This window comes from Streptomyces sp. NPDC001816, from assembly GCF_042892235.1.
In the GTDB taxonomy this organism is placed as follows: domain Bacteria; phylum Actinomycetota; class Actinomycetes; order Streptomycetales; family Streptomycetaceae; genus Streptomyces.
In genome coordinates this window covers 279,067-335,985 of record NZ_JBIATY010000010.1, presented here as the reverse complement: position 1 = coordinate 335,985, position 56,919 = coordinate 279,067, and the positions used below count along the sequence as shown (strand labels likewise).

The 56,919-nt window shown below is 72.4% G+C and carries 48 protein-coding genes (2 of these 48 cut by a window edge); 20 read left to right on the top strand and 28 right to left on the bottom strand.

The window, feature by feature from the left end; all coding sequences use genetic code 11:
- A protein-coding gene (locus tag ACFYZZ_RS32280; RefSeq protein ID WP_389183468.1) for an NUDIX domain-containing protein crosses the window boundary here: on the bottom strand, window positions 1-351 show its 5' portion. Its footprint begins 186 nt before the window's first position; the window shows 351 of its 537 coding nt (coding positions 1-351); the start codon lies at window positions 349-351; its stop codon lies beyond the left edge, outside the window.
- 224 nt (window positions 352-575) lie between these two features.
- Here ACFYZZ_RS32280 and ACFYZZ_RS32275 point away from each other — a divergent pair, with 224 nt between their 5' ends.
- The 5 genes from ACFYZZ_RS32275 to glpK all read left to right on the top strand — a co-directional run bounded on the left by ACFYZZ_RS32275 (window position 576) and on the right by glpK (window position 6,663).
- Window positions 576-1,025 (top strand): Zn-ribbon domain-containing OB-fold protein, encoded by a 450-nt coding sequence (locus ACFYZZ_RS32275; protein ID WP_389183465.1) that lies wholly within the window; start codon window positions 576-578, stop codon window positions 1,023-1,025.
- A complete protein-coding gene (locus tag ACFYZZ_RS32270; RefSeq protein ID WP_389183462.1) occupies window positions 1,022-2,212 on the top strand; it encodes a lipid-transfer protein in 1,191 nt (396 codons plus the stop codon). The genes ACFYZZ_RS32275 and ACFYZZ_RS32270 overlap by 4 nt, the downstream gene beginning before the upstream one ends.
- A gap of 134 nt (window positions 2,213-2,346) precedes the next feature.
- Entirely contained in the window at window positions 2,347-3,996 is a 1,650-nt protein-coding gene (locus tag ACFYZZ_RS32265) for an EAL domain-containing protein (RefSeq protein WP_389183460.1), read from the top strand.
- Window positions 3,997-4,358: 362 nt separating this feature from the next.
- A complete protein-coding gene (locus ACFYZZ_RS32260) occupies window positions 4,359-5,108 on the top strand; it encodes an MIP/aquaporin family protein (protein WP_389183457.1) in 750 nt (249 codons plus the stop codon).
- Between the two features lie 34 nt (window positions 5,109-5,142).
- Window positions 5,143-6,663 (top strand): glycerol kinase GlpK, encoded by a 1,521-nt coding sequence (gene glpK / locus ACFYZZ_RS32255; RefSeq protein WP_389183454.1) that lies wholly within the window; start codon window positions 5,143-5,145, stop codon window positions 6,661-6,663.
- A gap of 87 nt (window positions 6,664-6,750) precedes the next feature.
- Here the strand turns inward: glpK and ACFYZZ_RS32250 are convergent, their stop codons facing one another.
- The 5 genes from ACFYZZ_RS32250 to ACFYZZ_RS32230 are packed head-to-tail and all read right to left on the bottom strand — an operon-like array spanning window position 6,751 to window position 14,640.
- Window positions 6,751-7,356, bottom strand: coding sequence for an ATP/GTP-binding protein (locus tag ACFYZZ_RS32250; protein WP_386574985.1), 606 nt, complete (start codon window positions 7,354-7,356; stop codon window positions 6,751-6,753).
- A complete protein-coding gene (locus ACFYZZ_RS32245; RefSeq protein ID WP_389183450.1) occupies window positions 7,337-10,975 on the bottom strand; it encodes a hydantoinase B/oxoprolinase family protein in 3,639 nt (1,212 codons plus the stop codon). The genes ACFYZZ_RS32250 and ACFYZZ_RS32245 overlap by 20 nt, the downstream gene beginning before the upstream one ends.
- A gap of 24 nt (window positions 10,976-10,999) precedes the next feature.
- Window positions 11,000-11,395 (bottom strand): DUF742 domain-containing protein, encoded by a 396-nt coding sequence (locus tag ACFYZZ_RS32240; RefSeq protein WP_389183447.1) that lies wholly within the window; start codon window positions 11,393-11,395, stop codon window positions 11,000-11,002.
- Window positions 11,396-11,404: 9 nt separating this feature from the next.
- On the bottom strand, window positions 11,405-11,839 hold the full coding sequence (locus ACFYZZ_RS32235; protein WP_094220789.1) for a roadblock/LC7 domain-containing protein: 435 nt from the start codon (window positions 11,837-11,839) through the stop codon (window positions 11,405-11,407).
- A complete protein-coding gene (locus ACFYZZ_RS32230; protein ID WP_389183444.1) occupies window positions 11,836-14,640 on the bottom strand; it encodes a nitrate- and nitrite sensing domain-containing protein in 2,805 nt (934 codons plus the stop codon). Before ACFYZZ_RS32230 ends, ACFYZZ_RS32235 begins: the two co-directional genes overlap by 4 nt.
- 420 nt (window positions 14,641-15,060) lie before the next feature.
- Here ACFYZZ_RS32230 and ACFYZZ_RS32225 point away from each other — a divergent pair, with 420 nt between their 5' ends.
- Window positions 15,061-15,594 (top strand): hypothetical protein, encoded by a 534-nt coding sequence (locus ACFYZZ_RS32225; protein ID WP_389183504.1) that lies wholly within the window; start codon window positions 15,061-15,063, stop codon window positions 15,592-15,594.
- 33 nt (window positions 15,595-15,627) lie between these two features.
- On the opposite strand, the gene ACFYZZ_RS32220 is transcribed toward ACFYZZ_RS32225, so the two are convergent.
- From ACFYZZ_RS32220 to ACFYZZ_RS32205, 4 genes are all read right to left on the bottom strand, one after another.
- On the bottom strand, window positions 15,628-20,298 hold the full coding sequence (locus ACFYZZ_RS32220) for a hypothetical protein (RefSeq protein WP_389183441.1): 4,671 nt from the start codon (window positions 20,296-20,298) through the stop codon (window positions 15,628-15,630).
- Window positions 20,299-20,338: 40 nt separating this feature from the next.
- Complete coding sequence (locus ACFYZZ_RS32215; protein WP_389183438.1) at window positions 20,339-21,229, bottom strand: hypothetical protein; 891 nt, start codon at window positions 21,227-21,229, stop codon at window positions 20,339-20,341.
- A 130-nt stretch (window positions 21,230-21,359) separates the two neighbouring features.
- Window positions 21,360-22,889, bottom strand: a complete 1,530-nt coding sequence (locus ACFYZZ_RS32210; protein ID WP_389183435.1) for a hypothetical protein — start codon at window positions 22,887-22,889, stop codon at window positions 21,360-21,362.
- A 123-nt stretch (window positions 22,890-23,012) separates the two neighbouring features.
- Window positions 23,013-23,720: a GntR family transcriptional regulator gene (locus tag ACFYZZ_RS32205; protein WP_386574976.1), complete on the bottom strand. Its 708-nt coding sequence runs from the start codon at window positions 23,718-23,720 to the stop codon at window positions 23,013-23,015.
- A gap of 163 nt (window positions 23,721-23,883) precedes the next feature.
- Here ACFYZZ_RS32205 and ACFYZZ_RS32200 point away from each other — a divergent pair, with 163 nt between their 5' ends.
- The 5 genes from ACFYZZ_RS32200 to ACFYZZ_RS32180 all read left to right on the top strand — a co-directional run bounded on the left by ACFYZZ_RS32200 (window position 23,884) and on the right by ACFYZZ_RS32180 (window position 28,386).
- The gene (locus ACFYZZ_RS32200) at window positions 23,884-25,203 is read left to right on the top strand and encodes an MFS transporter (RefSeq protein ID WP_389183432.1); all 1,320 of its coding nucleotides are present in this window, start codon (window positions 23,884-23,886) and stop codon (window positions 25,201-25,203) included.
- A complete protein-coding gene (locus ACFYZZ_RS32195; protein WP_389183429.1) occupies window positions 25,200-26,039 on the top strand; it encodes a putative hydro-lyase in 840 nt (279 codons plus the stop codon). Before ACFYZZ_RS32200 ends, ACFYZZ_RS32195 begins: the two co-directional genes overlap by 4 nt.
- Window positions 26,040-26,103: 64 nt before the next feature.
- Window positions 26,104-26,862, top strand: a complete 759-nt coding sequence (locus ACFYZZ_RS32190) for a LamB/YcsF family protein (RefSeq protein WP_389183426.1) — start codon at window positions 26,104-26,106, stop codon at window positions 26,860-26,862.
- On the top strand, window positions 26,859-27,476 hold the full coding sequence (pxpB, locus tag ACFYZZ_RS32185; protein WP_389183423.1) for a 5-oxoprolinase subunit PxpB: 618 nt from the start codon (window positions 26,859-26,861) through the stop codon (window positions 27,474-27,476). The genes ACFYZZ_RS32190 and pxpB overlap by 4 nt, the downstream gene beginning before the upstream one ends.
- Window positions 27,477-27,516: 40 nt before the next feature.
- Window positions 27,517-28,386, top strand: a complete 870-nt coding sequence (locus tag ACFYZZ_RS32180; protein ID WP_389183420.1) for a biotin-dependent carboxyltransferase family protein — start codon at window positions 27,517-27,519, stop codon at window positions 28,384-28,386.
- Here the strand turns inward: ACFYZZ_RS32180 and ACFYZZ_RS32175 are convergent.
- The 5 genes from ACFYZZ_RS32175 to ACFYZZ_RS32155 all read right to left on the bottom strand — a co-directional run bounded on the left by ACFYZZ_RS32175 (window position 28,287) and on the right by ACFYZZ_RS32155 (window position 33,871).
- A complete protein-coding gene (locus ACFYZZ_RS32175) occupies window positions 28,287-29,255 on the bottom strand; it encodes an SGNH/GDSL hydrolase family protein (RefSeq protein WP_389183417.1) in 969 nt (322 codons plus the stop codon). The two genes, ACFYZZ_RS32180 and ACFYZZ_RS32175, sit on opposite strands and share 100 nt — an antisense overlap.
- Window positions 29,252-30,433: a glycosyltransferase gene (locus ACFYZZ_RS32170; protein WP_389183414.1), complete on the bottom strand. Its 1,182-nt coding sequence runs from the start codon at window positions 30,431-30,433 to the stop codon at window positions 29,252-29,254. The genes ACFYZZ_RS32175 and ACFYZZ_RS32170 overlap by 4 nt, the downstream gene beginning before the upstream one ends.
- On the bottom strand, window positions 30,430-31,563 hold the full coding sequence (locus ACFYZZ_RS32165) for a glycosyltransferase family 4 protein (protein WP_389183411.1): 1,134 nt from the start codon (window positions 31,561-31,563) through the stop codon (window positions 30,430-30,432). Before ACFYZZ_RS32165 ends, ACFYZZ_RS32170 begins: the two co-directional genes overlap by 4 nt.
- A gap of 196 nt (window positions 31,564-31,759) precedes the next feature.
- On the bottom strand, window positions 31,760-33,178 hold the full coding sequence (locus tag ACFYZZ_RS32160; RefSeq protein WP_389183408.1) for a HEAT repeat domain-containing protein: 1,419 nt from the start codon (window positions 33,176-33,178) through the stop codon (window positions 31,760-31,762).
- A 300-nt stretch (window positions 33,179-33,478) separates the two neighbouring features.
- The gene (locus tag ACFYZZ_RS32155) at window positions 33,479-33,871 is read right to left on the bottom strand and encodes an ankyrin repeat domain-containing protein (RefSeq protein ID WP_389183405.1); all 393 of its coding nucleotides are present in this window, start codon (window positions 33,869-33,871) and stop codon (window positions 33,479-33,481) included.
- Window positions 33,872-34,134: 263 nt separating this feature from the next.
- On the opposite strand from ACFYZZ_RS32155, the gene ACFYZZ_RS32150 reads away from it, so the two are divergent.
- Together ACFYZZ_RS32150 and ACFYZZ_RS32145 are read left to right on the top strand one after the other, a co-directional pair.
- The gene (locus tag ACFYZZ_RS32150) at window positions 34,135-34,329 is read left to right on the top strand and encodes a hypothetical protein (protein WP_094220804.1); all 195 of its coding nucleotides are present in this window, start codon (window positions 34,135-34,137) and stop codon (window positions 34,327-34,329) included.
- A gap of 40 nt (window positions 34,330-34,369) precedes the next feature.
- Complete coding sequence (locus ACFYZZ_RS32145; RefSeq protein ID WP_389183402.1) at window positions 34,370-35,959, top strand: hypothetical protein; 1,590 nt, start codon at window positions 34,370-34,372, stop codon at window positions 35,957-35,959.
- A 171-nt stretch (window positions 35,960-36,130) separates the two neighbouring features.
- Here the strand turns inward: ACFYZZ_RS32145 and ACFYZZ_RS32140 are convergent, their stop codons facing one another.
- A complete protein-coding gene (locus tag ACFYZZ_RS32140) occupies window positions 36,131-37,639 on the bottom strand; it encodes a PLP-dependent aminotransferase family protein (RefSeq protein ID WP_389183399.1) in 1,509 nt (502 codons plus the stop codon).
- A gap of 192 nt (window positions 37,640-37,831) precedes the next feature.
- Here ACFYZZ_RS32140 and ACFYZZ_RS32135 point away from each other — a divergent pair, with 192 nt between their 5' ends.
- From ACFYZZ_RS32135 to ACFYZZ_RS32120, 4 genes are all read left to right on the top strand, one after another.
- Complete coding sequence (locus ACFYZZ_RS32135) at window positions 37,832-38,449, top strand: YitT family protein (protein ID WP_389183397.1); 618 nt, start codon at window positions 37,832-37,834, stop codon at window positions 38,447-38,449.
- Window positions 38,446-39,213, top strand: coding sequence for a glycerophosphodiester phosphodiesterase (locus ACFYZZ_RS32130; protein WP_389183394.1), 768 nt, complete (start codon window positions 38,446-38,448; stop codon window positions 39,211-39,213). Before ACFYZZ_RS32135 ends, ACFYZZ_RS32130 begins: the two co-directional genes overlap by 4 nt.
- Window positions 39,214-39,274: 61 nt before the next feature.
- Window positions 39,275-40,621 (top strand): MFS transporter, encoded by a 1,347-nt coding sequence (locus ACFYZZ_RS32125; RefSeq protein WP_386574960.1) that lies wholly within the window; start codon window positions 39,275-39,277, stop codon window positions 40,619-40,621.
- A 266-nt stretch (window positions 40,622-40,887) separates the two neighbouring features.
- The gene (locus tag ACFYZZ_RS32120) at window positions 40,888-41,262 is read left to right on the top strand and encodes an RNA polymerase-binding protein RbpA (protein WP_003977404.1); all 375 of its coding nucleotides are present in this window, start codon (window positions 40,888-40,890) and stop codon (window positions 41,260-41,262) included.
- Window positions 41,263-41,343: 81 nt separating this feature from the next.
- Here the strand turns inward: ACFYZZ_RS32120 and fxsA are convergent, their stop codons facing one another.
- The 4 genes from fxsA to ACFYZZ_RS32100 all read right to left on the bottom strand — a co-directional run bounded on the left by fxsA (window position 41,344) and on the right by ACFYZZ_RS32100 (window position 45,353).
- Window positions 41,344-41,898, bottom strand: a complete 555-nt coding sequence (gene fxsA, locus ACFYZZ_RS32115) for an FxsA family membrane protein (RefSeq protein ID WP_389183391.1) — start codon at window positions 41,896-41,898, stop codon at window positions 41,344-41,346.
- A 44-nt stretch (window positions 41,899-41,942) separates the two neighbouring features.
- The gene (locus ACFYZZ_RS32110) at window positions 41,943-42,728 is read right to left on the bottom strand and encodes a polyprenol monophosphomannose synthase (protein ID WP_389183388.1); all 786 of its coding nucleotides are present in this window, start codon (window positions 42,726-42,728) and stop codon (window positions 41,943-41,945) included.
- A 531-nt stretch (window positions 42,729-43,259) separates the two neighbouring features.
- On the bottom strand, window positions 43,260-44,861 hold the full coding sequence (locus ACFYZZ_RS32105; RefSeq protein WP_389183386.1) for an amidohydrolase: 1,602 nt from the start codon (window positions 44,859-44,861) through the stop codon (window positions 43,260-43,262).
- A gap of 51 nt (window positions 44,862-44,912) precedes the next feature.
- Complete coding sequence (locus ACFYZZ_RS32100) at window positions 44,913-45,353, bottom strand: Lrp/AsnC family transcriptional regulator (protein ID WP_094220813.1); 441 nt, start codon at window positions 45,351-45,353, stop codon at window positions 44,913-44,915.
- A 234-nt stretch (window positions 45,354-45,587) separates the two neighbouring features.
- Between ACFYZZ_RS32100 and ACFYZZ_RS32095 the strand changes: the two genes are divergently transcribed.
- On the top strand, window positions 45,588-46,025 hold the full coding sequence (locus ACFYZZ_RS32095) for a hypothetical protein (RefSeq protein WP_389183383.1): 438 nt from the start codon (window positions 45,588-45,590) through the stop codon (window positions 46,023-46,025).
- Between the two features lie 21 nt (window positions 46,026-46,046).
- Here ACFYZZ_RS32095 and ACFYZZ_RS32090 read toward each other — a convergent pair whose 3' ends face one another.
- From ACFYZZ_RS32090 to ACFYZZ_RS32055, 8 genes are all read right to left on the bottom strand, one after another.
- Window positions 46,047-47,141, bottom strand: coding sequence for a phosphotransferase family protein (locus ACFYZZ_RS32090; protein WP_389183380.1), 1,095 nt, complete (start codon window positions 47,139-47,141; stop codon window positions 46,047-46,049).
- 11 nt (window positions 47,142-47,152) lie between these two features.
- Complete coding sequence (locus ACFYZZ_RS32085; protein WP_389183377.1) at window positions 47,153-48,250, bottom strand: hypothetical protein; 1,098 nt, start codon at window positions 48,248-48,250, stop codon at window positions 47,153-47,155.
- A gap of 345 nt (window positions 48,251-48,595) precedes the next feature.
- Window positions 48,596-49,768 (bottom strand): acyl-CoA dehydrogenase family protein, encoded by a 1,173-nt coding sequence (locus tag ACFYZZ_RS32080; RefSeq protein ID WP_386574952.1) that lies wholly within the window; start codon window positions 49,766-49,768, stop codon window positions 48,596-48,598.
- 601 nt (window positions 49,769-50,369) lie between these two features.
- The gene (locus tag ACFYZZ_RS32075; protein ID WP_389183374.1) at window positions 50,370-51,023 is read right to left on the bottom strand and encodes a TetR/AcrR family transcriptional regulator; all 654 of its coding nucleotides are present in this window, start codon (window positions 51,021-51,023) and stop codon (window positions 50,370-50,372) included.
- A gap of 80 nt (window positions 51,024-51,103) precedes the next feature.
- A complete protein-coding gene (locus ACFYZZ_RS32070; protein WP_386574949.1) occupies window positions 51,104-51,244 on the bottom strand; it encodes an SCO1431 family membrane protein in 141 nt (46 codons plus the stop codon).
- A 108-nt stretch (window positions 51,245-51,352) separates the two neighbouring features.
- Window positions 51,353-52,720 (bottom strand): peptidase C39 family protein, encoded by a 1,368-nt coding sequence (locus tag ACFYZZ_RS32065; protein ID WP_389183371.1) that lies wholly within the window; start codon window positions 52,718-52,720, stop codon window positions 51,353-51,355.
- Window positions 52,721-52,925: 205 nt separating this feature from the next.
- The gene (locus ACFYZZ_RS32060) at window positions 52,926-54,467 is read right to left on the bottom strand and encodes an amino acid permease (RefSeq protein WP_389183368.1); all 1,542 of its coding nucleotides are present in this window, start codon (window positions 54,465-54,467) and stop codon (window positions 52,926-52,928) included.
- Window positions 54,468-54,510: 43 nt separating this feature from the next.
- The gene (locus tag ACFYZZ_RS32055) at window positions 54,511-55,467 is read right to left on the bottom strand and encodes a hypothetical protein (protein ID WP_389183365.1); all 957 of its coding nucleotides are present in this window, start codon (window positions 55,465-55,467) and stop codon (window positions 54,511-54,513) included.
- Window positions 55,468-55,739: 272 nt separating this feature from the next.
- Between ACFYZZ_RS32055 and ACFYZZ_RS32050 the strand changes: the two genes are divergently transcribed.
- Both ACFYZZ_RS32050 and ACFYZZ_RS32045 read left to right on the top strand, forming a co-directional pair.
- Entirely contained in the window at window positions 55,740-56,360 is a 621-nt protein-coding gene (locus ACFYZZ_RS32050) for a uridine kinase (protein WP_389183501.1), read from the top strand.
- Between the two features lie 430 nt (window positions 56,361-56,790).
- Window positions 56,791-56,919 carry the start of an AAA family ATPase gene (locus ACFYZZ_RS32045; RefSeq protein WP_389183363.1) on the top strand. It continues 1,734 nt past the right edge of the window, so 129 of the gene's 1,863 nt are visible here — the first part of the coding sequence; it begins with the start codon at window positions 56,791-56,793; its stop codon lies off the right edge, out of view.

Genomic DNA, 56,919 nt, shown 5'->3' with positions numbered 1-56,919 from the left:
GGCGTCCACGAGGCGCACGTCGCGGACGGCCGCGTCGATACCCGTCTCCTCCTTGAGCTCGCGGACGACGGCGTGCCTCCAGTCCTCCCGGTCGTCGATGTAGCCGCCGGGCAGTGCCGTGCCTCCGCGCGCGGGGGCGATGGTGCGGGTGATGACGACCAGGGCGGTGCCCTTGGTGTCGTACACGGGCTGGAGCGCGATCGCGACCGGCAGGGGATTGCGATAGGCGACGGTCCCGCAGGACGGGCAGGTGCGCGGCCAACCGGAAACGCCCTCTCCGTAGGACGCTCCGCAGCTCGAACAGTGGGAGTCCGGAGCGGAGTTGGCAATCGGGTGCTGAATTTCGGACACGCGCGGACTGTATCCGATCAGAGGAAGGACGTGTTCCGTCAGCAGCGAGCAGTGCGGCGGCTGGGTCCGGAGGGGCGTCCGGGACCACCCCCGTCGGCCCCGGCCGCCCCTCCTGATACCACGACGCCGGAAGGGGCCGTCCGGTTCGCCGGGACGTCTGCCCATTTCCAGATGCCCGTGGCAGACTCCTGACGCATCGTCAGATAACTGCGCCGGGAGGAACATTGACGCGTACACGCACACCCGCGGTCTCCGACTGGTTCACCGGCGAGGGGGACGACTTCCGGCTCCTGGGCACCCGTTGCACGTCCTGTGCTTCGGTCTTCTTTCCGCGCGAGGACGTCCACTGCCGCAATCCGCACTGCACGGGCGGCGCATCCTTGGAGGAGGTCCCGCTGTCACGAACGGGTCATATCTGGTCGTACACGGACAGTCGTTACCGCCCTCCGTCACCCTATGTGAGCAATCCGGAACTTCCGTGGAAGCCGTACGCGTTGATCGCGGTGGAGCTGGAGTCCGAGCGGATCGTGGTGCTGGGACAGGCGGTTCCCGGGGTCACCGTCGCCGATCTGACGGTGGGCATGGAGGTGGAGGTCGTCCCCGGGGTCCTCGACGAGGGCGCGGAGACGACCTGGACGATCTGGCAGTGGCGGCCGACGGGGGTGACGGCATGACGGCGGACGTGGCGGTGCTCGGCGTGGGCATGCATCCCTGGGGCAAGTGGGGGCGCAGCTTCGTCGAGTACGGGACGGCGGCGGCCCGCGCGGCCCTCGCCGACGCCGGTCTCGACTGGCCGGATGTCGGCTCGATCGTGGGCGCGGACACGGTGCGTGGCGGATATCCCGGATATGTGGCGGGGGCGACGTTCGCCAAGGCCCTGGGCTGGCAGGGAGCCCGGGTCGCCAGTGTGTACGCGGCGTGCGCCTCCGGCGCGCAGGCGATCGCGACGGCGCGGGCGCAGATCCTCGCCGGGCTCGCGCACGTCGTGCTCGTGGTGGGGGCGGACGCCGCGCCCAAGGGGTTCTTCCGGCCGGCAGGCGGGGACCGGCCCGACGATCCGGACTGGCTGCGCTTCCGCCTGCTGGGTGCGACCAACCCGACGTACTTCGGGCTGTACGCGCGCCGTCGGATGGCGGTGCACGGTGACACCCCGGAGGACTTCGCGCTGGTCAAGGTGAAGAACGCGGCCCTCGGGGCGCTCAACCCGTACGCGCGCTACCGCAAGCGGATCACCGCGGAGGAGGTGGCCGCCTCCGCCGTGGTCGCCGATCCGCTGCGGCTGCTCGACATCTGCGCGACCTCCGACGGCGGGGCGGCGCTGGTGCTGTCCAGCCTGGACTTCGCGCGGCGGCACGGTGCGGCGCGGCCGGTGCGGATCCGGGCCGTGTCGACGGTGACCCCGCGGTTCCCGAACACGGTGCTGGACCTGCCGGACATCGCCACGGACTCCGCCGTCGCGGTGCCGGCCCCGGACGAGACCTTCCGGGCGTCCATCGCCCGAACCGCCTACGAGGAGGCGGGCATCGGCCCCGAGGACCTGTCCCTGGCCGAGGTGTACGACCTGTCGACCGCGCTGGAACTGCAGTGGTACGAGGATCTGGGACTGTGCGGCGAGGGCGAGGGCGCCAAACTCCTGCGGGAGGGCGTGACGGCCCCGGGCGGCCGCATACCCGTCAACACCAGTGGCGGGCTCGCCTCCTTCGGTGAGGCGGTACCGGCCCAGGCCATCGCCCAGGTCTGCGAGGTGACCTGGCAGTTGAGGGAGGCAGCGGGCGACCGGCAGATCGCCGGGGCGCGCGTCGGGATCACGGCGAACCAGGGGCTGTTCGGGCACGGATCATCAGTGGTCCTGACGCGCTGAGCGGAGCCCCGCCCGGGCGTCGCGTGACGGGAGAGACGCATGAGATCTACCACGCTGTGTGACCACCCCGGAATCCTGCGTGAACGTCTCATGAACTGCCCCTGGGCGTACGCGGGCAGCGCAATCATGCTCCCGTGCACTCCTGGACGGATACTCTCCGCTTCGCCTTCCAGCCAGTGGTCAACCTGAGGACGGGCGCGGTCGCCGCACTGGAGATACTCGCACGCCCGGAGACCGGCGACATCCTGGCCGAGGCCCGTCGTGACCCCGAACTGGACGGCAGGCTGGCCGTGTTGGCGCTTCGGGCGGCAACGCGCAAGGAGACGCTGCTGCCGCTGCACGTCAACGTGTTCGCGGCCACGCTCGCCGACCTCGGCGGCCTCACCCCGCTGCACGACGCCGTACGCGCGGTGGGGCGGCTGCCGTGGGAGGTGACCCTCGACATCGTGCCGCCCTACACGCACGTGCCGCAGCGGGCGCTTCTGGAGGCGGTGGCCTCGCTGCGCGAGCAGGGGTTCCGGATCAGCGCGGACGGCATCGGGGACGGGGACGTGCCCCTGAGACTGCTCACCGACCTCTCCCCCGACCTGGTCAAGCTCGACAGCTCTCTGCTGTCCCGGCCGGCCGCAGTGCGGGCGATGCGGACGCTGTGCGAGCAGCTGGGCGCGCTGGTGGCGGTGGAGGGCGTGGAGACCGAGCTGCAGTGCGCGGCCGCGCTGGCGGCCGGTGCCCAGCTCGCCCAGGGCGAGCTGTTCGCGCCGCCGGCCCGGATCCCGGCGGCGGACGTATACGTTCCGCCCCGTTCCCCCGGTGCCCTGGCCATGCCCCGGCCCGGGCCGTCGGTGAGGGAGTTCGTGCGGCCCGCCGCCGTCCTGCCGGTCACCGCTTCGGCCGGGCAGGTACGGGCGCTGCTGACCGGCTCGCCGGAGGTCTCCGGGGTGTTGCTCGTGGACCAGGCCGGGGTGCCGGTCCGCTCGGTGCACCGGTCGCGCTTCCTGCTGTCGATGTCCGGCCGGTACGGACACGCCCTGTACGCGGACCGGCCGGCCTTCAAGCTGAGCGACGCGCCGCGCACGGTGGGTGTCGACGCCACCGCCTGGGAGGTGCTGGACGTGGTGGCGATCGGCGGCCGCGACCGCACCTCGGACGATGTGGCGGTCGTCGACCACCGCGGCCGGTGCGTGGGCGTCGTACGGCTCGCGGACCTCGTACGGGCGCTGGCCGAGAACCGGGTGGAGGAGGCGGCGGGGCTCAATCCGCTGACCCGGCTGCCCGGTTCGGACGCGATCACGAGTGAGGTGGACCGGCGGATCGGCGACGGGCGGGCGTTCGCGCTCAGCTGGCTGGACATCGACCACTTCAAACAGGTCAACGACAGTGCCGGGTTCGCGGCAGGTGACGAGCTGATCCGCTCGGTGGGCCGGGCGCTGGAGCAGGCGGCGGCGCGGGACGCGCGCGTGGGGCACATCGGCGGCGACGACTTCCTGCTGCTCGCCGAGGAGGAGGCGCTCGATCCGCTGGTCGCCGGGGTACTCGACGCACCCTGGTCGGCGGGCGGGCGCCGCGTCACGCTGTCCCTGGCGACCGTCGTGTGCCTGCCCGGCAGCGTGTCCGACCACCGGCAGGCCGCCGCCCATCTCGCTCCGCTGAAGAAGGCGGCGAAGGCGCTGCGCGGGACCAGCTGGGTGCTCGCGCGCGCGGGGCTGCCCGGACACGAGATCCGGCGCGGTACCGGAGCGGCCCCGGCCCAGGCGGGTTACGCGGCGGTCGAGCCCCTCGGATGAACGGAGCTGCCGTATACGGCCGTTGAGTGCCCACCTGCGGGAAGGAAGCGGTCGGCTGCCGTTCCCGGGAAACCGCTGTCACCGTTGCCGTCAGCAACCTTGACGGTCTCGTGGTGCCGGTGAACACTTCCGGGTGTCAGTCGACATCGCCGTACATTCTCGGCGTAATCAGGCACTGCGCCACGGGCCTTGTGCTGCTCTGCGACCCCTCCTCCAGAGGCGATCCGGCTGCGAAGGCACGCTCGTCACGGACGCCGGGCGGGGCACGGGGCCCTCCCTGCCTTCGGCTGAAGTCGCCAAGGGAACCGTTCCTGCACGGAGGGCCGGGGCGCTCGCCCCGGACCGGCGCCAAGGGAGCCGCCATGAGCAACGGAGACATTTTCATCGGCGAAGTCATCGGCACCGCGATCCTGATCCTGTTCGGTGCCGGAGTCTGCGCCGCCGTCACTCTCAGACACTCCAAGGCACGCGCGTCCGGCTGGGTCGTCATCGCGTTCGGCTGGGGATTCGGCGTGCTCGCGGGCGCGTACACCGCCGCTCCCCTCTCCGGCGGCCAGCTCAATCCCGCGGTCACCATCGGCATCGCCGTGGACACGGGCAAGTGGGGCAAGGTCTGGATCTATCTGCTCGGCCAGATCGTCGGCGCGATGCTGGGCGCCGTCCTCGCCTACCTGGTGTATCTCGCGCAGTTCCAGGCCAACGTCCGCAAGGAGGGCACGGCCGAGGGGAGCGCCGACGAGCCCGTGGCGACGCTCGGCATCTTCTCGACCATCCCGGAGATCCGGAACCCGATCGCCAACCTCATCACCGAGATCATCGCGACGATGGCCCTCGTGCTGCCGATCCTCGCCTTCGGGCTGACGAAGGGGCTCGGCGAGTCCGGCGTCACGGTGCTGGTCGTCTCGCTGCTCGTCGTGGGCATCGGACTCTCCCTCGGCGGGCCGACCGGATACGCCATCAATCCGGCACGTGACCTCGGCCCACGCATCATGCACACCTTCCTGCCGATCCCGAACAAGGGCACGTCCGACTGGGGTTACGCATGGATCCCGGTCGTCGGCCCGCTGATCGGCGGGGCACTCGCGGGCCTCGTCTACAACGTGGCCTTCTGACCCAGCGACCCGACCCAGCGACCCAGGGACAGCCATGACGGATTCCGCCGAGAAGTACGTCGCCGCCATCGACCAGGGCACCACGTCCAGCCGCTGCATCATCTTCGACCACGGCGGCGCGATCGTCGCCGTGGACCAGCGCGAGCACCGCCAGATCTTCCCCAAGCCGGGCTGGGTGGAACACGACGCCACCGAGATCTGGTCCAAGGTGCAGGCCGTGGTGGCGGGGGCGCTCGCCAAGGCCGGGCTGCGCGCCGACCGGTTGAGCGCCCTCGGCATCACGAACCAGCGGGAGACCACGGTGCTGTGGGACCGCGCCACGGGCAAGCCCGTGCACAACGCGATCGTCTGGCAGGACACCCGTACCGCGGCGCTGTGCAACGAACTGGGCGGCGCCGACGGCCAGGACCGCTTCCGCGACCAGACCGGACTGCCGCTGGCCAGCTACTTCTCCGGGCCCAAGGCGGCCTGGCTGCTGGACAACGTGCCGGGCCTCAGGGACCGCGCCGAACGCGGCGAGATCGCCTTCGGCACCATCGACTCCTGGCTGATCTGGAACCTCACCGGCGGCACGGACGGCGGCCGGCACGTCACCGACGTCACGAACGCCGGCCGCACCATGCTGATGAACCTGGAGACTCTCCAGTGGGATCCCGCCATCCTCTCCGCGATGAACGTCCCCGAAGCGGTCCTGCCCGAGATCAGGTCGTCCGCCGAGGTGTACGGCACCGCCGTCGGCCAGCTCGCCGGTGTGCCCGTGGCCTCGGCGCTGGGCGACCAGCAGGCCGCCGTGTTCGGGCAGGCCTGCTACGACGTCGGCACCGCGAAGAACACCTACGGCACCGGCAGCTTCCTGCTGCTCAACACCGGTGACCGGCCGGTGCCGTCCAAGAGCGGGCTGCTGACCACGATGGGCTACAAGATCGGCGGTGAGGCGCCGGTGTACTGCCTGGAGGGGTCCATAGCGATAACGGGTGCGCTGGTCCAGTGGTTCCGCGACCAGCTCGGCATCATCCGCAGCGCAGACGAGATCGAGACGCTGGCGGCGAGCGTCGAGGACAACGGCGGCGCCTACATCGTGCCCGCCTTCTCGGGGCTGTTCGCTCCCTACTGGCGCTCCGACGCGCGCGGGGTCGTCACCGGGCTGACCCGGTACGTCACCAAGGCCCATCTGGCGCGCGCGGTGCTGGAGGCGACGAGCTGGCAGACGAGGGAGGTCGTGGACGCCATGTACCAGGACTCCGGGGTGCGGATCACGACCCTGAAGGTCGACGGCGGCATGACGAAGAACAACCTGCTCATGCAGCACCAGGCGGACGTGCTCGGCGTGCCGGTGATCCGGCCCCGGGTCTCCGAGACCACCTGCCTGGGCGCCGCCTACGCGGCCGGCCTGGCAACAGGCGTGTGGAACGACCTGGACGAGCTGAAGTCGCACTGGCAGAAGGACGCGGAGTGGACGCCGACGATGGAGGCGTCGGCGCGTGACCGCGAGTACCGCAACTGGCGCAAGGCGGTGGAGAAGAGCCTCGGCTGGCTGGAGGACGACGAAGCCTAGGAGTCGCGCGCGCCACGCGCGCGTGCGGCCCCGCCCAGGAACCACGGCCCGTACCCCGGTCGGCGGGGGTACGGGCCGTGCCGTGGCTCAGGTGGTGAGGGCCTGGCGGCGTTCGGCCGCGTACTCCATCGCATGCTGGACGACCCCGATGAGGACCTCCTTGACCGACTCCCGGTCGCGGGCGTCGGTCAGCAGGACGGGCACGTCGTCGTCCAGGTCGAGGGCCTGACGGACGGCGTCTGCGGGGTAGCGGGCAGCGCCCTCGAAGCAGTTGACGCCGACGACGAAGGGTATGCCGCGCCGCTCGAAGTAGTCGACGGCGGCGAAGCAGTCTTCGAGGCGGCGCGTGTCGGCGAGGACCACGGCGCCGAGCGCACCCTCGGACAGCTCGTCCCACATGAACCAGAACCGTTCCTGCCCGGGCGTTCCGAACAGGTACAGCACGAGGTCCTCGCGCAGGGTGATGCGGCCGAAGTCCATGGCCACGGTGGTTGTGTGCTTGCCCTCCACGCCGCTGACGTCGTCGACCGGGCGCCCGGCCTCGGTCAGCGACTCCTCGGTGCGCAGCGGCCTGATCTCGCTGACCGCGCCGACAAGGGTCGTCTTGCCCACGCCGAAGCCGCCGGCCACCAGGATCTTGAGCGTGACGGGCTCGACCGGGGGCATGCCGCGTTCAGTACGCCCGAGGATCATCGATCTCTTCTCCTGCTTGATGGTGGTCGGGCGACGGTCGGCCGTAGCCGCCGCCACCGGGGGTTTCGATGACGAGTACGTCGCCGGGACCGACGTCCGCCGATCCGCTTCCGCCGAGTTCGGTGACCGTGCCGTCGGCCCGCTCCACCCGGTTGGCGCCGAGCGCGCCGGGCTCGCCGCCCGCCATGCCGTACGGCGGCACACGGCGGTGCTGGGAGAGCGTGGAGACGGTCATGGGTTCGAGGAAGCGGATGCGGCGCACCGCACCGTCCCCACCGCGCCGGCGTCCGGCGCCGCCGCTCCCCCGCCGGACGGCGAACTCCTCGAGCCTGACGGGTAGCCGCCATTCCAGCACTTCGGGGTCGGTGAGCCGCGAGTTGGTCATGTGCGTCTGTACGACGTCCGCGCCGGGGAAGCCGTCGCCGGCACCGGATCCGGAGGCGACCGTCTCGTAGTACTGGTGGCGTTCGTTGCCGAAGGTCACGTTGTTCATGGTCCCGGAGCCCTCGGCCTGGACACCCAGCGCGGCGTACAGGGCACCGGTGATCGCCTGGGAGGTCTCGACGTTGCCCGCGACGACGGCGGCGGGCGGCTCGGGGGCGAGCATCGAGCCGGGAGGTACGACGATGTCCAGGGGGCGCAGACAGCCGTCGTTGAGCGGGATGTCGTCGGCGACCAGGGTGCGGAAGACGTACAGGACGGCCGCGTTGACCACCGAGAAGGGGGCGTTGAAGTTGGTGGCGAGCTGTGCGGAGGTGCCGGTGAAGTCGATGGTGGCGCGGCGCTCTGCACGGTCGACGCGCACGCGGACGCGGATGACGGCGCCGGAGTCCGTCTCATAGGCGTACTCGCCGTCGTCCAGGGCGTCGATGACCCGGCGGACCGCCTCCTCCGCGTTGTCCTGGACGTGCCGCATGTAGGCCTGTACGACGTCTAGGCCGAACTCCTCGATCATGCGGCGGACTTCGTCGACGCCCTTGCGGTTGGCGGCGATCTGGGCGCGCAGGTCGGCGAGGTTGGTGCGGACGTTGCGGGAGGGGTGGGGCGCCTCGGTGAGCAGGCGGTGGGTCTCCTCCTCGCGGAAGCGGCCGTTCTCGGCGAGCAGCCAGTTGTCGAAGAGGACGCCCTCCTCCTCGATGGTCCTGCTGTGGGCGGGCATGGAGCCGGGGGCGATGCCGCCGATCTCGGCGTGGTGGCCGCGGGAGGCGACGTAGAAGAGGATCTTCGGCTCACTCTCCGTGGCCGTCGCGGAGTCGGTGTCGAAGACCGGGGTGATCACGGTGACGTCGGGCAGGTGGGTGCCGCCGTGGTACGGGTCGTTGACGGCGTAGGTGTCGCCGGGTCGCATCGACGTGCCGCGGCGGCGGATGACCTCCTTGACGCTGGTGCCCATGGAGCCCAGGTGGACGGGGATGTGGGGCGCGTTGGCCACCAGGTTTCCGTCCGGGTCGAACAGGGCGCAGGAGAAGTCCAGACGCTCCTTGATGTTGACGGACTGGGCCGTGGACTCCAGCCGGGCGCCCATCTGTTCGGCGATCGACATGAAGAGATTGTTGAAGACCTCAAGCAGAACCGGGTCGGCTTTTGTGTCGAGTTCGGAACTCTGCGTAATCGTCGCGCGTTCCATGAGCAGATGCCCGTCGTCGGTCGCAGCGGCCCGCCAGCCGTCGTCGACGACGGTCGTGGCGCCGGCCTCGGTGATGACCGCGGGTCCGGTGACGGTCTCGCCGGGCGGAAGGGCCTCCCGGCGGTGGAGGGGTACGTCGCGCCAGGCGCCGCCGGTGTGGAGGCGGACGGTCTCGGGGGCGGCGGGGCGGCCTTCGTACGGGGCGAGGGCGGAGAGGTCGGGGGGTGCGGTGATGCCGGTGGCTTCGACGGAGAGGGCTTCGACGACGATCGGGCGGTCGAGGGTGAAGGAGTACGTGGCGCGATGACGTTCTTCGAAGGCGTGACTCATGGTGTCGGGCCCGGTGAGCGCGACGGTGAGGGTGGTGTCCGTGCCGTCGTAGCGCAGTTGGGCGCGGCGGGTGACCTCGACGCGGTCCTCCGGGACGTCCTCGGCGAGGAGTTCGGCGCGCGCGGCGGCCTCCAGGCCGTCGGCCGTCTTGCGGATGCCGGGCATGGAGGCGGCCTCCAGGGGGGCCTCGACGGACTGTTCGCGCATGGCCGTGGTGTCGGCGAGGCCGATGCCGAGGGCGGAGAGGAGACCGGCCATGGGGGGCACGAGGACGGTGCGGATGCCGAGCGAGTCCGCGACGCTGCACGCGTGCTGTCCGCCCGCGCCACCGAAGGTGGTGAGGGCGTAGCGGGTGACGTCATGGCCCTTTTGGACGGAGATCCGCTTCACGGCGTTGGCGATGTTGGCGACGGCGATCTGCAGGTAGCCCTCGGCCACCTGCTCGGGGGTGCGGTCGTCACCGGTCCGCTCACGGATCTCGCGCGCGAGGGCGGTGAAGCGTTCGCGGACCAGGGCCGCGTCCAGCGGCTGGTCGCCGTCCGGGCCGAACACCGTGGGGAAGTGGGCGGGCTGGATGCGGCCGAGCATCACGTTGGCGTCGGTGACGGCGAGCGGGCCGCCGGCGCGGTAGCAGGCGGGGCCGGGGTCGGCGCCGGCCGAGTCGGGGCCGACGCGGTAGCGGGAGCCGTCGAAGTGGAGCACGGAGCCGCCGCCCGCGGCGACGGTGTGGATGTCCAGCATGGGGGCGCGCAGCCGGACGCCCGCGATCTGGGTGGTGAAGACGCGCTCGTACTCGCCGGCGAAGTGCGAGACGTCGGTGGAGGTGCCGCCCATGTCGAAGCCGATGACGCGGTCGAAGCCGGCCCGCTGCGACATCCGGGCCATGCCGACGATGCCGCCGGCCGGCCCGGAGAGGATGGCGTCCTTGCCGCGGAACTGCCCCGCCTCGGTGAGCCCGCCGTTGGACTGCATGAACATCAGCCGCACGCCACGGAGTTCGTCGGCGACGTGCCGGACGTAGCGGTGCAGCACGGGCGAGAGGTAGGCGTCGACGACGGCGGTGTCCCCGCGCGGGACGAGCTTCATCAGGGGGCTGGTCTCACTGGACAGCGAGATCTGCGGGAAGCCGGTGCGGGCGGCGAGGTCGCCGATGGCGTGTTCGTGGGCGGGGTGGTGGTGGCTGTGGAGGCAGACGACGGCGACCGCGCGGATCCCGTCGTCGTACGCCTGCTGGAGGGGGCCCGCGAGGGCGTCGAGGTCGGGGGCTCGCAGGACGGTGCCGTCGGCGGCGATGCGCTCGTCGGCCTCGATCACGCGTTCGTAGAGCAGCTCGGGCAGTTCGATGCGGCGGGCGAAGATGCTGGGGCGGTTCTGGTAGGCGATGCGCAGGGCGTCGCGGAAGCCTCGGGTGATCACCAGGAGGGTGCGTTCGCCCTTGCGTTCCAGCAGGGCGTTGGTGGCGACCGTGGTGCCCATGCGGACGGCGTCGATGGGCTCCGGGGCGCCGTCGAGCAGTTCGCGTACGCCGGCGACGGCCGCGTCCGCGTATCGGGCGGGGTTGTCGGAGAGCAGTTTGTGCGTGAGCAGGCGGCCGTCCGGGCGACGCGCGACGATGTCGGTGAAGGTGCCGCCTCGGTCGACCCAGAACTGCCAGCCTGTCACGTCACTACCCCGCTTCCGCGCCGGTCACAGCGCCCGGAGGCCGTTGATCACGTCGCGCAGAATACTCTCGTCCGGCAGCTCCGCCGGGGGCACCGGACGCGTCACATGGACGAGTTCCGCGTGCACGAGGTCCCCGATGAGGACGCGGACCACCCCGATGGGCAGGTCGAGCTCCGCGGCGAGTTCCGCGAGCGACTGCGGTGCCGTGCGGCAGAGCCCGACGATCTCCACGTGCTCCGGGGAGAGCGTCGGGTCCGTCTCCGGGTCCCCGGCGTCGGATTCGGTGACGACCACCGCGATCAGATCGAGGCGGTGCTGGGCCGGACTGGTGGTGCGGCCGCGCGTCATGGCGTACGGACGGACGACCGGTCCGGCCTCGTCGTCGAACCAGTGGCTTCTTCCCTGACCGTCTACGCTCATGTCATCCCACTACCCGCCTGCGGGCAGATCGGTGCGCGGAGCGGCGCCCAGATGTACACCGACCCGCTTGACCAGCAGCGTCATCTCGTAGGCGACCTGACCGACGTCGGAGTCGGCGTCCGAGAGGACCGCGAGGCAGCTGCCGTCCCCGGCGGCGGTGACGAACAGGAAGGCGTCGTCGAGCTCGACCACGGTCTGCCGGACGCTGCCCGCCTCGAAGTGCCGGCCCACGCCCTTGGCGAGGCTGTGGAAGCCGGACGCGACCGCGGCCAGGTGCTCGCTGTCCTCCCTGGTCAGGTCCTTGGACACGCCCGTGGGCAGACCGTCGCCGGAGAGCACGACGGCCTTGCGGATGCTGGCGACCCGGTCGACGAGCTCGTCCAGGAGCCAGTTCAGCTCGCCCTTGTTGGTCTCCGTGTGGCCGGTGGCCTTCGGTGCGGTCATCGACCGTCCCCCTTAGTCGTTCCTTGTGCTGTGCCGTTCCGGGCGTCGCCCGCGGCATTCTCCTCACGGCCACGCTGCCAGCCCCGCTGGAGCGAGGCCATCCGGCTGCGGACCTCGTCGGCGTCGCGGTCGGCGGGCTGCGCCGCGGGTTCCGGGCGCCGTTCGGCTTCCTGCTTCAGCTGCGGGGCCAGGTTGGCCTGTCGTACGCGCCGGGGCAACGGCCCGGAGGCCGGGCCGCCGGTGGGCGGGACGCCGTCGTCCCGGCCGCCGCCGGAGGCGGGCGCCGCGGGCCGGGTCCGTCTGGGCAGCGCCGGGGCCTGGGAGGTCTGGTTCCCACCGCCGGCCGCGGTGGCCGTGCGCTCGTCGACGCGGTCGGCGAGTCCGGTGCGCCGGGCGGCCTCACCGCGGCGGCGGGCGGGCAGGGGAGCCAGTCCCCCGGTGTCAGGACGGCGCGGGCCGGCGGCGGGCTGCTCGTCCGGTTCGCCGCGGCGGGACCGTTGCTCGGTGACGGGCCTGCCGTGTGAGCTGACCAGCTTCGGCGTCTGGCGCCGGGGCAGCGGTACGGGTCCGCCGGAGCGGTCGGCGGCCGGGGTGTCGTCAGCGCGCGGGGAGGCGGGCTGATGGGGCTCGATCAGCCGGGAGGCCCCCTCGTCCTCGGCACGGCCGCGGGGGCGGCGGGGGCGGAACAGGCCGCCGCGCTCGCTCTCCTCGTCGGTCAGGGCACCCGGGAAGTCGTCGATGGCGTCCAGGTCCACGGGAGCCTCCAGCTCGACGGGGCCGTCCAGCAGGGAGGTCGGCAGGCCGGGCAGCTGCACCGGGGCCTGCAACCGGGCGGGGGTGAGGCTCGCCGCCGGCTCGGCTTCCTTCGAGGGGCGGTCGAGGCGGAAGCCGATGCCGTTGGTGTCCGGGACGTCGTCGGTCAGCAGCGCGTCGGGGACGAACACGACGGCGGTGGTGCCGCCGTAGGGGGACGGCTGCAGGGAGACGCGGACGTTCTGGCGCTGAGCGAGACGGCTGACCACGAACAGGCCGAGCCGGTCCGTGTCCGAGAGTTCGAACTCGGGGGTCTCGGCGAGCCGGAGGTTGGCGTCGAGCAGCGCCTCGGCCGTCATGCCGAGTCCGCGGTCGTGGATCTCCAGGGTGAAGCCGTTGGCAACCCGCTCGCCGAGGACCTGGACGGCGGTGTGCGGCGGCGAGAAGACGGTGGCGTTCTCCAGGAGTTCGGCCACGAGGTGGGTGACGTCGGCGACGGCGGGACCGGTGACCGCGACCCGTGCCAGCCGCCGCACCTCGATGCGCTCGTAGTCCTCGACCTCGGCGACGGCGGCCCGGACGATGTCCATCAGCTGCACCGGGCGGCGCCACTGCCGCGACGGCGCGGCGCCGGAGAGGATCACCAGGCCCTCGGCGTGCCGGCGCATACGGGTGGTGAGGTGGTCCAGGCGGAACAGGTCGGCGAGTTCGTCGGTGTCCTCGGTCCTGCGCTCCATGGTGTCGAGCAGGGTGAGCTGCTTGTGCAGGAGGACCTGGCTGCGGCGGGCGAGGTTGACGAAGACCTCGGAGACACCGGCCCGCAGTTCGGCCTGTTTGACGGCGGCCTCGACGGCTGCGCGCTGGAGGGTGTTGAGGGCCTGGCCGACTTCGCCGATCTCGTTCTTGTCGTACTCCAGCCGGGGCACCTCGGTCTCGACGTCGACCTGCTCCCCGGCGGAGAGTCTGCGCATCACGCTGGGCAGCCGCACACCGGACGCCTCGTGCGCCTCCAGGCGCAGCTGCCGCAGGTCGCGGATGAGACTGCGGCCGACGCGCACGGACAGGACGATCGAGAGCAGGAGGGCGACGAGGCCGAGGACGCCGGCGACGGCCGCCTGCACGATCACGCCCATGGCCACCGGCTCCGTGCGGTCCTGGAAGCGGTCGCCGACCTGGTCGTCCAGGGTGCCGAGTTCGCCGAGGACGCTCGCCGCGGTCGAGTCCCAGCTCTGCGCCGTGACACCGCGCGGGGCTCCGGAATTCGTGCCGATGGCGGTCTGTTCGGCCGCGCGCAGCGGGGCGGTGGTGGCGCTCTTCCAGAAGCGTTCGTACCGTTCGCGCTCCGAGGCGGGCAGCAGCGGCAGGCTGATGTCGTACAGGAGGGTGCGCTGGGCGACGAGGTCGGAGATGTCGCGGCTCTCGTCGTGGGAGAGCCTGCCGACCACCAGCGCCGAGCCGAGCAGGGCGTCCTCGCGGGAGAGCAGTTCGCGGGCGCGGTTCACGTTGACCAGGGCCCTGGCCTGCTTGTCCATGTCGACGTCGTCGATGCCGCCGAGGGCGTCCAGCAGGGTGTAGCAGGGGTCGACGAGCCGGTTGTAGCGGTCGAGGGCCTGGGCGCGGTCGACCGTGCGCTGCTCGACGCTGCGGCGCAGGGAGTCGAGGCTGTCGAAGGCGTCCAGGACGGTGGTGAGGCGCTCGTCGTCGTCCGCGTCCATGGCGTCGCGGACGTCGTGGTCCTTGGCGTTCCTGCGGATCTCGGCGACGGCCCGGTCGGTGGCGGTGCGGGTGCGGTGCAGCGCCGTGAGGGCGTCGGCCGCGCGCGGGTCGGCGAGGTAGACGAGGGTCTGGCGGCGTTCCTGCTGCAGGCCGCGGACGGTGTCCTCGGTGGGATAGGCGACGTTCTGGACGATGTCGGACACCTGGAAGAGCCGGGTGACCTCACGCCCTGTGAGCACCGTGGCGAAGCCCCAGATGGCAGTCAGGGACACCAGCGGCACGAGAAGCAGCGCCACGATCTTCCGGCGGATCGACTTCCCGCGAAAGCGCATGGCCTCCCCCAGCTCGACCCCCGCCGGTCGGGGGTACATATGTCCGTCAGCAAACGTGCGCGAGCCTACTACCGCCCCACAGGTATCTCGAAGACATGTCCGGAGGGTGAAGTTCCGCACCGGCGGCGAGACATGGCGAGTTGTCCGGGCATTGGGGGAGATTGCGCCCGGGATCCGGGTGCCCGTGACGGGACGGGCCGAGCTGTACGGACAGTCAGTTGGCTGGAATTTTTCGCAAGTGGGGAATCTTCGAGGGTGGTTGTTCGTCTTTCTCTACGGGAAATGGGGGCGGAATCGGCCACAGGAGCCGCAACCCGCACCCCGGCGGCGTAAAACAGCGCAAGCCGGGCAGCCACTGGGGAGTCGGTGTCCGCGGACACCGGGGCGAGCGGTGTGCCGGCGGTGGGGAGTGACACGGTGATGGGCACGGCGGAGCGGCGCGGGGCGTCCGAGAAGAGCGTGGCGGTGCGCTCGGCGGCGCGGCGGGAGCACGAGGCGCCGGATCGCGACATTCCGGCGCATGGGCCTGCCGGGGAGGCAACCGACGGTCAGGAGCAGCCGTATCACCGGCAGCTGTGGATCGAGGAACCGGCGCGCAGGCGCCGGATGCCCGACCCGGTGCGTACGGCGGCGGTGCGGGCGGTGCTGATCATCGCGGTGACGCTGATCCAGGCCATGGTGGCGTTCCTGTGCACGCTGGCCGGGTCCTGGCTGGCGTTCCCGATGGTCATCAGCAGCGTGGTCAGCACGGTGGTGGCCACGTGGGCCGTGGTCGACGTGTGGGTGACCCGCCAGGTGTGGAGCCAGCGCAACGGAGTGGTCTCCGAGCCGAGCAGCACGGCCCGGTCACTGCGCCGCGAGCGCCGAGCCAGCCGGCGTCAGGAGCGGGCCGCCCTGCGGGAGCAGGAGCGGATACGCCGACGGGGCGGCTCCGGGCAGCTGTCCCACTCCTGACCAGAGGGCGGCCGGCACGCGGCCCCGCGCCCCTCAGGGCGTTGTGGCTGCCGGCTTCTTGAACATCCGCGTCGCCGTGATCTCGCTGTGCACCGCCTCTCCGGCCTGGGGCTGCTGCGGCAGTCCGGGCCGGAGGTGTTCCTCCACGCTGATGTACTTCAGGCCCGCCCTGAGGTCGGCGTCGTTGCGCAACCGGATGACCAGCGGGAACTCGGCCAGCGCGGTCGTGTCGAACAGGCCGGTGGTGTACAGCAGCTGGACGCCCAGCGCGTCGGAGACGGCCCGCTGCAGCTCCAGCAGGTACGTCGCGTTGGCGCGGCCGATGGGGTTGTCCAGGAACAGCGTGCCGGCGTGCCGGTGCTTGTCGCGGCCCCGGTCGTTCGAGCGCAGGGCCGCCATCGTGCAGTACAGGGCGATGGCGGCCGTCAGCAGCTGACCACCCGAGAACACGTCACCCATCTGCCCGACGGGCACGCGCTCGGCGCGCAGTACGGCGTCGGGCTTGAGGATCTCGACGGCCACGCCCTTCGGCTGCAGCGCCGCCGCGACTCCGCGCAGCAGCAGGGACATGCCGTCCCGGCGCAGGTCGGAGTTCTTCTTGACGGCCGCGCGTGTGGCCTCGTCGATGACCTCGCCCAGCCGCTCGGTGAGCGTGGCCTGGTCGGGCTCCTCGAAGCGGATGCGCAGGAACTCCTGCCCTGACCACTCGCCGAGCCCCTCCGGGAGGCGGGAGAGCCGCTGGGCCGAGCGCAGGGTGGCGAGGGCCGACTCGACCAGTCCCCTGAGCCGGTCCACGATCGAGTCCCGGTTGCGCTCCAGCTGCGCCAACTCGTCGGTGAGGACGCGCAGTCGAGGCGCGAACGCGTCCGCCCACCGCTGGGCGTGCTCGGGCAGCGCGGAGGCGGGCAGCTCGCGGATCTGCTGCCGCGCGGGGGTGCGGACCTGCTCGTAGCGCGTGGAGTTGGCGTGCCGGACGAGTACGTCGCTCGCCTCGCGCACGGCCGACTCGGCGGCGGACAGGTCGGCGGCGCAGCCGCGCAGCGAGCGGCGGGCCTCGGCAGCGGCGTGCCGGGCCTCCTCCAGGCTGCCGGGGTACGGCTCCGGCTCGTCCTGCTCCTCCTCGGGGGTGTGCTCGCGCAGCAGGTCGCGGAGCATCGCGGCGATCTCCTCGAAGCCGTCGGCGGCGTCCTCGGCAGCCCGGTGGGCGTCCAGCAGTTCGGCGTGGGCCTCCCGGGCCTCGGCCAGCGCCTCGGTGCGGGTGGCGAGTTCGGCCGTGGCGGTGCGCAGCAGGGCCTGGGCGTGCTCGGCGTCGCGCGGGACGAGTTCCTCGGCCAGCTCGGTGTGCGCCTCGCCGTCCTCGGGGGCGTGCCGCTCCGCCTCGCCGCGCAGCCGGCCGAGCTGTTCGCTCGCGGTCGACATCCGGGTCTCCAGGAGCTGCACCAGCTCCTCGGCGCGCGCGGCTGCGGCCTGCCGGGAGGGGCCGTCGGAGCCGTCGGGCGACTGGAGCAGCTGTTCGGCGCGGGTGCGGACCTTGTTGCTGAGCCGGTCAAGTTCGGCGAGGGAGGCGCTCTCGTCGCTCTCCGCGCGGGCCTGCTCGGCTCGCAGGTCGGCACCGACGCCGACCTTCTCGTAGACCTGGGAGGCGGCCCGGTAGGCCTCGCGCAGGGCCGGCAGGGACGCCTTCGGGGCGTCCGCGTCCGCCACCGGTACGTCGTCGGGGGCGCCGGCGATCTCGGAGCGCTCGGCGCGCAGGGCACGCGCGGTGCGGCGGGCGTCGTCGGCGGCCCGCTGGGTGGCGCGGCGGTCCTCGTCGGCGGCGCGGGCGCGGTCCAGGCAGGTCTGGGCGCGGGCCTCCGACTCGGCGGCATCGTCGGCGAGTTCACGGAGCTTGACCTGCCAGCCGGCGCGCTCGCGCAGCCGGTAGGCGAGTCCGGCGAGGGCGTCGGCGGCACGGCGGGCCTTCTGCGCGGCCTCCTGCCGTTCGTCACGGACCTGCGTGGCCTCGGCGGCGGCCTCGTCGGTCTCCGCGCGCGCGGTGCGCGCCTCGGCCAGCTCGGCCTCGGCCTCCTCCGTGAACGCGCGCGCCTCCTGGGCGGCCTCGGCGAGTTCGGTGAGGCGTCCGGCCGGACAGCCGGTGCGCCAGGACGCGAGCCGCGCGGCCAGTTCGCGGTCCTTGCCGAGGCGGGCGGCGAGGGCGCGGATCTCCTCGTCGCGTTCGGTGGCCCGCGCGCGCAGCGCCTGCCGCTCCTCGTCGGCCGCGTGCTCGTCGTGCATGGCCGGGTTCGGCGGCACCAGGAAGACGTCACCCGGGGCGGCGTCGGGCGCAGGGGTCGGGGCGAGCAGGGCGGCGGCCGTGCCGACGGCCACGGCGGAGCGCGGCAGCAGGGCGGCGTCGCTGAGCGCCTCGCGGGCACGCGCGTGCGTGTCCGGGTCGGTGATGATGACGCCGTCGACCAGTTCGGGGCGGGCGGCGAGCACGCGCGCGTGGTCGGCGGGGTCGACGGCCTGCGCGAGGTAGCGCCAGCCGGGCAGCGCGGGGATGCCGTGCTCGCCGAGGAACTCGACGGTGGCCAGCACGTCCGGCCCGGGCGGCAGCAGTCCGCCGTCGCCGAGGGCACCGAGGATGCGGGCGTCGTCGGCCGCGGCGGTGCGCAGTTCGAAGAGGTGCCGTTCGGCGGTCGACACGGCGTCGTCGAGAAGCCCGCGCAACTCGTCCGCGAATCGGTCGAGTTCCTCGGGGCTGAGCGGGCTCTCGGCGAGGGAACGCGAGCCCTCGGACGAGTCGCCTCCGCGCGCGGGCGAGCCGTCGGCCGCTCCGGACCTGGGGCCGGGCACTCCGGCCCGGGCCGTCCCGGGCGCCCCCGGCAGGCTCAGCAGCTCCGCGAGCCGTTCCTCGGCGGCGAGGGCCTCGGCGAGGCGCCGCTCGGCCTCGTGGCTCCGCTCGGCCGCCGTCGCCGCGTCCGCAGCGCGGGCCGCGGTCAGCTCCGCGCGGGACTCGGCGGAGGCCGCCTCGCGCGCGTGCTCGGTCGCCTTGCGGGCCGCCTCACGGGCCGTGTCCCAGGCGGCCACGGCGGTCTTCTCGGCGTCGCTGGCGGCGAGGGCGGCGCGGGCCGGGTCGGCGTCCGGTGCGCTGTCGTCGAGCCAGCCCGCGCGGACCGCCTCGGCCGTCTCCTGCTCGACCTCGGCCAGACGCTGGCGCAGGTGCCCGGCCTCACTGCGGGCGCGCTGCGCCTCGGTGGCGGCGGAGGTGGAGTCCCGGTAGGCGGAGTCGCTGACCTCCTGGAGCGCGGCGGAGCGCTCCTCCTCCTCGTTTGCGAGGGCCTCGGCGCTCTCGGCGGCCGCGTGCAGGGCCCGTACGAGGTCCACGGCGGCCTTGGCGCGGGCGGCGAGCGCGGGCGCGGCGTCCCGCTCCGCCTCCTGGATCGCGGCGGACACGCGCGCGACGCGGTCGGCGGCGGCGCGGTGCCGCAGCACGGCTTCGGCGGCCTGCCAGGCGGAGTGCAGCGTGCGCGCGTCGGCCAGCTCGCGCTTCTGCGCGGCGGCGGACTTCTCGGCGGCGGCGAGTGCCAGGGAGGCGTGCCGGAAGGCGAGTTCGGCGGCGATCAGCGCGCTGCGCTCCCGGGCGCCCTCGGAGTGCGTGACGGCGTAGGCGGCGGCCGTTACGCGCTGCGCGAGGTCGGCGGCCCGCACCCGCTCCTGCACGGCCCGCGCGGAAAGGCGCCGGGCCAGCGTGCGGGTACGGCGCTCGGCGCCGGCGTGGATGTCACGCGCACGTGAGCGTGCCTCGGCGGCCTCGACGATCCGCCCGAGCAGGTCCACGGAACCGGCCGTGAAGTCCCGTTCGGCGATCAGCTCGGCACGCCGGCCCAGCTTGTTGCCGAAGCCGCTGACGAGGTCGGCGAGGCCGTCGGTGTCGCGGGTGTCGGTGACCGCGCGCAGCAGCAGGTCGGTGAAGTCGGAGTCCTTCTTGACCGCGAAGAGTCCGGCCGCCTCGCCCTCGTCGGCGTTCATCTCCCGCTGGTAGCGGAAGAGTTCGGGGTCGAGGCCGAGGTCGCCGAGGTGCTCGATCCAGCGGTCGTGGATCTCCTCCCAGTGCACCTCCAGATGCGGGTAGGCCTTGCCGGCCTCGGTGAGGGCGTCGCGGAAGCCCTTCATGGTGCGGCGGCGGCCCTGGGCGCCGGAGGCACCCTCGACGGGCGGCCGTACGGCGGTGGACTCGGCGACGGGCAGGTTGTCCAGGCTCAGGCCGGGGCCGGGCCGGAAGGAGTACCAGGCTTCGGCGAACTTCCGTGGATCGTTGGAGACCTGGCGTCCGCGCCACTCGCTGACCTTGCCGACGACCACGCACTCGCCGGTCAGCACGTGCTGCCACTCCAGCGCCACGTGCCCGCAGTCGTCGGCGAGCAGGAACTTGCGCAGCACGCCGGAGCTGGCGCCGCCGAGGGTGTTGCGGTGGCCGGGCAGCATCACCGAGAAAATCAGCTTGAGCAGCACGGACTTGCCGCCGCCGTTCTCCAGGAACAGCACGCCCGCGGGCGCGGGGCGGCGCGGCGGTCCGGCCGGCTCCTCCTCGAAGAACTCCGCCTGCATGGGCGCGGGGTCGGGCACGGGCTCGCCCACACCCCGCAGGTCAAGCACGGTGTCGGCGTAGCGCGCACCGGCCGGCCCGATGGAGTAGAGGCGGACCCGGGACAGCTCGTACATGGCGGACTCTCGTCAGTCTTCTGGCAGATCGGGGAGGTTGTCAGGGGTGCGAAGGCGCGTGGAACGGCAGTGCGGCGTCGGCCACCAGGTCCAGATCGTCGGTGTCGTCGGCGGGCAGCAGGCTGGCCGTGCCGTCGGTGACCGGGACGACGCCCAGCTCCAGCAGTTCGGCCATCGCGGCGCTGCCGGCCATGTCGCGCACCTGGAGCTGGTAGCGAGCCGTGGTGCGGTAGGTGCCGCCGTGGTCGTCACCGGTGCGCTGCAGGAACCCCGAGTCGGTGAGGAAGGCCGCCGCCTTGCCGACGATGCCCGTGGTGGATCCGGCGAGCCGGCGGGCGTCCTTGGTGGCGCCGGTCGCGCTGCGTCTGGCCCAGATCCGCCAGGCGGCCTCCAGCCCGGGTGCGTCGGTCGCCGGGTCGGTGTTGTCGCCCTGCTCCTCGGCGCGCTCCTCGAGGCGGCGGCACGCCTGGCGTACGAAGGCGTCGACGCCGTTGACGGTGATCCGGCCGATGTAGGAGTCGTCGGCGAGGTCCTCCGGGCGCGGGAACGCCAGCGCGGCCACGGCGAGATGGGCCAGTCCGTGCAGGAACCGGTCCCCCGAGTCGGCGGCGGTGCGACGCGCGTAGTCGCCCATGCGCACTGCGAACACCGAGTCCTCGGCGGCCGTCACGGCCATCCCCGCGCGCGGGGACACCTCCAGCACGACGAGTCCGAGACCGGCGGCGACGGCGTCCGCGAGCCGCGCGAACGCCGGGTCGTCACGGTAGCGGCGCAGCAGCTCCGTGTACTCCTGGTCACGCGCCGGCTGCAGCTTGGGCTGCAACCCGAAGGCGACGAGCCGCGCCGCGTCGGCGGCGTCGGCGGGGGTGACGGCGGTGGTCGCCGACGGGGCCGGGGCCTCCGTGTCACTCCACTCGACGTGCTCGCTCACGACTGCAACTCCTCGGTCTTGAAAACAGGGCTGGGGGCAGGCGCCCCGAAAGGGGCGCGGGGCTGCATCCATGTGCGGCTCCGCCGCGGGGCGCGACCAGCCACCACCGGCCCGCGCCCGGCAGACAACCTCACGCCGCCTCCGTCCGATCCGCCGCCATCCCGGCCGCATCCAGCAAGGCGGTCCCGACGATCAGATCAGCCCCACCGAAGTCCGGATCATCCAGCTCGGTCCCGTCGTCCACGGCGAACAACAGCTTCTCCTCGCCCTGGCGATACGCCGTACCCACGGCGGGACTGGCCGCATGGACCGCCAACAGGGCGACCAGGTACGCCAGATCGAACCCACCGGAATCTCTGGCCTCCGCCAGCAGCCCGGACAAGCGCCGCGGCGCATCGGCGGGCAGATCCAGCAACTCCATGGCCACGGCCAGCTGTTCCTCACTGAACCGGCTGTCGTCCGGCGTCGCGATCAGGTCGGGCTCGGGCATCTCCGCGCCCAGGTGCTCCCGCTCCACCGGTGGCGTCAGCAGTATGTCGACGAGGTCGGCGACCCGCACCGACACCGGCGTACGCAAGCCCGTGCCGTTGGCGAAGAACGCGTCCGTGACCCGGATCGCCTGTTCCAGGGGCAGCGGCAGCACGGGCGCGACCAGGTGTCCGTACAGGTCGATTCCGGAGGTCGCGGCGGGTGTGGCGAAGGCCTGCCGGTCCTGTTCGGCGCGGAACAGGGGGCCGGCCTCCAGCAGGCGCGACTGCAGCTGGGTGTGCCGCCGGATGCAGTCCTTGACGATGTCCACCAGCTCGGCGGCGCGCCGCTTGTGCTCGGAGTCCTCGGTCTCGTCGCGGGCCTTGCGGATGTTGGTGAGGATCGCGTTCTCGTGGCGGTACCGGTCGGCCACGTGGTCCAGGGCTTCGGCGATCATGTCGGGCACGGCGTGGAGCCAGTCGACCGCGCGGACGTTGCGCCGGGTGGCGTCGAGGGCGCGGCGCAGGGTCTCCGAGTACTGCACGGTGCGGTAGCGGGCCTGCTCGGCGGCGAGCTGGGCGTCGGCGAGGCGGCCGCGGTTGATCAGCACCTCCAGCTTGACCTCGGCGGCGATCTGCGCGCTGGTGACATCGGTGTCCAGGGCGCCGACCAGGACGTTGACCGCCTCGTCCGTCGTACGGAGGTAGACCGTGCCGCCGGGGCCGGGGACCTCCTCGATCAGCTTGAAGTCGTAGTCACGGCGGACATAGGTGCCGTCCGACGCGAACGTGCCGTACACCGCGCGGAAGCCGCGGTCCACGCTGCCGACGTTGATCAGGTTCTCCAGGACCCAGCGGGCCACGCGCTCGTGCTCGGCGACGGGGCGGTGCGGGGCCTGGGCGGCGATGCGCGGGACGAGCCGGGCCACGATCTGCTCGTGGTCGGCGCCCGTGTCGAAGTCCATGTTCAGCGTGACCAGGTCGATGGCGGCCAGGGCCACCTCGGCCATGCCGTACACCGAGTACTCGCCGGCCAGATTGGCCTTGCGTGCGTCGAGGTCGTGCAGCGGCGCGGTGCAGGCGAGCGCGCGCAGCCGACGGGCCAGCCCCTCGTCGGCGGCCGGGCCCGGTGCCGGGCGCGGCCCCGCGCTGAGCTGGGCCGGAACGCTGTCCGTCGATGCAGGCGAAGTCACGGTGCACAGACTAGGTCCTCGGTCTGACAACGACTAAAACGGCGCAGAAACGACGGCCGTCACAGACGCACAAGAGGCGTCGGCGCTGCCCGCAGCTCAAGAGACGCCTGTGTGGCCCGCAGCTCAAGAGACGCCTGTGCCGTCCTCGCCGACCCTCCGCAGGTACACCTCGACGACCCGCTCCAGCGAGTCCGCGAGATAGGTCTCCAGCAGCCGCTCCGCGCCGCGCCGGTCCCCGTCCTGCAGCGCCTGGAGGATCTGGCGGTTGCGGGCGAGGTAGGGCTCGTGCAGCCGGTGCGGGTCGTCCACGACGTGGAAGGCGAGCCGCAGCTCGGCGAAGACGCTGCGCATCAGCTCGTCGGTGCGTTCGCTGCCGGCGAGGGCGACCAGTTCCCGGTGGAAGTGGATGTTGGCCGTACCCAGTGCTTTCCAGTCATTCTCGTGGGTCGCCAGCTGCCCCTCGGTGACGGCGGCGGCCAGGCCGTCGAGCCGGTAGGGCGGCTCGCCGAGGCCCCGGACGACCGCGCACTCGACCAGGGCCCGGGTGCGGTAGATGTCCTCGACGTCCGCCACGGTCAGGACCCGGACGAAGACCCCGCGGTTGAGTTCGTGTACGAGCAGACGCTCGTGGGTGAGCAGCCGGAACGCCTCGCGCAGGGTGTTGCGGGAGACCCCGAGCGCGCCGCCGATGGCGTCCTCGGACAGGCGGGTGCCCGGCGGGAAATAGCCCTCGGCGATCCGGCTCCGGAGGATGTCGGAGACCCGTTCGGCGGTGCTGGTGCGCCCGAGGAGGGCACGGTCGTCGGCCAGTCCCGTCAGCTGCTCTGCCATGCCCGGAATTCAATCGCAGACCCCGGAACGAGACAACGTGGGTATTGAAGGATCGTTGAACGATCCTCTACGGTGCTCCGCACGCAACAGCTTCAGCACGGCACAGCTTCCGCACGGCACTGCTCAGTTCCCGCACCCTCCGTCCCCTCTCTGCGAGGTGCCCATGAGCACGACCCCTCCGCCCCGGCCCGTGACCGCGGGCGTACGACCGGAACAGGGTGAACACGCCGCCGAGGACGGCGCGTTCGGCTGGCTGCACGCCCTCGGCCCGCGCGGCCGACGCGCGTTCGCCGGAGCTTTCGGCGGATATGCCCTTGATTCGTACGACTACTTCACTCTGCCGCTGAGCATGGTGGCGCTCGCCACGTACTTCGGCCTCGACAGCGGCCAGACCGGCCTGTTCACCACCGTCACGCTGGTGGTCTCCGCGATCGGCGGTGCCGTGGCGGGCGTGATCGCGGACCGCGTGGGCCGCGTCCGGGCCCTGATGATCACCGTGATCACGTACGCGGTCTTCACCGTGGCCTGCGGCTTCGCGCCCAACTACGAGACTCTGCTGGTCTTCCGCGCCCTGCAGGGCCTCGGCTTCGGCGGCGAGTGGGCGGTCGGGGCGATCCTGGTCGCCGAGTACGCGAGCGCGAAGCACCGGGGCCGTACGCTCGGCGCGATCCAGAGTTCCTGGGCGGTCGGCTGGGCACTGGCCGCGATCGTCTACACGCTGGTGTTCTCCTTCGCCGGTGACGATCTGGCCTGGCGCATCATGTTCTGGACCGGGGCGCTGCCCGCGCTGCTCGTGGTGTGGCTGCGCCGCCGGGTGCACGACGCTCCCGCGGCGACGGCGGCCCGTGAACAGAACCCGCGGCGCGGCTCGTTCGCGGCGATCTTCCGGCCGGGCAGGGACGGCGAGCCCGGCCTGCTGCGCACGACGGTCTTCGCGGGCCTGCTGTCCACCGGCGTGCAGGGCGGCTACTACACACTGGCGACCTGGGTGCCGACGTACCTGAAGACCGAACGCGGCCTGTCCGTCGTCGGTACCGGCGGCTATCTGACCTTCCTGATCTCGGGCGCCTTCCTCGGCTACCTGACCGGCGGCCACCTCACCGACCGGCTCGGCCGGCGCCGCAACATCTGGCTGTTCGCCCTGCTCTCGGCCGTGTGCATCCTCGCGTACGCGAACATCCCGCACGGCGCCGACACCCTGCTGCTGGTGCTCGGTTTCCCGCTCGGCTTCTGCATGTCGGCGATCTTCAGCGGCTTCGGCTCCTACCTGAGCGAGCTGTACCCGACGGCGGTGCGCGGCACCGGGCAGGGCTTCACGTACAACACCGGCCGCGCGGTGGGCGCGGTGTTCCCGACCCTGGTGGGCTTCCTGGCCGACAGCTGGGGCGTGGGCGGTGCGCTGGTCTTCGGCGCGATCGGCTACGGCCTCGCGGCACTGGCGCTGCTCGGGCTCCCGGAGACGCGCGGGAAGGAGCTGGCATGACGCGGGTGAACCGTACCGAGGACCGGCCCGTTGTCCTCGCAGACGAGCACGCGCACGCGTGGCGCGCGAAAACGGCACGGGCCCGCTTCCGGGAGGGCCTGGCGGGTCCCACGGCGGGCGTCGCGGCCGGCAGCACTCAGGCGAACCTGATCGCGGTACCGGCCGACTGGGCCTACGACATGCTGCTGTTCTGCCAGCGCAACCCGAAGCCGTGTCCGGTGCTGGACGTCACGGACGCGGGCGCCACGGCCACCGTCCTCGCGGAGGGCGCGGACCTGCGCACCGACCTGCCGCGCTACCGGGTGTGGCAGGACGGCGAGCTGGTCGAGGAGCCGACGGACGTGCGCGCGCACTGGCGGGACGACCTGGTGTCGTTCCTGCTCGGCTGCAGCTTCACCTTCGAGTGGGCGCTGGCCGGTGCGGGCGTCCCGATCCGGCATGTCGAGCAGGGCCGCAACGTGCCGATGTACGTGACCGGCAGGCAGTGCCGCCCGGCGGGCCGGCTGCGCGGCCCGATGGTGGTGTCCATGCGCCCGGTGCCGCCGGAGCACCTGCGCGCCGCGATCCGGGAGAGCGGCCTGCTGCCGGCCGTGCACGGCGGCCCCGTGCACTGCGGCGATCCCGCGGCCCTGGGCATCGCGGACCTCGGCCGGCCCGACTTCGGCGACGCGGTGGACGCCGCTCCCGACGACATCCCGGTGTTCTGGGCGTGCGGGGTGACCCCGCAGGCGGCCGTGATGGCCTCGCGACCGCCGTTCGCCATCACCCACGCACCGGGCCAGATGTTCGTGACCGACGCCCGCGACGAGCAGTACCGCGTGGTGGGCGTCGACTGACACCGGCGAGCCGGCCACCGCCGGCGAGCAGCACGCGACACGAGAACCGGAGACACGGAAGACCATGACCGCGATCGATCTGAACGCCGACCTCGGCGAGGGCTTCGGCCGCTGGCGGCTGACCGACGACGAACAGCTGTTGTCCGTCGTCACCAGCGCCAACGTGGCCTGCGGGTTCCACGCCGGGGACGCGGCCACGATGCGCCGGGTGTGCGAGCTGGCCGCCGAGCGCGGGGTCAGGATCGGCGCGCAGGTCTCCTACCGGGACCTCGCCGGGTTCGGGCGGCGCGCGATGGACGTGCCGCCCGCCGAGCTGGCGGCCGAAGTGGCCTACCAGATCGGTGCCCTGGACGTGTTCGCGCGGGCGGCGGGGGCGCGCGTGGCGTACGTCAAGCCGCACGGCGCGCTCTACAACCGGGTCGTGCACGACGAGGAGCAGGCAGCGGCCGTGGTCGACGGCGTCCTGCTGGCGGACGGCTCGCTGCCGGTGCTCGGGCTGCCCGGCTCGCGGCTTCTGGAGCTGGCCGCGAAGGCCGGCCTGCCGGCCGTCACGGAGGCGTTCGCCGACCGCGCCTACACCGACGAGGGCACGCTGGTGCCGCGTGGCCGGGGCGGCGCCGTGGTGACCGATCCGGACGCCGTCGTGGAGCGCTCGGTGAGCCTTGCGCGCTCCGGCGCGGTGGTGGCGCACTCCGGCGCGAACATCCAGGTGCGCGCCCGCTCGCTGTGCCTGCACGGTGACACGCCCGGCGCGGTCGAGCTGGCCCGCCGGGTGCGCGAGCGGCTGGTGGCGGCGGGCGTGCGGGTGGAGGCCTTCGCGTGAGGGCGCTTCCCGTCGGTGACGACGCTTTGCTGGTGGAGGTCGCCTCGGGCGAGCAGGCGCAGGCCCTGCACGCGGAGCTGCTGCGGCGCCGCGCGGAGGGCTCGCTGGCCGTCCGCGAGATCGTCCCGGCAGCCCGTACGGTCCTGCTCGACGGCCTGGCCGACCCGGTCCGTTGGGCATCCGAACTGACCTCCTCCGAGGTACCGCCCGCTCCCCCCCGCGCGCGGGAGCTGATCGAGCTGCCGGTGCGCTACGACGGCCCGGACCTCGCCGAGGTCGCCGCCCACTGGGACGTGTCCGAGCACGAGGTGGCCCGGATCCACGCGAGCGCCGAGTTCACCGTGGCCTTCTGCGGGTTCGCGCCCGGCTTCGGCTACCTCACCGGGCTGCCCGCCCGCTACGACGTCCCGCGCCGGGCCACCCCGCGCACGGCGGTACCGGCCGGTGCCGTGGCGCTGGCGGGGCCGTACACGGGCGTGTACCCGCGTTCCTCGCCGGGCGGCTGGCAGCTGATCGGCACCACGGAGGCGGTGCTGTGGGACCACGCGCGCGTACCGGCCGCGCTGCTCTCACCGGGCGCGCGCGTGCGCTTCGTACCGGTGGGAGAGGCATGACCGGCCACCCCCGCAACGGCCTCGCGCCCACGGGGGCCGTATGACCGACCGTGCGCTCGTCGTCGTGCGCGCCGGGGCGCTGACCACCGTGCAGGACCGTGGGCGGCCCGGGTACGCGCACCTCGGCGTGCCCCGTTCCGGAGCGCTCGACCCGCAGGCGGCGGCCCTCGTCAACCGGCTGGCCGGCAATCCGCCGGACGCGGCCGTCCTGGAGACCACCCTCAACGGCTGCGCCCTGCGCCCCCGTTCGACGGTGACCGTGGCCGTCGGGGGCGCGCCCTGCCCGGTCGCCGTGGGCGGCCGCCCGGCGGCCTGGGGCGCCCCGGTCGTCGTGCCCGCCGGTGCGCTGCTGGAGGTGGGGGCGGCCGTGGCCGGTGTGCGCGCCTATGTGGCCGTGTCCGGCGGGATCGCCGTGGAGCCGGTCCTCGGCAGCCGTGCCACCGACCTGCTGTCCGGACTCGGCCCCGCGCCGCTCACGGACGGCACGGTGCTGCCGCTGGGCACCCCGGCCGGCCCTCCCGCGCGCGTGGACGCCGTCCCGCAGCCGGGTCCGCCGGCCGAACTCGTGCTCCGGGTGACGCCGGGCCCGCGCGACGACTGGTTCGCCGCGCGCGCGGTCCGGGATCTGACCACGCGCGCGTACCGGGTGTCCTCGGCGAGCAACCGGATCGGCCTGCGCACCGAGGGGCCCGCCCTGGAGCGGGCCCGGAACGGCGAACTCCCCAGCGAGGGCATGGTGCTCGGCGCGGTGCAGGTACCGCCGGACGGCCGTCCTGTGGTGTTCCTGGCCGACCATCCGACCACCGGGGGCTACCCGGTGATCGCGGTGGTCCGCGCCGCCGATCTCCCGGCGGCCGCACAGGCGGTCCCGGGCACCACGGTGCGGTTCGTGGCGGTGCGGCGCCGCTGAGCCTCGGCGTCGGCACCGCCGGCATCGGGCTGTTCCGTTCTCGTCAGCGCGGCCAGCGCCTCGGACACCGCGGCGGAGGCCTTCAGGTCGAGGCGGGCGCTGGTGCCCCGCGCGCGGTGGCGTACTTCGTCGGCGGCCAGCCGCAGCAGTTGCGGCAGCAGATCGTTGCAGCGCCGGATCACCCAGGCGGTGCCGGCGGTGGCGAGCCACAGCAGGCTCGCCGAGCGGGTCGGGGCGGGGAACTCCGGTTCGGGTGACGGCGGCGTGCCGGTGGCCCGGCCCGCCACGGTGAGCAGGTCGTGGAAGTGCACGGCGAGCCGCCGGTGGCCGCGCTCGCCCGGGTGCAGCCGGTCCGCGCTCCACAGGGCGCGGTCGGTGAGCCAGGTGCCCTCCGCGGCGTGCAGGTGGACGGCCCCGTACCGGTCGGACAGTTCGTGGACGACCGCGTTGACCGCCCGCTGCCGGCGGGCCAGCGGGCGGGCGAGGGCGCCCGGGAGGCCCAGCATCGCGCCGGGGTCGGGCAGGCAGGCGGTGAGCAGCGTGGCGCCCTGGGCGGTGAAGGCCGCGTACACCTGGTCGAGCCGGCCCGCCACGGCATGGATGTCGAAGGTGTGGCGCAGCGTGTCGTTGACGCCGATGACCACGGACACCACGTCGGGGCGCAGTTCGAGACCGGCCGGGGCCTGCCGTTCGAGCACGTCCTGTGTCTGCGCCCCGCTGACGGCGAGGTTCGTGAACTCCACCTGCCCTGCGTCCTCGGCGAGGCCGCCGGCCAGCAGCGCCGCCCAGCCCCGCCAGCCCTCCCCGGCGGGGTCGCCGACGCCCTCGGTGAGCGAGTCCCCAAGGGCCACGAAGCGGACGGGTCTCATGCCACGCCCTCCCGGGCACCGGGCCGGGCCGGGGCGTCGGTGCGCTTCAGCACTTCCGTGTCGTGCGCCGCGAGGAACGCCTCCACCGCCGTTCCCCAGCCGAAGCACTCGGCACGCGCGCGTGCGGCTTCCCGTCGCTCGGGCTCGGTGCGCGACAGGAGCAGTTCCACGGCGTCCGCGAACGCGTCCGCGCGGTCGGCGGCCGCGGCGCCCGCGGCCCCGATCACCTCGGGCAGCGCCGACGAGGCGCTGGCCACCACGGGTGTCCCGCACGCCAGGGCCTCCAGGGCGGCAAGCCCGAAGGTCTCGGCGGGCCCGGGCGCCAGGCACACGTCGGCGGACGCCTGGAGGGCGCCGAGCGCGGCCCGGTCGGCGACGTACCCCAGGAACGTCACCGGCAGCCCTCGCTCCCGCGCGCGCTGCTCCAGCCGCGCGCGCAGCGGGCCGTCCCCGGCCACCACGAGCACCGCCCGCCGGCCGCGCCGTAGCAGCGCCTCCAGGGCGTCCAGGGCGGTGCCGGGCCGCTTCTCCACGGACAGCCGGGAGCACATCACGAGCAGCGACTCGTTCCCGCGCGCGTGCAGGGCGCGCAGCGCCGGGTCACGCAGCGCGGGGTGGCGTTCCATCAGGTCGACGCCGAGGGGGGCGCGTACGACGTTGCGCGCGCCGATCCGTACGAACTCGCGCTCGGCGAACTCCGTGGTGCACACGATCCGCGAGTAGACATGCGCGGTGCGGGTGTTGAGGGAGTCGGCCGTCCGGGCGGCGAGCTTCTCGGACAGGCCCCAGGTGCGCAGCACGCCGTCGGCGGTCTCGTGGGAGACCATCACGGCGGGCACGCGCGCGCGGCGCGCCCAGCGGCCGGTCCACCGCAGGGTGGTGCGGTCGGAGACCTCCAGGCGGTCCGGGGCCAGGTCCTCCAGGAGGGCGGCCACGCGCCGCTTGTCGGTCAGAACGCGGTAGCCGCCGGTGCCGGGCAGCACCGGTCCGGGCAGGGTGATGACCCGGCCCTGCTCCGTGTCTCGGTCGGTGTGCCGCTCGCCCGGCACGATGAGCACCGGCTCGTGGCCCGCGGCCCGGAAGCCCTTGCCCAGTTCGTGCAGGGCCGTGCGCAGGCCGCCGGAGGCCGGGGTGACGAAGTTGGCCAGCCGGACGATGCGCAGGGGTGTGCCGGTCATACCGTCACCACCGTCTTCTGGCGCGCGGCGAGCACGTCCTCGTAGTGCGCGATCAGCTGGTCGCCGACGGCGGCCCAGGTGCGGCCCTCGACCATGGCCCGCCCGGCGGCGCCGTACGCGGCCAGCAGGTTCGGATCGGCGGTCAGGGTGCGGACGGCCTCCGTGACGGCGTTCGCGTCGCGCGGCGGGACGAGCAGTCCGGTGCGGCCCTGGTCCACCAGGTCCAGCGGGCCGCCCGCGGCGGGTGCGACCACCGGAACGCCGCTGGCCATGGCCTCCTGGACGGTCTGGCAGAAGGTCTCGAAGGGGCCGGTGTGCACGAACAGGTCCAGCGAGGCGAAGATCCGGGCGAGCTCGTCGCCGGTGCGGCGGCCCAGGAAGACCGCGCCGGGCAGGGCCTCTTCCAGGTGGGGCCTGCTGGGGCCGTCGCCGACGATCACGACCTTGACGCCCTCCAGGCCGCAGACACCGGCCAGGAGCTCGACCTGCTTCTCGGGGGCGAGCCGGCCGACGTAGCCGACGATCAACTCGCCGTTCGGGGCCAGTTCGCGGCGCATTGCCTCGTCGCGGTGCTCTGGCCGGAAACGGACGGTGTCGACACCGCGCTGCCACAGCCGTACCCGGGGTACGCCGTGCGCCTCCAGGTCGTGCAGGGCGGCGCTGGACGGGGCGAGGGTGCAGTCGGCGGCGGAGTGCACGGAGCGGATCCGGCGCCAGGCGGCCGCTTCGCCGGCGCCCATGTAGGTACGGGCGTATCCGGCCAGGTCGGTCTGGTAGACGGCGACGGCGGGGATGCCGAAGCGGGCGGCGGCGGCCATGCCACGGACGCCGAGGACGAACGGACTGGCCAGGTGGACCACATCGGGGCGGTGCTCGGTGAGCGCCGCCGCGAGGCGCCGGCTGGGGAGGGCGACGCGGACCTGGGGGTAGCCGGGAAGGGGGAGGGAGGGGACACGGACGACGGGGCACGGAGCCTCGTGGGCGTCGGCCTTGGTACCGGGTGCGGTGGCCGGCGCGACGACGAGCGGGTGGTGGCCGCGATCCACGAGGTGCCGGGCGGTCTGGAGCGCGCAGTGGGCGACGCCGTTCACATCGGGGGGAAAGGATTCGGTCACTATGACGACACGCATACGGGTGTTGTCGCCGCGCCGGACGTGGCGGCGTCAACGTCGATCTTTCCGGACGGGGAACGTCCCATGAGCGTTGGACTGCACACCCGAGCGGGTCAGCCGGACGCCATGTCCGCCTGACCCGCGGGTCACCCGGTGTTCACCCGACGGGCGGTCTCCCGCCCGTCCCGTATGCGTGTGACGGTGCGCGGCGAGGTCACATGGTCTGTGCGTCCGGTCCGAAGCGGCTGCGGACCGCTGTCTGCACCTCGTCCTCCTCGGCCGGATCGGCGGCGAGGCGGCGGAGTCGTTCGACGACCCGGGCGTCGCCGGTCTCGGCGTGCCGGGCGGCGATCTCCCGGGTGGTCTCCTCGCAGTCCCACAGGCACTCGACGGCGAAGCCGGTGGCGAAGGAGGGATCGGTGGCGGCCAGGGCGCGGGCGGCGCGGCCGCGGAGATGGGAGGAGGCCGTCTCCCGGTAGATGTGGCGCAGGACGGGGGCCGCGCAGGCGATGCCGAGGCGTCCGGTGCCGTCCACCAGGGTCCACAGGGTGGGAGCGTCGGGGCCTTCACCCCGTACGGCCTCACGCAGGGCGCCGAGGACGAGGTCGCTGTCCTGGGCTCCGCCGCGGCAGGCGAGCATGCGCCCGGCGGCGGCGCCGAGGGCGTCGGGGCGCTGGGCCCAGCGGCGCGCACGGTCCACGGCGGCGATGCTGCGCATCCGTTCGAAGGCGTCGACGGCGGCCTCCACGACGACCGACGCTCCGTCGGCGACGGCGGCCTCGATCAGGTCGAGGGCGTCGGGGTCGTTGCTGTCGGCCAGGTAGCGCAAGGCCGTGCAGCGGGCGCCGTCGATGCCGTTCCGCGCGGCCTGGAGGATCTCCGGCCGGTCCTCGGGGCCGGCCACGGCGACCAGGCAGCGGGCAGCCGGGACATGCAGCGCGGCACCGCGCTCGATGCCCTGCTGGGCCCACTCGAAGACGGCTCGCACGCTCCACCCGGGGCGGGGCCCGGTGGGCCGCATCTGGCGCTGCCAGCGGTCGAAACAGCCGGTCTCCTGGGCGGCACGCACGCGCGTGGCGATCGATTCGCGCGGATCCTCGGCCCACAGCCGCCAGGGCCTCGGCTCGAAGGCGTCGCGCACGGCGGCGGCCAGTTCGGCCTCGCCCTCGGGGTCGGTGGAGAAGCGGGCCAGGACCGGGGCGGCGAGGGCGCGCAGGCCCGCGTCGTCGTCCCTGAGAGCCAGCTCGTCCAGGGCCCAGGCCCAGCTGGACCCGTGAGCGGCGTACCTGCGCAGCAGTTCGAGCGCGTCCCGCCTGCCGTAGGAGGCGAGGTGCCCGAGGACCGCCAGGGCCAGGCCGGTGCGGGACTCGTCGGTGTCGAGGACGTCCTCGGGGTCGAAGAGGTGCGCCTCGATGGCGTCCAGCTCGCCGTTCAGGTCGAGGTAGAGCCGGGCGTAGTAAAGGGAGCGGTTCTCCACCTGCCAGTCGTGGCGGGGGTCCCGCAGCACACAGTGGTTCAGGGCCGCGAGCGCCTCCGCTCGCGGGGCGGTGAGCGCGTGCAGCGTGCCGTCGCCACGGCCGCGCTGGAGCAGGCCGAGCAGCGTACCGCTGGGCGCTATGACCGGATCGAACATGGGAAACAGCCTCACATCAAGCGTCGACGCAACCGGGAAACACGCACTACCTGGCCGCGTGACACAACGTCGGAGCGCCCGCCGTCTCTTGCTTGCTGTAGACCATTTCTCTCTGCCTCTCGTCGTTGGCCCATGCGGACCGCATCACGGTCCGCGCGGTGCGGCAACACCTGCCCAGCCATCGCGTCCGTGAATCACGTCGTCATGATGACCCGCGGTGTGTGCTGCCGCGACCGTATTTCCGGCGGCCCTGTACCGCCTCCCCCGTTTTCTGTGTCGTACCTGGTCAGGACGTCCGCATCAGTGTGCGCCGAACAGTTCCAGGAGTTCCGTCTTACCGAACATGCGTGCCGTTTCCACGGCCGAGGGAGTACCCGCGGCGGGATCGGCACCGCCCTCCAGGAGGGCCCTGATCACTTCCGTCTCACCCTTGAAGACGGCCCCCGCGAGCGGGGTCTGGCCTCGGTCGTTGATCCGGTCCACGTCCCCGCCCCGGGCGAGCAGGGCGCGCACCGCGTCGGCGTGACCGTGGTAGGCGGCGAGCATCACGAGGGAGTCGCCGCGGTCGTTGGTGAGGTTGGCCGGAACGCCCTTGTCGACGTACGCCACCAGCTCCTCGGTCTGCCCCTGCCGGGCCAGATCGAAGATCTTGGTCGCCAGCTCCACGACCTCGGGGTCGGGGGCTTCGCTCATCGGCCGGACCGCCTCTCTTACAACCGTTCAGGTGAATCGCAAGGGTACTGGCTCGCGCCTCACATGACCCGAAGTGCCCGAGGTAAAGATCACCGCAGAACCCGCCGGACGCAAGCGCCCTGCTCAACCGGCCCATGACGGCTCCGCCACCCGGGGGAAATCAATCGAATTTCACCCAGTTGCACCTTTTGTCGTATAGACACATCCTGTGATCCTGGAAGTACTCATGGTGACTGTCCCCTCTCGACACCAGGAGACCTCAAATGATCCTCTCCCTGTCAGGCGTGCTCCTGCTCGGCATCATCGTCTTTCTCTTCTTCAGGAAGGACGGGCTCAAGGGTTCGCACGCCGCCGTCTCGGCCCTGTTCGGCTTCTACCTGTCGAGCACGGCCATCGCCCCCAGCATCAAGGCCGGCGGCGAGAGCCTGGCGAGCCTCCTCGGCGGCATCAAGTTCTGACGCCCCACCTCCCGCCCGTACGCACCAACAGGAGACAGCAGTGGCCCGGCGCCCTCTCCCCCGCATTCTGAGCAAAGACAGCGCGCAGATCGCCCGGACGCAGATCGCCCGGAGCCGGGAGCTGGCCCGGACGGCGGCCGACAGTGCCACCGATGTCCTCCACCCGCTGATCACCATCTCGCGCGGGCTGCGCCGGCTGGCCTCGGTCGGACGGCGCAGGTGGGCCGAGACACCCAAGGACAAGCGTGGGCCGCTGCTGTTCCTGGCGGCCACCGTGGTCCTGTTCGTGGTGATGGTGCCGTACGGACCGCTGCTCGCCGCCATCACCCTGATGGCGGCGGCGGCCTGGCAGGGACGCGACCGCACCCCGCCGGCCCCCGAAGGGCCGGACGAGTCCCAGGCCGAGCGGCTCCAGTCCCTGTACGAGGCGCTGGTGCCGTACTTCTCCACCGCCGAGGATCCGGCGCCGCTGTACGCGCACGGCGGGGAGTGGGAGAAGGCCTTCGACACGCACGAGTTCGACGACGGCGGGCGCTTCGGTCATCTGGTGATCCGCTACCCCGCCTACTTCCCGGACGGCGAGCCCGCGGCCCGTGCGCGGATCGAGCAACTGCTCACCGCGAAGGCCGGGCGGGGCCGTGAGTACCACTTCGAGTGGGACGAGGAGGGCAACCGGTTGACGGTGACCGTCCTCGCCCCGCTGCCCACCGACATCGCCGCCCAGCGCTTCGTCACCGCGCCGGGCGAGACCGTGCTCGGGTTCACCGATCCGAGCGAGGTCCAGCGGACGCTTCCCCTCTCCTACGGAGAGGAACAGCGCGACGTCCCGCCGGTCGTCTGGCGCACCGGCATCCGCTCGACCGAGCCGCACCTGCTGGCCATGGGCCACCCCGGCAGCGGCACCTCGACCCTGCTCCGCTCGATCGCCCTGCAGGCGCTCCAGCACGGCGACGTACTGATCGTCGACGGCGGCGGCACCGGCGAGTACGCCTGTCTGATCGGACGGGACGGCGTGCTGGCCGTGGAATGCGCGCCGGCCGGGGCGCTGGCCAGCCTGGAGTGGGCCGCGCAGGAGACCGAGCGGCGGCTCATCGCCATCAACCGGGCCCGGCAGGCGGGCGACGCGCCGCCCGAGGACACCCGGCGCCCGCTGTGGATCCTGCTGGACCGGCCGAGCGTCTTCACCCACCTCATGGCGGCGGACGGCCGCAAGGATCCGCAGGCTCTCCTCCAGATGCCGTTGCGGCACGGCCGCGCGGCGAACGTGACCGTGGCCGTGGCCGAACAGTTCGACAGCGCGGACACGTTGAGCGAGGGCGTACGTCAGCACACACGCGCGCGTGTCGTGCTGGGGCCTGCTGCGCCTGAGCAGGTGGAGGCGGTGCTGGGGGTGCGGGCGCGCACGACGGCGCCGGCACAGGTGCCGCCGGGGCGGGGCTATGCACGGCTGGGGTCGGGGCCGGTGCATCGGCTTCAGGTGCCGTCGACCCCCGATCCCTACGACGACGCGACCACCGACGCCGACCGGCAGGCGGTGCTGGAGTTGCTGCCGCCGCGGACGACTCCTGTCGAGGCCGCCCCTGAGACGGAACGGCTGGCTGCGGAGGCAGTGGCCGCCGAGAGTTCGTAAGTGCCCGTCGGCTGCGGTTGGGCTGGGTGGCTGCGCTCACCCGCGCTCGCGGGGTGCCGCTGCGCCCGCACTCCCCCGACCACCCATGGGCACGGGGCTGTATCGATATGCGGGTGCGTGGGCGCGACCAGCCCCACACACCCGCAGCCGAACTCCGAGCGACCGACTCACCTACGCCACGAACGTACGAGGCGCCTCGATGTCACCAGTCGCCCCCGTCTCCACCAGACGCGCCGCCGCCGCAAGGCGCGCAGCCGCCTCCTCTGCCACCGCTCCGCCGACCGTGAACGGGAGGCGGAGGTAGCCCTCGAAGGCGCCGTCGACGCCGAAACGGGGGCCGGAGGGGACGCGGACGCCGACCCGCTCCCCCGCTTCGGCGAGCCGCGAGCCCGAGAGGCCGCCGGCGCGGACCCACAGCGTCAGGCCGCCCTGCGGGATCTCGAACTCCCAGTCGGGCAGTTCGCGGCGCACCGCGGCCACCAAGGCGTCCCGGTTCTCCCGCGCCTGGCTCCGCCGCAGGGCGACGGCCTGTTCCCAACCGCCCGTGCCGAACAGCCAGTTCACGGCCAGCTGCTCCAGCACAGGGGTGCCGAGGTCGGCGTACGCACGCGCCGCGACCAGGCTGCGGATCACGTCCGGGGCGGCACGCACCCAGCCGATCCGCATGCCGGCCCAGAACGCCTTGCTGGCCGAGCCGACCGTGACGACGGTCGAGCCCGCCGGGTCGAAGCTGCAGACCGGGCGCGGCATCGCACCCTGGCCGAACGACTCGTCGAGCCACAGCTCGGTCATCGTCTCGTCGGCCACGAGCACGGTGCCGGCCGAGCGGGCCGCGTCCACCAGCCGGCGCCGCTGGTCCTCGTCGGCGAGCGCGCCCGTCGGGTTGTGGAAGTCGGCGACGACATAGGCGAGCCGGGGCGCGGCCTCACGCAGGACCTGGCGCCAGCGGCCCACGTCCCAGCCGGTCAGCCCCTCGGCCATGGCGACGGGCACGAGTCGCGCGCCCGCCTCCCGCATCAGCTGGAGGATGTTGGCGTAGGACGGCGACTCGACGGCGATGCGCTCACCGCGGCCCGCGAAGAGATGACAGATCGCGTCGATGGCGCCCATCGCGCCGGTCGTCACCATGATCTGCTCGGGCATGGTGGGGATCCCGCGCACGGTGTAGCGCTCGGCGATCATCGCCCGCAGGGCCGGCAGTCCGGCCGGGTAGTCGCCGTGTGTGTGGGCGTACGGCGGCAGTTCCTCCAGCGCCCCCTGCACGGCACGGGTGAGCCACGGCTCCGGGGCCGGCAGCGACGCGCAGCCCAGGTCGATCACCGAGCCGAGGGACTCCGGGGGCAGCGGCTCCAGTCCGCGCGCGGGAAGCGGGTTGCCCGCCGGTACGGCCGTCCAGCTGCCGGCGCCGCGCCGGGACTCCAGGAAACCCTCGGTGCGCAGGGCCTCGTAGGCGGCCGCGACCGTCGTACGGCTGACGGAGAGGGACAGGGCCAGTTCGCGCTCGGCGGGGAGCCGGGCGGCCACGGGCACGCGGCCTTCGAGCACGAGGAGCCGGATGCCGTCCGCGAGGGCGCGGTAGGCGGGCGGTCGGCGCGTGCCGGGGCCTGCCGGGCGGTCCTGCTGGGAGGTGAGCAGCCGGGCGAGCTGCGCGGCCCCCACCGCTGAGGTCCACTGCGCCATGACGATCAGTCCACCTTCCCCGAATTGGCCATGGATGGAGTTTCATCCCAAGCCACAGAGTGACATGCATCAGGCCACCGCCACCACCCAGGGGGGTATTTCGTGTCCACTCCCAGTCGCCCCGGTCGTCTCGGAACCGGCCGTCTCGGAACCGGTCGTCCCGGATCCACTCGTCTCGGCCGACGTCTGTTCATGCTGTACGCGGGGCTCGCGCTGTACGGCGCCAGTTCCGCGCTCCTGGTGAAGGCGGGTCTCGGGCTCGAGCCCTGGAATGTCCTGCACCAGGGGCTCGCCGAACTCACCGGGCTCAGCATGGGCCTGGTCCTGACGATCGTGGGGGCGGCCGTCCTGCTGCTGTGGATCCCGCTGCGGCAGCGCCCCGGGCTCGGCACCGTCTCCAACGTCCTGGTGATCGGGTTCGCCATGGACGCCACCCTTGCCGTACTCCCGGACGTGCGCTCCCTGGCGGTCCGGGTGCCCCTTCTCCTCGCGGGCGTCGTGCTCAACGGCATGGCGACCGGCCTCTACATCTCCGCCGCCTTCGGACCGGGCCCGCGCGACGGCCTGATGACCGGGCTGAACCGGCGCACGGGCCGCTCGATCCGGCTGATCCGCACCGTCGTGGAGGTCACCGTCGTCGCGACCGGCTTCGCCCTGGGCGGCACCGTCGGCATCGGCACCGTCCTGTACGCGCTGTCCATCGGCCCGCTCGCCCAGTTCTTCCTGCGCGTCTTCGCCGCCCCTTCGGCACCGGGGCGAAGCACAATCGTTGCCGCCGGGCAACCGGAAGGGGCGATACTGCGTCCGTGACCACCGCGATACGCCACCCCTATCTCGACCACCCAGGCCCCATCGCCTTCGCCCACCGCGGCGGGGCGGCCGACGGGCTGGAGAACACCGTGGCGCAGTTCCGGCGCGCGGTCGACCTGGGCTACCGGTACATCGAGACCGACGTCCACACGACGGCGGACGGCAAGCTCGTCGCCTTCCACGACGGCACGCTCGACCGGGTCACCGACGGCGTGGGCCGCATAGCCGACCTGCCGTGGCAGGACGTGTCCCGCGCGCGCGTGGGAGGACGGGAACCCGTACCGCTCTTCGAGGAGCTGCTGGAGACCTTCCCCGAGGTCCGCTGGAACGTGGACCTCAAGGCGGAGCCGGCCCTGCGGCCCTTCCTGGAGCTGATCGAGCGCACGAACGCCTGGGACCGGGTCTGCGTGGGCTCCTTCTCCGAGGCGCGGGTGCTGCGGGCGCAGCGGCTGGCCGGGCCGCGCCTGGCCACCTCGTTCGGCACGCGCGGGGTGCTCAGTCTGCGGCTGCGCTCCTGGGGGCTGCCGGCCTCGGTGCGCCGTTCCGCGGTCGCCGCGCAGGTTCCGGAGGCCCAGTCGGGCGTCCCGGTGGTCGACGAGCGCTTCGTCCGCGCCGCCCACGCGCTCGGGCTGCAGGTCCACGTGTGGACGATCAACGAACCGGAGCGGATGCACCGGCTCCTCGACCTCGGTGTCGATGGCATCATGACCGATCACATCGACACGTTGCGCAAGGTCATGGAGGACCGCGGCGTCTGGGTCTGAGCACCCGGGGCGACCGGGCCGCGCCTTCGCACAGCACTTCTGCGGGGAAGCGAGGGCACGGGTGGGCACCGAGACCGTGCGGACACAGGCTGCCGACGAGGCCGCGGGGCTGCGGCGCGAACAGCGCGGCTGGTATTTCTACGACTGGGCGTGCTCGGTCTATTCGACGACCGTCCTGACCGTCTTCCTCGGCCCGTACCTCACCGCGGTGGCCGAGAAGGCAGCCGACGCCGACGGCTTTGTGCATCCGCTGGGGATACCGGTCCGGGCGGGATCCTTCTTCGCCTACTCGGTGTCCCTGTCGGTGATCGTGGCCGTCGTCCTGATGCCCCTGGTGGGGGCTGCGGCGGACCGCACCGGCCGGAAGAAACCGCTGCTCGGTGCGGCCGCGTACACGGGGGCGGCCGCGACGACGGGCATGTTCTTCCTCGACGGCGACCGCTATCTGCTCGGCGGGCTGCTCCTCGTCGTGGCGAACGCGGCGCAGTCCGTGGGGATGATGCTCTACAACTCCTACCTGCCGCAGATCGCCCCGCCCGAGGAGCGCGACGCGATCTCCTCCCGGGGCTGGGCCTTCGGCTACGCGGCGGGCGCCCTGGTCCTCGTGGCCAACCTCGTCCTGTACTCGGCGCACGACTCCTTCGGCCTCTCCGAGACGGCCGCGGTCCGCGTCTGTCTGGCCTCGGCCGGACTGTGGTGGGGCGCCTTCACGCTCGTACCGATGAGCCGGCTGCGCGACCGGCACGCGCGCGTGGAGCGTGCGACGGCTCCCGGGCTGCGGCAGCTCACTGCGACCGTCCGGGACATGCGCCGGCATCCGCTGACGCTCGCCTTCCTGCTGGCGTACCTCATCTACAACGACGGCATCCAGACGGTGATCTCCCAAGCCTCGGTCTACGGCTCCGAGGAGCTGGGACTCGGGCAGTCGACGCTCATCGGCGCGGTGCTGCTGGTACAGGTGCTGGCCGTGGCGGGGGCGCTGGCGATGGGACGGCTGGCCCGGACCTACGGGGCGAAGCGGACGATCCTCGGTTCGCTGGTGGCCTGGACGGTCACGCTGGGGGCCGGCTACTTCCTGCCCGCCGGGGCGCCGGTGTGGTTCTTCGTGCTGGCGTCCGGAATCGGACTGGTCCTCGGCGGCAGCCAGGCGCTGTCCCGGTCGCTGTTCTCGCATCTGGTACCGCCGGGCAAGGAGGCCGAGTACTTCTCCGCGTACGAGATGAGCGACCGCGGGATGAGCTGGCTGGGCCCGCTGCTGTTCGGGGTGACCTACCAGCTGACCGGGAGCTATCGCTCCGCGATCATCTCGCTGGTGGCCTTCTTCGTCATCGGTTTCGTCCTGCTCGCGAGGGTTCCGGTACGGCGGGCGATCGGCGAGGCGGGAAACCCCGTTCCGGAAAGGATCTAGGAACGATTTAGCGCTCGACGCGAAAGGGCGGTAGTGTACGCGTTTGGCCTGCCAGGCGTACCGTTACTGCGCGTCAAAGATGCCGAAACGCTGGGTGACATCTGCTAGCAGATGTGACAAACCGGGCGCCTGTGGGTAGAACAAGGGGCGGCTACGACGGCGACGCATGACCCGGAACGGGAATCTTTACCGCCGACCGGACGTTGACCGGATGACGACGACAGCGACACCTGTCCTGTGGGCGACAAGCCCGGGAGGCACGATTCATGAGTGAGCGAGCTCTTCGCGGTACGCGCCTCGTAGTGACCAGCTACGAGACGGACCGCGGTATCGACCTGGCTCCGCGCCAGGCCGTGGAGTACGCATGTGAGAAGGGGCACCGCTTCGAGATGCCCTTCTCGGTCGAGGCGGAGATCCCGCCGGAGTGGGAGTGCAAGGTCTGTGGGGCCCAGGCACTCCTGGTGGACGGCGACGGCCCTGAGGAGAAGAAGGCCAAGCCCGCGCGTACCCATTGGGACATGCTGATGGAGCGGCGCACCCGTGAGGAGCTCGAAGAGGTCCTCGAGGAGCGTCTGGCGGTTCTGCGCTCGGGGGCGATGAACATCGCCGTTCACCCGCGAGACAGCCGCAAGAGCGCGTAACGCGAGACACACGAGTAACCGCGGGCGCCGTATGTGAAGACGTACGGCGCCCGCGGTTTCGTGCTGCCCGGTTTCCTGTTCTCAGCGGGTCAGGGGCGGCCACTGCTCCCCCGGCTCCCGGCTGGTGTCCTCCCTGATCACCTCGCCCTGCACCACCTTGCCGTCGGGGCGGTGGATGCGGGCCTGCTGGAAGGCGTCACCCAGGGTGCCCGGGGCGGCCTTGCCCAGGCTCCGGTCGAAGGCGCGCTCCGCGAAGCGGCTCACGGCCTTCTGGACGGGCGGGAGCAGCAGGAGCAGGCCGGCCGCGTCGGAGATCAGGCCCGGGATCATCAGCAGCAGGCCGCCGAGCATCATCAGGCCGTTGCCGCCGCCGCGCGTCGGCGACCCGCCATCCTGCAGCGCCTCGTTGAGGTTCTGGAAGGCGCGCCGCCCCGCCCGCTTGATGACCACGGAGCCGGCGGCGAAGCCCGCCACCAGGAGCAGGAACACGGTGAGACCGCCCGCCACACCGGCGACCTGCGTCAGCAACCAGATCTCCAGCACCAGCCACGCGGCGATCCCCAGGGGCAGATACCTGCGCAGCCGGGAACGCCGGGGCCGGACGGTGGACGGAGAGGTGGGAACGCCAGTCGTCATGCTCCCAGTGTGCCTGGACGCGGCTCAGTGCGGGATAAGGGGCCCTAGGCCCTGCCCGTGAGCTTGCCGATGCGCTCGCCGAAGCCCCAGGCGGTGACCCGCCACAGCGCCTCCACGACGATGTCCCGGCTCATCTTGGAGTCGCCGAGTTCCCGCTCCACGAACGTGATGGGCACCTCGACGACGTGGTAGCCGGCCTTGACCGCACGCCGGGCCAGGTCGACCTGGAAGCAGTACCCCTGCGAGGCGACCTTGTCGAGTCCGAGCCCTTCGAGGGTCTCGCGGCGGAACGCGCGGTAGCCGCCGGTCACGTCACGGATCGGCACGTCGAGCATGAGGCGCGAGTAGGTGCTGCCACCGCGCGAGAGGAACTCCCTGGACTTGGGCCAGTTCACCACCCGGCCGCCGGGTACCCAGCGCGAGCCGAGCACCAGGTCGGCGCCCTTGAGGGCGGTGAGCAGCCGGGGCAGCTCCTCGGGCTGGTGGGAGCCGTCGGCGTCCATCTCGACCAGCACGCCGTAACCGTGCTCCAGGCCCCAGCGGAAGCCCGCGAGGTAGGCGGCGCCGAGGCCCTCCTTGCCCTTGCGGTGCAGCACCTGGACGTGGTCGTCCTCGGCGGCCAGCTCGTCGGCCAGCTTGCCCGTGCCGTCGGGGCTGTTGTCGTCCGCCACCAGGACGTGCGCCGCGGGGACGGCCTTGCGCACCCGGCCGACGATGGTCTTGATGTTCTCCGCCTCGTTGTAGGTCGGGATGATCACCAAGGCCGTGCCGAGCGGACCGAACTGCCTCCCCTGGGCCTTGGCCTCGAGGGTCCCGTCGCCGTCGTTCACTGCTGCCCCTTCATGTCGTACGCAGGCGTCCACCATAGTGGCCGCGGCCTGGGATGACGCGCCCTCCCGTTCGTACGCTGGTGTCGATTCCACAAGAGTGGGGTAAGAGCGTACTTTTCGGCACCTGCGTGCCGCGACGGATGGGGGCCCGGCGCCCTTCGGGCCGACCTGGGCCCCGCTGGCTGCGGGACGACCGAAAGCCGTTGTCTACTGAGCGCCCGGGCCCCACCCGGGTCACACCTTGCCGACCGGCCGGAACGTTCCCTCGTCGGCGCGGGCGCTGAGCCTGGCTCCCAGTGACGGTGCCCCGGTGCGGCACACCGTCCCTGACCCAGCGGCGCTGTGACGAGTGAACACTCCCCGGTCGGGCGTCCGGTGGTGGACTCGGCCGAACCTACCGGCCCCCGGCCGTCGACTGTCAACAACCGCCTGACCTGCACCGATGCCCACCCGACGGTGATGAACCCAGAGGATTCGCAGGTCGGGCGACGCCGCGGCGGGCAACGATGACCACCGCGCCACCCCGGGAGATCACTCGCCCGGCCGTACGAACACGGTCCGTCCGCCCACGACGGTGCGCAGGCAGACCGGCAGGTCACGGCCCGGTGTGAGGTCGGGCAGGCCGGGGGTGCCGGAGCGCGGGTCGGTGGACCAGCGGGCCACGCGGTCGTCGGGGGCCTGGACGATCAGTTCGTCGGTTCGCCAGACGGCGTAGTCGGCGGGCGCGCCGGGAATCAGGACGCCCGCGTCGTCGCGGCCGATGGCCCGCCAGCCGCCGCGCGTGTGCGCGGTGAACGCGGCGCGTACGGAGACCCGGTGCTCCGGGGTCCGGTGGAACGCGGCGGCGCGGACCGTGCCCCAGGGGTCGAGCGGGGTGACCGGGCTGTCGGAGCCGAACGCGAGCGGCACGCCGGCGCGCAGCAGAGCGGCGAACGGGTTGAGGGTGCGGGCCCGCTCGGCGCCGAGGCGGTGGGCGTACATGCCGTCCTCCCCGCCCCACAGCGCGTCGAAGGCGGGCTGGACCGAGGCGATCAGGCCCAGCTCGGCGAAGGCGGCGACGGTCTCGGGGGTGAGCATCTCGGCGTGCTCGACGCGGTGCCGGGCGGCGCGGACGCGGGCGAGGCCGACCTTCTCGGCGGCTGCACGCAGGCCCTCCACAACCGCGTCGACGGCGGCGTCGCCGATGGCGTGGAAGCCCGCCTGGAGCCCGGCCTCGGTGCAGGCGACGACATGGTCGGCGACGGCGTCGGCGTCCAGGTAGGCGGTGCCGGTGTGGGCAGCGTCGGCATAGGGCTGGTGCACGCAGGCGGTGTGCGAGCCGAGGGCGCCGTCCACGAAGAGGTCGCCCGCGGCGCCGTGGGCGCCCAGCGCGCGCGCCTTGTCGACATCCTGCTGCGCCCAGTAGCCGATGACGCGCGGCCCCGGCACCTCGCCGGCGAGCCCCAGCAGGTCCGTGAAGTCGTCCTCGGAGGAGATCTTCGGGCCGCCGCACTCGTGCACGGAGCCGATGCCGAGGGAGGCGGCGTGGGCAAGGGCGGTGCGCTGGGCCTCGGCGCGCTGGGCGGGGGTGATGGCGGCGAGCGCGGCTTCGCGCACGGCGTGGTGGTCGTCGGCGGTCAGCGGGCCGTCGACCGGGCCGAGACCGGGCACGAGGTCGAGCAGTGCCGAGGTGACGACGGCCGAGTGGACGTCGATGCGGGAGAGGTACAGGGGGCGGCCGCCGGTGGCCGCGTCGAGTTCCGCGCGCGTCGGCGGGCGGCCGCCGGGCCAGCGGGCGGCGTCCCAGCCGTGGCCGAGCAGGACCCGGTCGTCGGGGCGGGCCGCGGCGAAGTCGCGGACGAGCGCGAGGGCCGCCTCCAGGGACGGGGCGTCGGACAGGTCCAGGCCGGTCAGGGCGAGGCCCGTGGCGGTGGTGTGCACATGGGCGTCGGTGAACGCCGGGGTGACCAGGGCGCCGTCGAGGTCGACCACCTCGTCCACGCCGTCGGCGAAGGCGTCGGCGGCGCCCTCGGAGCCGACCCAGGCGACCTGGCCGTGCTCCACCACCATCGCGGTGGCGAAGGGGTCGGCGGGACTGTGGACCTCTCCGCGGCGCAGCAGGACGGTCTTGGGGTCGGCGGACTGCTCACTCATGCCCCACAGTCTCTCGCGTACGCGGGAGACCGGGGCACCGGGGCGGCCGGTTCAGATCTTCGGGGGACGCGCCTCGTAGGGGGTGGACAGCACGACGGTGGTGCGGGTGGAGACGCCGGCCAGGGTGCGGACCCGGGCGAGCAGCTCCTCCAGTTCGTGCGGGGTGGCCACGCGCACCTTGAGGATGTAGTTCTCGTCGCCGGCGACGCTGTGGCAGGCCTCGATCTCGGGGACGCCGGCGAGGCGGTCCGAGATGTCGTCGGGGGCGCTGGGGTCGAAGGGTTTCACCGAGATGAACGCCGTCATGGGCAGCCCGACGGCCTCGGGGTCGACCACCGCGGCGTAGCCGCGGATGACACCACGCTGCTCGAGCCGGCGCACCCGCTGGTGCACCGCCGACGTGGACAGGCCCGTGGCCTTGCCCAGGTCGGTGTAGCTCATCCGCCCGTCCTTGACGAGCAGCTGCACGATCTGACGGTCCAGCTCCTCCATGGCGCCAAAACCTACAGTGCGGTTGATCTCCTCGGATAGCTCAGCAACGCAGGTCACACCCGCTCCGGCACAAAAAGGACCGCACCGGGCACCTGCGCGCGGCATGTGACGAACGCCACAGCTCTCGAACGGGCTCCGTGATGTTCTCGTGATTACCGCCGAGAGCGGGCGGGAAGTGCTTGGTGTGGTCGAGGCCGCAGCGCCGTCACGGCCCAGCCTTAGGGGGAGAAACCCATGCAGAGTCTCAAGCGCCCTGGTCGTTCCGCGTCCATGCGGCAGCAGCCGGTCGTCGAGCCCGAGCCGGAGGGCGTCGAACCCGACGCCCTGGAGGCCGACGAGTTCGACGCCTACGACACCTTCGAGATGTACCGGGTGATCTGCCCGGACTGCGCGCAGCCGATCGCGCTCCTGGCGGACGAGGAGATCCTGCCGGAGCACGCGCTGTGCGCCTCGCCGTGGAACCCGTTCGGGCTCACGGTCTGCGCGGGCACCGGCCGTGCGGCGGCCGACGCCCGCCCCGCGGACGAGTCCTTCGAGCCGCAGGAGCAGGACATGGCCCTGCTGCTCACGCTCCCCCAGGGTCTGAACTGGCGGACGCAGCCGTTCTCGCACGTCGGCGGCCCGGGCTCGCGCCCGATGCGCGTACCGGAGATGCGCCGCCAGGCCGCCTGAGTCCGCGCGGACCGGCCCGGCTCAATCCCAGTAGCTGCCCTGCACCATGGCGCGCAGACTGCCGTGGTGCAGGATCAGTGTGTCCGGGTCCGCCGGGACGGCGACCTCTTTGAAGTACGCCTGGCGGTAGGCGACGCGCAGCATGACGATCGCGTGCCGCAGGGCCGCGTAGAGGGTGTAGAACTCCATGTCCCGCGGGGTGTGGCCGGTCAGTGCGGTGTAGCGGGCCTCGACGCGGTCGCGGCGCAGGAAGTCGGGCAGTCCGCGCTGTCCGGAGGCGACCGTGAGGTCGTGGAAGAAGCGGTGCAGGTAGACGGTCCAGCCGAGGTCCACCTCGCGCGGGGCGAGGGCCGCCATCTCCCAGTCGAGGACGGCGACGGGCTCGAAGCCGTCGTAGACGACGTTCCCGATCCGTGCGTCGCCCCAGTTGAGGACGGGTGTGCCGGGCTCGCGCGGCCACAGCTGCTCCAGCCGGTCGAACGCGGCCTCGATCAGGGGTGAGCGGGCGAGCCCGTCGATCACCCAGGAGTAGTAGGCGCGTTGGGCCGTCACATGCCGGCGCAGGGCGTCGCCGTCGCCCGGCGTGGCGAGGAACTCGGCTTCATGCAAGGGAACTTGGTCGTGCAGCCGGGCGAGCAGAGCGATGGTGGCGGCCTCCAGGTGCTCGCGCTCCGCGTCGCTCGCCGCGTGCAGCCAACTGCCCTCGTACGTGTACGGCATGACATCCGGCGGCACCCGTCCGGCGACCCTTTCCATGACGAAGAACGGCGCCCCGAGCGGCTCCGGGTCCTCCTCCAGCCACAGCACCCGGGGCACCGGAACGTCGGTGCGGTCAGCCACGCGCTGCAGGGTGCGGTACTGGCGGGCCATGTCGTACTCCGGGAAGACGGTGTACGCCGCCGGGTCCGCGGCGAGCCGCAACGCGCAGGAACGCAGGGGTGGTCGGGGGTGCTCGATGTCGAACAGCAGGGTCTCGCTGGACATGCCGTTGGAGGCCGGGACGGTGACACCGACGGCCTTGGCCCCGGGCAGCCGGGTGCCGAGCCAGGCCGTGAGGCGCCGGGTGAGTTCCTCGGGGTCGCGGGTGCTGGTGCGCGGACGCGGTGCCGTGGCCATCTCGTCCTCCCTCAGGGTGCGGCCGAGTCGAAGCCCGTGAAGCCGCTCGGGTCGTGCCGGCCGAACGAACCGTGCTCGAAGATGCCGTAGCCCGTCCGTCCGTCCATCCGGAAGCGGGCGGAGTGGTCGGTGACGCCGTAGGCGGCCAGGGGGTGCGGCGACGCCATGTCGTACGTACGGCGGTCGGCCCATCCCCGGCCCTGCCAGGTTCCGTGCTGCCAGTCGTCCGCCGGCGGATAGCCCGCGCCGACCGCGAGCGGCGAGGAGGCCAGGATCTCCGCCTCCAGCTCCAGCGGTTTACGCGGGTCGCCGAGGTGGACGACCGCGCGCTCGGGGTGGCGGGTGCCCGAGCGGTAGGTGATCTCGGCCTGGGGCCAGCCCAGTTGGCGGTCGCGGTGGCCGGGGCGGAGCAGGGTGGCCTCGTTCAGGGAGCGGTGGCCGTCGGCGTCCTCCTGGGTGATGACCATCAGGAAGCGGTCCTCGAAGCGGACCGGGCACCAGATCCAGTGGAAGCCCTCGGTCGGGTGGTCCTCGGCGAGCCGTCCGCCCTCCTCCCCCGGCATCGGTCGCACGCCCCAGCTGCGGTCCCGGGTGCCGGTCCAGCCGTCCGAGGAGACCTCGAACTCCGTGCCGCCCGCCTTGATCACGCCCGTCACCGTGCCCGCCTGGACGAACCTGCGCCCCTCCAGGGTGAGCCGGTCGCCGCGGCGCTGGAGGTGGTGGGGTTCCCACAGGGCCGGGAAGGCCGCGGTCCAGGTGAGGTCGTACGACAGGTCGTCCTCGCAGACCAGGCGCAGCCGCCTCAGCGGTTCCTGGACCTCGATGCGCAGCGGGCCGACGGCGAGCCGCATCCGGTCCTCGCCGAGCGCGTCCGAGGCGCGGACGGCGTGCAGGGTGTCCCCGGTGCGAAGGGTCGCGTAGGCGTCGATCACGCCCAGGTTGGGGTAGACCCCGAGGCCGAGGATGAGCAGGGCGCGGCCGGCGTGGTCGAAGACGTGGAAGATGCAGCGGTCGTAGGCGTTCCGGTCCCCGGTCGCCACGTGCTTCATGGACAGCGGCACCTGGTGGACGGGGTACTCGTCGAGCGGTACGGGACGGTCGTCGGCCACGGACACCCCCTGGGAGACAGTCCGCTGACGGTACGTCAGATGCCGGGAGGAGGCCAGAGCCGGAACCGGACGTCCGTGAACTCTCGCTCGATTCCGCCCGGCCGTGACCTGCCCGGCGTCCGCCGCGTTCCCCAGGCATGACCACCGCCACGTACTGGGCGACCGGGCGTCAGCGCCGCATCTTCGTGCCCCGCCCTGCAGAATCGGTTCCGCCGCCCGCGCCGCAGGACCCGCCCATCTACCGTGCCCTGATGCGCACCTGGGAGGACCGGGGCCGCACCCTGCCGGGCCGCCACGACCCGGAGTGGGTCAGGCTGGCGGCTCCGACGGTCCTCAGGGGGCAGTTCAGCGACCCTCCGACCCTGCCACGTGACGGGCGATGACCATCCGCTGGATCTGGTTGGTGCCCTCGACGATCTGCAGGACCTTGGCCTCGCGCATATAGCGCTCGGCCGGGAAGTCGGCGGTGTAGCCGTAGCCGCCGAGGATCTGCACGGCGTCCGTGGTGACCTTCATCGCCGTGTCGGTGCAGTGCAGCTTGGCCATGGCCGCCTGCTTGGCGAACGGCTTGCCCGCGTCGCGCAGCCGGGCTGCCGCGAGGTACAGCGCGCGGCCGGCCTCGATCTGGGTCGCCATGTCGGCGATCATGAAGCGCAGGCCCTGGAAGTCGGCGATGGGGCGGCCGAACTGCCGGCGCTCGGTGGCGTAGCCGACCGCCTCGTCCAGCGCGGCCTGGGCCACGCCGATGGCGCAGGCCGCGATGCCGAGCCGCCCCGAGTCGAGCGCGGACAGGGCGATGGAGAAGCCCTGGCCCTCCTCCCCGATGCGCCGGTCGTCGGAGACCCGGACGCCGTCGAAGTGGACCTGGGCGGTGGGGCTGCCCTTCATGCCCATCTTCTTCTCGGGCACCGCGGCGCTCAGCCCCTCGGCGTCGCCCGGCACCAGGAAGGCGCTGATTCCGCGCGGGCCGTCCTCGCCGGTGCGGGCCATCACGGTGTAGAAGTCGGCGATCCCGCCGTGCGTGATCCAGGCCTTGGTGCCGGTGATCACCCAGCCGTCGCCGTCCCGGACGGCCTTGGTGCGCAGGGAGGCCGCGTCCGAACCGGAGGACGGCTCGGAGAGGCAGTAGGCGCCGAGCAGGCCGCCGCCGAGCATCGCGGGCAGGTGCTCGACCTGCTGCTGCTTGGTGCCGTAGGCGGCGAGGGCGTAGGAGGCGAGCGTGTGCACGCTGACGCCGAGGCCGACGGTGAGGCGGGCCGCCGCCAGCTCCTCCAGGACCTGGAGGTAGACCTCGTAGGGCTGGTCGCCGCCGCCGTACTCGGAGTCGTACGGCAGGCCCAGCAGGCCCGAGTCCGAGAGCAGGGTGAAGACCTCGCGCGGGAAGCGTCCGGCGTCCTCCTCCTCGGCCGCCTTCGGCGCGATCTCGCGCTGCGCGATCTCACGGACGAGGGCGAGCAGATCCCTCGCCTCTTCCGTGGGCAGTTGACGCTCCACCGGCTGCGGGTCGCGGTCGGACATCGCGTCGGTCTCCTCCCTGTTCGGGCACATCAGCGGATGCGCCGTGGGTGGGGCGGCTCCGCCTGGTCGTTCATGTTCGCCGCAGGCGCCCGCTCCCGGGTCTCGGAAGCGGCTGACCAGCGGCTCTGTGCCGTGAGTATGCCCGATCAGCGGCCTCTCGTCACCAGTTAACGACCGCTTACTTCAAGAATCCAATCGGAACTCTTCCCACCCCTCAAATTGGTCCGAACCATTGACGCAGTGGTCTAGTCCTCCTGCTGCGCATGACCAACGCTTTACCGCGTTCACGCCGAACATCGAGACCTCGGGCTCCGCGGCCAGGCTGCCCCACATCGACTACGCGTTCGACAATGTCACCGGCGGCAAGTGCGCCATGGGCGACTCCTACGCCGCCGCCAACCCGGCATGCAGAGGCGCACTGTTCCGCCTCGGCGATCCGCGTCTTACGGCCCAAAAGCTGCGCGGAGTCCTCGGGGCCTCGGCGGCACCCTCTTCTGGGAGCTGAGCGGCGACACCACGAACGGTGAGCCGATCAAGGCGATCAACCAGCCCTGGAGCAGGGGGCCTGGAGCGGAGGACCACGAGCCTCCGCTCCTCGCCGTCAGGCGTCGCGGCGGGCCGGGAGCGGGGCCGGGTAGGACGGGTCCAGTTCCTCGACGGCGCGCAGGGATCCGCCGAGCGCCTTCACCAGCAGGTCACACATGGTGTCGCGGGAGAGTACGGGGCGGTCGATCCAGTCGAGAGTGGCCCCCTCGACGCTGCACACCCAGGAGAGCAGGCCCATGCGGGCGAGCGGGGCGATGTCGCTGCGGCCGTAGGCGCCCTCGGCGATGGTGTCGATGATCGCCTCGCGCACGCCGTCCCGAATGGCGTGCACCTCGGTGTCGAAGCCGACCCCGCCGCTGACGATGGTGCGGTAGGCGGCCTGGTGGTGCTCGGCGAAGCGCAGGTAGCTGTCGACGGTGCGGTGGACGCGGTCCACGGCGGGCAGTTCCAGGCCGCTCGCGGCGAAGGTGACCAGGTCGGCGACGGAGTCCTGGATGATCGCCAGGTAGTAGCCGCGCTTGGACTGGAAGTAGTAGTAGATCAGCCCCTTGGCGACATGCGCCTGCCGGGCGATGTCGTCCATGGACAGCGCGTCGTAGGACGTGTCGGCGAACAGCTTCCGCCCGATGGCGATGAGTTCGGCGCGACGCGCCACGGAACGCTCGGTGCCGCGCGCCCGGGGACGGACGGCGGCACGCTGTTGACGCATATTCAATTTCGACCCTGGTCTAGGAGGTCGGTGGGACATCCGCAGTATGTCAGAACATGCCGACCGGGTAAGGCGTCGGGTCAGAGCAGGCCGAGCTGGGTCACGAGCATCGCGATCACCGCGACAAGCACCCAGCCCATGACGTGCTCGAGGATCTTCGGGCCGTCTTCCTGGGGGCCGCCGGTGCGGACGCGGGTGGCGGTGGCCTGCTGTGCGGTCATGGTTTCTCGCAGAGGTCGGACGTACGGAGTGGAATCCCCCCCACCCATTTGTCCACCTTGCCACCCGTGACGGCGTTTGCGGCGGAGACGTTGCTCACACGGAGCGGGTCAGCACACCCCCACCGCTTCGAGCGCCTTGCGCTGGCGCGGGTTCGGGTGGGCCGGGAAGTAGAGATAGCAGACCCCTCCGGTGCCGGAGACGACCTTGCCGGAGGCGTTGTACCGCTTGGTCCTCAGCCAGATGTTCTCGAACTCGCGCCGCAGGTAGACCCGCCGTACCGCCGCGTCGTCCGCCGAGGCGGGGTCGTTGGCGATCACGTCGCCGCCCGCGGTGAAGCCGATCACGGTCATCAGGTGGCCCGAGGTGCCGTACCCGGCCCCGGTCAGCTCGGTCTTCAGGAAGGACTGGGACGTCATGGCCGGGATGCCGGCCCCGATCAGCGTCTCCAGTTCGGTGAGCGAGGCGAGCCGGGTGACCACGCCCTGGAGGTCCTTGAACGTGGCCGCGTAGGCCGCGTTGAAGGGCCAGTTGCCGCAGCCCTGGTACTGGTAGTCGAAGGTGAAGCGGGCCGCGTGGTCCACCTGCGGGTCGGCGTAGGACGGGTCGACCCAGGACAGCTGCTCGGCGGTGAGCCGGCCGCCCCAGTACTCCACGATCATCTGCGAGGAGGTGGGGCTGCACCAGGCCTCGCCGCCGTTGTCGTACTCCGGATACTGGCCCTTGTGGATCTCCTGCGAGTAGCGCGGGACGCCCAGTTCCGCGGCGAGCCCGGGAGCGGAGGCCGGCACGGTGAAGCGGTCGGGGATGTCGGAGCCCATGGCGCCCAGCCGCCAGACTGTCGGCGTGAGCCGGGTGTCCGGCCTGCGGTAGAGGGTCAGGCGCAGCCGGTACGAGGCCAGCCGCAGACCGGTGCTCGCGTCGTCGATGGCGAAGGTGTCGGTCCAGATCGTGCTCTTGCCGTCCTTCTGGCCGTCCACCGAGGTCCGCTTGATGTCCTGGTCCCCGGACGCCCAGCGGCCCAGCACGTACCAGGGCGTGTCGGTGCCGTCGGAGTACGTGCCCCGCAGCTCGACCTGGAGCCAGGTGCCGTCGGGGGTGTGCGCGTTCCAGGAGGCGACGACCTCCGTCGCGGGCACGGCGAGCCGGTGGACCGGGGAGGTCCAGGTCGCGTACTCCCAGCCGGCGGTGGTGCCGGTGTGCGGGTCGGTGTAGTCGGTGCGGCCTGCGGCGGTCTCGATCTCGACGCCGGGACGAAGGCCGGAGACGGCCCGGACGCCCTCGGCGGTACCGGAGCGCCAGTCGCTGTACGTGGTCCAGGCGTGGTAGTCGATGGGTCGGGCCGGCACCCGGGCCCGGTCCTCGGCGGCGGGCGCCTTCGCGGTGGCGGCGACCGCGGGTACGGCCCCGGAGGCGACCGCGGCGACCACGGCGGCGGTGAGGACGGTGCGGCGGGACGGCTGCTGGGCTCTGCTCATGGGCTCGGTTACCCCCAAGTATCCGAGTCGTTCCTGGTCCGGTGTGGTTGTGCGCCAACTATGGAGGAGACTGCATGCCCCTGCCAGCACTTGCGCACACGGCGCGCCACCAATATTGGTCTGGGCCACTGGAATGACTCACGCGGGTGCACGACGGCCCCGGCGCGGGCGGAGGGCCGTGCGCCGAGGCCGTGGCCGAGGCGGGTCAGACGAGGTCCATCGCGGCGACCTCGTCGGGGCGGCCGTAGCTGACCGGACCCTGGAAGCGGCGGCGGGCGGTGGCGAACCACCACACCGTGGCCACGACCAGGACGACGGCCAGCGCGATCGGCGCGTAGTTGAAGGAGTCGACGGTGATCGGCGAGGCCTGCGGCAGCATGAACAGGACGCTGCTGAGCCCGATCCAGATCACCGCGAGCCAGCCGATCGGCCTGCCCCAGCGGCCCAGGTGCCAGGGGCCGGGCTGGAACTCGTCGCCGAGCCGCAGCCGCAGGAAGATCGGCACGGCGTAGGCGAGGAAGAGTCCCACCACGTTGACGCTGACGATCGCGGTGAACGCCGTGTGCGACCACCAGCCCGGGACCACCAGGGCGAGCGAGCAGGCCACCGCGAGCCACACGGCCTTCACGGGCGTACGGGTGCGCGGGGAGACCGAGTGCCACAGGCGGGAGCCGGGCATGGCGCCGTCCCGGGAGAAGGCGAAGATCTGCCGGGTGTTGCTGGTGAGGTTGGCGAGGCCGCAGAAGAGCATCGCGCCGATGACGATGAGGAGCATCACCTTGGCGGTGCCCAGGCCGAGACCGTCGATGAGAATCTGGACGGGCGGCGCGGAGGAGCCCGCCACCTTGCCGTAGTCGCTAATGCTGTAGACCAGTGCAAGCATCAGGATCAGCCCGGTGATCGCCGAATAGCCGATGGAGCGGGTGATCCCCCGCGGTGCGTTCACCGTCGCGCGGACCGTTTCCTCGGACATGTGGAAGCTGCCGTCGAACCCGGTGAAGGTCCAGCTGGTGACCAGCAGCCCGAGCATGCCGCCGTAAAGCCCGCTCGTGAAGCCGGTGTTGTTCTCGAAATGCGTCACGAAGGACGCCGGCTGATGATGGTCGGGCATCACTATGAGTGTGCTCACGATCACCACGAGTCCGATCAGCAGCCACCACACGGAAATCCGGTTCAGTACGGCGACGAGCTGGACCGTGTACGTGTTGGCGAGGCCCTGCAGCACGATGATCACAGCCGTGATCAGGACGGTCTGGTGCGCGGTGGGCTGGTACGAGGTCCACTGCAGGGCGACGAAGGCCTGGATGAAGGTGGCCGCCGCATAGCCGGTGGCGGCGGTGCCGCCGATCTGGCCCACGAAGTTCAGCCAGCCGGTGAACCAGGACCAGGCGCCCTTGTGCCGCTTGGCGAGCTTGCCCGCCGAGAAGTACAGCGCGCCGCTCGTCGGATAGGCGGAGGCGACCTCCGCCATTGCGGCGCCGATGAACAGCACCATGACGGACACGCCGATCCAGCCGAACACGAGAATGCGGGGGCCGCCCGCGTTCATGCCGTATCCGAAGGACGAGAAAATACCCGAGATGATATTGATGATGGTGAAGGAGATCGCGAAATTGTCGAACGCCTGGAAACGCCGGGTGAGTTTCCGGGGATATCCCATCGCATGCAGGGTCGCGTCGTCGTCGATCACGACCGGGTCCTCTCCCCCACGGGCCTTCGCCCGGGGAGTCGATATCCGTTCGGACACAGATCTGCCTTTCTCTCGGTGGGGGGTCAGAACACCTGCGGAGTCAGGCGGCTCCCGGGACGGGCAGGCCGCAGGCGCGCCGGGCCCGGGAGAGCTGCTCGGCAGGGTCGCCGAAGGCACTCCAGGGCATGCGCGAGGCGTACGGCCCCATCGCAGTGAAGACCGCCCGTGCCTCGAACTCGCGCTGGGCCATGACCAGCGCGTGCGCGAGGTAGGCCAGGTCGAGCACCGGGGTGAAGCGGTAACCGGCCGCCGCGGGCAGCCAGTTCTGGTAGATCGCCAGCGCGGTGGAGCGCCACTGGGGCTGTTCCCAGACGCGGTCGGCGAGCAGTTGAGTGGGGTTGTAGCTCTCCACCAGGGCGACCAGTGGCAGCAGCCGGAGGGCGGAGTCGGCGGCCGCCCGCTGGCTGAGGAAGGCGGCGACGTCCCAGGCCGCGTTGACCGAACCGCCGTGGCGGGTGAAGAAGCACGACAGGAAGCGGTGGTGGCCCTCGCGGTGCCACGGATCCAGGGACAGGATGTGCGCGAACAGCCGCCAGGGTCCGGGCGGGGCGGTGAGCAGACCCTGCGGAGCGGGGTCGCGCAGCCGGTGCAGCCGGGCCATGGCCAGCTTGGCGACCCAGGGAGTGGGGTCGTCGGGGGCCATGGCGGCCGCCCGGTCGCAGGCGGTCAGCGCGATCCGCTCCAGCGCCTCGGCGCGCTCGTCGCGTGCGTCGGCGGCCCGCGTCGCGCGCTGCACCGCGACCCGAGCCCACATCAGCGCCGCCTCGGGGGTGGGTTCCTCGGCGAGCCAGCGTTCCACCAGGTCGGTGCCGGCTGCCTCGGAGGCCAGCACCAGCGAGCGGTGGGCGCGCAGGGCGAAGTCGGAACGCGTCTCGGCGAGGGCCTCGGACGCGTATCGATAACGGCCGGCGCGCACATCGACGCATACGCTCGCCAGGACACGGTCGTCGGCCGCCGGATGCCATACATAGTGCCCTTCGAATAACTCCGCGACCATGTCCCCCTGTCCGTCCCCGTTCGGCGCATCGCAGTTGCGCACCAGGCACCTTACTCAGCATTCGGTGCACCGGGAACGCCGGGTTTCACATGCCGGTCGACGGGACGGAAATGTCAATGCCTTCGATTGACCGGCGGTCAGCCAGTGGTTCAAGGAGTGACTTTTTCGGCCACCCGATTGGTCCAGTCACTATGGGCCGCTACTAGACTGTTTCCGGAAAACACCCCCACACCGCATCACACCTCACACCGCACCACACCTCGGGAATCGCCATTCACGACCTCGCCGCCCGGCTGCGCGGGCTTCCCCCCTCCGTGGGGCCGGTCCGGCTGATCGCCGTCGACGGGCACGCAGGCTCCGGAAAGTCCACCTTCGCCGGGCGGTTGGCCGCCGCGCTCGACGGGGCGCCCGTGCTGCACCTGGACGACATCGCCAGTCATGACCAGCTCTTCGACTGGACCGACCGGCTCCTGGCCCAGGTGATCGGCCCCCTCTCCCAGGGCGAGAGCGCGCAGTACACCCCTTACGACTGGCGCGCCCGCGCGTTCGGGCCACCGCTCCCGCTGCCGCCCGCTCCCGTCGTCGTGATCGAGGGGGTCGGCGCCGGCCGCCGGGCGCTGCGGCCATATCTGGCCGGGCTGCTGTGGATGGAGCTGCCTCGCGAGGAGTCCTGGGCACGGGGCCGGCTGCGGGACGGAGAGGAGCAGCGGGAGTTCTGGGCCGGGTGGGTCGAGGCGGAGCACGCGCACTTCGCCGCCGACCCCTCGCGCCCCCATGCCGATCTCCTGGTGCGCCAGACGCCGCAGGGGTACGCGGTGCTGCCGGGGCCCGCGAGGACCGCTGAACCGGACCGGATGGTCACCCAGGGTGAGGGACCGCCCGCAGTGTGGTGAACTTGTGAAGACCCTTGCGGGGGAACTTCCTTGAGTGCTTCGAGGCCGCTTGACCCGGGGACCGTACAGGACTTACGTTCTGAATGTGCGGCCATTCGAAGCCGCCCTCATACGCGAAGCCCCCGGTTGTTCCCCCGTGATCGGGGGCTTCGTTCTGCCCGCGGCCCGTTTTCCGGGCGCCCCGCGCACCGATCCGCTCACCCTCGGTCACCGTCCCGTGTGCGCCCCGTCTGCTCCCACCTCGTCAAACGGCCCGTGCGGCACCCTTCGGTGCGAGGTCGTCCCACGGGTACGATGCCCTCGGTGCGACCTTCGAGCGGCTGCCTCGCGCACCTGCAACTCCGGTCCGCGGCACGGCGGTTCGACCGCGGCGGCCGTCGGGCGACTGCCCGGCGGTGAACCAACGGGGGCACGGTCTGTGGGGGACGTGATGGACTTCGGCACGCAGGGCCCCGAGGCCCCGGCCGACCTCGCCTGGCTGCGAGGTGTGGACGCCTACACGATGGGTGCCTATCCGCAGGCGGAGGAGGAGTTCCGCGCCGCGGCGCGGATGGACCCG

Coding starts and splice junctions, on each gene's coding strand:
- ACFYZZ_RS32205 (WP_386574976.1), bottom strand. CDS start 23,720: ATGGCAGAGCAGCTGACGGGACTGGCCGACGACCGTGCCCTCCTCGGG.
- ACFYZZ_RS32220 (WP_389183441.1), bottom strand. CDS start 20,298: ATGTACGAGCTGTCCCGGGTCCGCCTCTACTCCATCGGGCCGGCCGGT.
- ACFYZZ_RS32155 (WP_389183405.1), bottom strand. CDS start 33,871: ATGAGCGAAGCCCCCGACCCCGAGGTCGTGGAGCTGGCGACCAAGATC.
- ACFYZZ_RS32200 (WP_389183432.1), top strand. CDS start 23,884: ATGAGCACGACCCCTCCGCCCCGGCCCGTGACCGCGGGCGTACGACCG.
- ACFYZZ_RS32165 (WP_389183411.1), bottom strand. CDS start 31,563: ATGCGTGTCGTCATAGTGACCGAATCCTTTCCCCCCGATGTGAACGGC.
- ACFYZZ_RS32235 (WP_094220789.1), bottom strand. CDS start 11,839: ATGACCGCACCGAAGGCCACCGGCCACACGGAGACCAACAAGGGCGAG.
- ACFYZZ_RS32105 (WP_389183386.1), bottom strand. CDS start 44,861: ATGAGTGAGCAGTCCGCCGACCCCAAGACCGTCCTGCTGCGCCGCGGA.
- ACFYZZ_RS32140 (WP_389183399.1), bottom strand. CDS start 37,639: ATGGCGCAGTGGACCTCAGCGGTGGGGGCCGCGCAGCTCGCCCGGCTG.
- ACFYZZ_RS32250 (WP_386574985.1), bottom strand. CDS start 7,356: ATGATCCTCGGGCGTACTGAACGCGGCATGCCCCCGGTCGAGCCCGTC.
- ACFYZZ_RS32170 (WP_389183414.1), bottom strand. CDS start 30,433: ATGACCGGCACACCCCTGCGCATCGTCCGGCTGGCCAACTTCGTCACC.
- ACFYZZ_RS32135 (WP_389183397.1), top strand. CDS start 37,832: ATGCTGTACGCGGGGCTCGCGCTGTACGGCGCCAGTTCCGCGCTCCTG.
- ACFYZZ_RS32260 (WP_389183457.1), top strand. CDS start 4,359: ATGAGCAACGGAGACATTTTCATCGGCGAAGTCATCGGCACCGCGATC.
- fxsA (WP_389183391.1), bottom strand. CDS start 41,898: ATGACGACTGGCGTTCCCACCTCTCCGTCCACCGTCCGGCCCCGGCGT.
- ACFYZZ_RS32270 (WP_389183462.1), top strand. CDS start 1,022: ATGACGGCGGACGTGGCGGTGCTCGGCGTGGGCATGCATCCCTGGGGC.
- glpK (WP_389183454.1), top strand. CDS start 5,143: ATGACGGATTCCGCCGAGAAGTACGTCGCCGCCATCGACCAGGGCACC.
- ACFYZZ_RS32080 (WP_386574952.1), bottom strand. CDS start 49,768: ATGTCCGACCGCGACCCGCAGCCGGTGGAGCGTCAACTGCCCACGGAA.
- ACFYZZ_RS32240 (WP_389183447.1), bottom strand. CDS start 11,395: ATGAGCGTAGACGGTCAGGGAAGAAGCCACTGGTTCGACGACGAGGCC.
- ACFYZZ_RS32230 (WP_389183444.1), bottom strand. CDS start 14,640: ATGCGCTTTCGCGGGAAGTCGATCCGCCGGAAGATCGTGGCGCTGCTT.
- ACFYZZ_RS32070 (WP_386574949.1), bottom strand. CDS start 51,244: ATGACCGCACAGCAGGCCACCGCCACCCGCGTCCGCACCGGCGGCCCC.
- ACFYZZ_RS32160 (WP_389183408.1), bottom strand. CDS start 33,178: ATGTTCGATCCGGTCATAGCGCCCAGCGGTACGCTGCTCGGCCTGCTC.
- ACFYZZ_RS32190 (WP_389183426.1), top strand. CDS start 26,104: ATGACCGCGATCGATCTGAACGCCGACCTCGGCGAGGGCTTCGGCCGC.
- ACFYZZ_RS32195 (WP_389183429.1), top strand. CDS start 25,200: ATGACGCGGGTGAACCGTACCGAGGACCGGCCCGTTGTCCTCGCAGAC.
- ACFYZZ_RS32095 (WP_389183383.1), top strand. CDS start 45,588: ATGCAGAGTCTCAAGCGCCCTGGTCGTTCCGCGTCCATGCGGCAGCAG.
- ACFYZZ_RS32055 (WP_389183365.1), bottom strand. CDS start 55,467: ATGGTCGCGGAGTTATTCGAAGGGCACTATGTATGGCATCCGGCGGCC.
- ACFYZZ_RS32100 (WP_094220813.1), bottom strand. CDS start 45,353: ATGGAGGAGCTGGACCGTCAGATCGTGCAGCTGCTCGTCAAGGACGGG.
- ACFYZZ_RS32075 (WP_389183374.1), bottom strand. CDS start 51,023: ATGCGTCAACAGCGTGCCGCCGTCCGTCCCCGGGCGCGCGGCACCGAG.
- ACFYZZ_RS32180 (WP_389183420.1), top strand. CDS start 27,517: ATGACCGACCGTGCGCTCGTCGTCGTGCGCGCCGGGGCGCTGACCACC.
- ACFYZZ_RS32225 (WP_389183504.1), top strand. CDS start 15,061: ATGGGCACGGCGGAGCGGCGCGGGGCGTCCGAGAAGAGCGTGGCGGTG.
- ACFYZZ_RS32120 (WP_003977404.1), top strand. CDS start 40,888: ATGAGTGAGCGAGCTCTTCGCGGTACGCGCCTCGTAGTGACCAGCTAC.
- ACFYZZ_RS32065 (WP_389183371.1), bottom strand. CDS start 52,720: ATGAGCAGAGCCCAGCAGCCGTCCCGCCGCACCGTCCTCACCGCCGCC.
- ACFYZZ_RS32090 (WP_389183380.1), bottom strand. CDS start 47,141: ATGGCCACGGCACCGCGTCCGCGCACCAGCACCCGCGACCCCGAGGAA.
- ACFYZZ_RS32150 (WP_094220804.1), top strand. CDS start 34,135: ATGATCCTCTCCCTGTCAGGCGTGCTCCTGCTCGGCATCATCGTCTTT.
- ACFYZZ_RS32175 (WP_389183417.1), bottom strand. CDS start 29,255: ATGAGACCCGTCCGCTTCGTGGCCCTTGGGGACTCGCTCACCGAGGGC.